The following is a 57,671-nucleotide window of genomic DNA, read 5'->3' as shown; positions in this document are numbered from 1 at the left end:
GAATTTTCATCAAGTCGTTTGTTTTCACCGATGCCAGCGATGTCCATGTCACCGGATATGTCTGGCAGCATTACGAAGACGGTGTGCATGACGCGATCAAACCGACCGGCGATGCTGTCGGGTTCGTGCTGCCCGATGCTTCGGATGCCGCCAGCGGGATGATCGAAGAAGCCTATCGCATGGATCAGGACGGCGAAGAACTGATCGGCTGGTATTTTGAACAGACCCTACGGCAGAATTTCGACTACACCAGCTATCCCTTCGACCATAAAACCGTATGGGTCCGGTTCTGGCCCGCCAGTTTCGACGCCGCCGTGGCCCTGATCCCCGATTTCGCGGCCTATCCAGCCACGGGTCCCGACGACATATTCGGGATCGACAGCCGCATCGTCATGGGCACGTGGGAGCGGGAGAATACCTATTTCGACTATCGCCTGTCCGATCTGGGCACCACGCTGGGCATCAGTGATGCCGAATTCCAGACCAACCTGCCCGAGTTGCACTATAACTTTGTCATCAAGCGCAACTTCGGCAACGCCTTCGTCGTTCACATGATCCCCCTGATCGTCGTTACGATGCTGCTGTTTGGCGCAGTCATGACCGTGACCCGCCGGCCCGAGTTGATCGAGCGGCACGATTTCAGCACCTCTAGCGTGATTGGCACCTGTTCGGTTCTGTTCTTCGTGATCCTGCTGGCGCATGTGCAACTGCGTGAAGGCTTTGCCGGATCGCCGGTGATCTACATGGAGTCGTTCTTTTTCCTGATGTATTTCCTGCTGCTGGCCGTGTCCGTGAACACCTACCTGTTCGCGTCCGAGGCCGTGCCGTCCCTGCGGTTCATCCACTACCGGGACAACCTGATCCCAAAGGCCGCGTTCTGGCCCTTTGTGTTGATTTGCACGGTGGCGATCACGGCCTATAACCTTAGTCTCAAGGCCGACCCCGAGGATGAAGCCGTGATCGAGATGCTTAACTAGGGCGTTGGCTGGAACCCCGGTTTCGGCGTGCCCGTGGCCATGTCCAGCGTGTATTCCGCCACGATGCCGGACGTGCCGTCGGCCCATTGGTCCAGATATTTGGTCGGGTGGGCGATGACGTAGACATAGGCAGGCTTCTTGACCCCGTCCATCAGCACGTTGATCCGCTTGCGGACATAGACATTCTCGGGCGAGCCGGGGCCGTGATAGCCTTCGAGCTTGTCCAACTCCTTCAGCCCCGAGGATGAGACGCGATAGACCTCACCCCGGATGGGTTCGCCACGCCCTTTCTGATCGACCAGCGTGGCCATCCGGTGCAGGTAGCCGCAATTGGGATTGTCGCAATGCGGCTCGTGCGGGACGATCAGGGGCATGCGTTGCCGGGTAACGGCCTCACCCACGAAATCGTCTAGCACGTCTGCATGGGCGTCGTGGTTGGGGAACCCTTTCTTGAGCGACCCGTAGGTGAAATACAGATAGGTCCGCTCGCGGTCGTCGATCAGATCATTGTCGTGGTCTTCCTCGGGCGCGATGACGGTATGGGCATTGGCCCAGTCATCCAGCATGGCCCTGATCTTGGGTTTGACCTGCTTTACGTCTTTGGCATTCTTCGGGTCCCGCAGGAAGTTGATGCAGTTGCTGGCGTCGATCCCCGGCGCGCCTAGAAGCACTTCGACCATTTTGGCCGAGTTGTTCATCACCGCCACATGCAGGCTGGTAAACCCGTGATCGTTGGTGGCGTTGACGTCGATGCCGCGGTTAATCAACTCCTGCGCCGCCTCAAGATCGGGCTTGCCAAGGTTCTGGCCGTTTTCATGCAGCTCGCCTTCGCCCCCCGCCGCATAGTGCAGAAGGGTATCGCCGTTGCTGTCATCCACGATGTCGATCCCGGCCATGCCTTTGTCGATAGCGTCAAAAACACGAGTCCATTGCGCGAACTCGTCCGAGGCCGCGGCCTCCTGCGCCCATTTGCAGATATTGTGTTCCTGATCGGCCAGTTCTTCGAACGCCTCGTCCAACACCTCCATGATCTGATCCGGGGTGGCCATCATGCCGATCCCCATCATGCCGTTGGACAATCGACCCTTGCGCGGGCCAACGATATCGACCCCCAGATCGCGCAGTTTTTCGACATTGTTCTGGGTGGTGACATTGTTCCACATGTTTGTGTTGCAAGCCGGGCAGAGGATCACCGGCTTGTTCCGGTATTGCCATGCCACAAAGACCGAGGTCAGCAGGTTGTCGGCGATCCCGTTGGCGATCTTGCCCATCGTGTTGCAGGTCACCGGCGCCACGATCACGCAGTCTGCCCAGTCACACAGCGCCAGATGCGAGGCACGCAGGGGCATCCCGAACTCGGTATAGCGGAAATTCCATTCGTCATCGTCGCGGTAATAGTCGTGATGCGAGATGTAATCTTCGATCGTTTTTGGTTTGGCTTTCTTGATATTGCCGGTTTCCTCTTCGACCTCGATATCGCGGAAAAACTTCTCGGCTGACACGGACGGGATCAGCTTGACGTTATGCCCCGCATCCTTGATCCGCTTGACCAGATCGGGAACCTTGTCTGCCGCCGACGACCCGCAGGCACACAGCAGCACATTGCGCTTTTCGCTGGGCGCATCGGTCAACCCGCCCTTGGGGTAGCCAAAGATGTTCTTGTCCAGACTGGGCGATTCATGGCGCAGCAACACCGGCAGCCCGGCTTCCTTGACGCTTTGCTGAAAGCTGCCATCCAGCACAACATCGACAATATCTTTTCTGCGACCCAGGCATTCGCCCTTGAAGAACAGGTAGGGTGGGTTTTCCTTCCCAGTCATTATCGTCAATTGCCGCCGCATTTTCATCACGTTGGCCCCGTGGCCTTCGACGTCAATCAGGCGGGCACTGGTGATGCCGATATTGGCCAGCATACTGCGCAGCATATAGGACCAGGGGTCCTCATCCGCGTAGAACAGCACAATCGGGTTGGTGTTGACGATGCGTTCGACATCCGTGGGGTCTTCGGGCGGTTCATGTTCCTCGATCACCAACATTGCCGGGTTTCCGAGGTCGCGCAGACCGCGGAAGATATGCCCGCGCGGGGCCTGCCATACTTGCGAGGTTGCCGGGCTCATATCCACGACCGTGACCAGATCGGTCTTTTCGTCATAGGCGATGCAAAGGCACCAGAACTCTTCCAGCAGGGCTGTCTCGCGAAAGACATTTGCGGGGGGGCGGATGACCTCGAACCCCAGCACGCGGTTGAAATCAATATTGATCATCAGATGGCGATCGTCGTGCGCGTTCAGGCTGTGCAACTGATCGCGGAACCAGTCCTCGGGCGATTTGTCGTCCTTGTCGGGGCGTTCTGCATAGCTTCGGAAAGTGCTGCCCAGATGCACGTCAGGTGTCTGGCTGAGATAGCGCTGCGCCAGCGCGTGCATCTCTTTGGCCGTGGAAACCCGGCTGAGCGCGTCTGTCAGATTGGCCTGTGTCGCGATCAGCAGCTTGTCTTCGTCGACCTGCTGGTCGCCCAGAATGTTCAGGCTTTCGGCCAAAACCCCCATCGAGTTCATGTTAGGGCTGGCCCGCCGGAACAGGTTGCGGCGTTTCTTGGGGTCTTTTGCCAGATATTCGGTGCTGTCTACGTAATTGCAATCCTGTTGCAGCGTTTGCAGCGTGGTCTTCACCGCATCCAATGCCGAGAACCGCAAAATCCCCCGCGACCGCATCGAGGTTCCGTCGCGGTCGGACATACCTGCCCATAGCCGGTCAATCGTCGTCACCCACAGCTTGCCGTATTTCTCGGGGTGGACATCCATCATATGCACCAACCCGGTGCTGGGGTTGCATTTCGCGATGATCGCAAAGTGACCGCCGGGCATGTTCTGTTTGCCATGCGCCACGCCGACCTGAAAATTCGCCACCAGAATGTCGTTGTCGCCGCCCACCCGGTTGGATTCGTCAATCGCCGCAAGCAGCAGATCGACCGAGGTCGTGGCCTCGTCCATGAAATAGGCCTGCACTTGTATCTTCTTGCGCAGGCCCTGCGTGTGGATGAATGTGCAGGCGACGTCATAAAGTTCGCCCAATGAAATCCCGTCATTCACAACAAAGGATGTGGGCAAAGCGCATTCGCGGAAGATGTCGTTGACCTCGCAACTGAAGCCCAATGCCGACATGCTGAGCGCGGCCGCCGTGACACTGCAACAGTTGATCGGTTGCTGGAAGTTCTGCAAATGCACGCTGACCAGATCGCCGAACAGGGTTGCGTAACAGGCTTCGCGGATTTTGACCGGGATTTCGAACCATTGGTTGCTGGACAGGTAAGCCAGCTTGGTGCCGGGCGTGGCCACGGCCTCGAGGCTGACGGGAATGTCAAAGATTTCAAGATGCTCTTCATAGAAATAGTCGCCGGTATCGGCGGTGGTCAAAGTTTTTCCGTCCTGCCGTAACTGGACGATGCCGGACAGAACGACATACATGCCCTGCGGAGGCAGAACCGTTTTTTCTGCAATGTCGAAGAATTCGAAGTGCGCGTTAATTGCCGCGCTGTCGCTGGATGAAAGAATGGAATGAATCAGTTTCCAATCCCCATCCGTCGGCTCGAATGGTTTTGAATTGTCAATCGGATCTTTTGGCACGCTTATTCCCCCTGAACTCGTCTTGAAACTATCACTGACCAACACCGGCTCTTGGCTGGTAACGGGCCCCAAATCGGTTAGCTGGAAACGAAACCGCCCCTCATAGCGCCCGGCGCTGGATGGGCTGGAGTTTGCAAGGAATTAGTGCGCAAAACCGGCCCAATAGAGCGCACATTATCGTATTTGTTGACGAAAATCACTGATCCAGTTGGGGTGGCGCCCCCTGCCAACGGCACGGGGGTCAATGGTTGATTGCGCTCAGGTCACAACACGCAATAGGGGTCGGTCGCGGCGGGTGGCGCCAAGATTTCGTCACCATGATGAAAACTCCGACACTATGACGGATCATTCCGTGTTTCCGACAAGATAACCCCTGCGAGCCGGACAAGCGGCCCGTCATACTTTCAGAAAACGAAAGAGGAGGCGCGTTTTGAGCTGGAATATCTGTGTTATCGGAGCAGGCAAGATCGGTCAGATGATCGCGACCCTGCTAAAATCTTCGTCCAATTACTCGGTCACGGTTGCGGATCGTGATCTGTCAGCCCTGTCGGTTCTGAACCGCCAAGGCATTGCGACCCGGCAGATCGACGTCAGCAACGCGGCGCAATTGGCCAAGGCGCTGACCGGCTTTGATGCCGTCATCTCGGCCGCTCCGTTTTTTCTGACCCCGCAAATCGCCAATGCCGCCAAGGCTGCAGGCGCACATTACTTTGACCTGACCGAGGATGTTGCGGCCACCAATGCCGTGCGCGAATTGGCCAAAGACAGCGCAACAGCATTCATGCCGCAATGTGGTCTGGCACCCGGGTTTGTCGGAATCGCCGGGGCAGCGCTGGCGTCAGAGTTTGATAAGTTGGACAGTTTGCACATGCGGGTTGGTGCTTTACCGCTTTATCCGACCAATGCGCTGAAATACAATCTGACATGGTCCACCGACGGGCTGATCAACGAATACTGCAACCCCTGCGATGCCATCGTGAACGGCGACCGGGTCAAGACTGCGCCGCTGGAAGATTACGAGGTGCTGGGCCATGACGGGGTGGAATATGAGTGTTTCAACACCTCGGGTGGCTTGGGCACATTACCCGAAACGCTGGACGGCAAGGCCCGGGCAGTATCCTATCGCTCGATCCGGTATCCCGGTCATTGCGATATCCTGAAACTGCTGCTCAAGGATCTGGGGCTGGAGCGTCGCCGCGATCTGCTCAAGGATATTTTCGAGACCGCCCTTCCGCGCACGGATCAAGACGTGGTGCTGGTCTATTGCACCGCAAAAGGCATGATCGACGGAAGCTTGCGCGAGAAGTCCCTGATCAACAAAAGCTATGCCCGCAAGATCAACGGACAGGTCTGGAGCGCCATTCAAGTCACCACCGCCGCAGGTGTGCTGGGTGTGGTCGATCATATGCGCACGGGCGCGCTGCCTGCCAAGGGCTTTGTCCGGCAGGAACAGGTGGCCCTGTCTGATTTCCTGAACACCGAATTTGGCCAGCTTTACCGCGCTGGCGACGCAACCCCACAGAACAAGGCGGCCTGAGATATGAAAGACATCGTGATGACTGCGCAAACAACCCTTGCCAATCTGGACCTGACAGCGGCTGAGCTGACCGGCGGCACTCTGCCGGTGCATTCCCCCATCGACGGCAGCCTGCTGGCCGAGGTGCATGAAACCCCGGCGAGCGACATGGAGGCGGTGTTTGCCAATGCCAAAACTGCATTCAAAGCCTGGCGTACTGTACCCGCCCCGCGCCGGGGCGAGTTGATCCGCCTGCTGGGCGAGGAACTACGTGCCGCCAAAGAAGATCTGGGCGCGCTGGTCAGTTGGGAGGCTGGCAAGATCACCTCGGAAGGTTTGGGCGAAGTGCAAGAGATGATCGACATCTGCGACTTTGCCGTAGGTCTGTCGCGGCAGCTTTATGGCCTGACCATCGCCTCTGAACGCCCCGGCCACCGGATGATGGAGACATGGCACCCGGCGGGGCCGGTCGGCGTGATCTCGGCCTTCAACTTCCCGGTTGCGGTCTGGTCGTGGAACGCGGCGATTGCACTGGTCTGCGGCGATACGGTGATCTGGAAACCGTCCGAAAAGACGCCGCTGACCGCGATGGCCTGCCAGAAGATCTTTGAACGCGCACTAGCCCGTTTCGGCGATGCGCCCGACCACCTGCTGCAAACCCTGATCGGCGGTGCCGCACTGGGCGAGGCGCTGGTCGCCAGCGAGGATTTGCCGGTGATTTCGGCCACCGGTTCCACCCGCATGGGCCGCGCGGTTGCCCCCGTGGTGGCATCCCGCTTTGGTAAGTGCATTCTGGAACTGGGCGGCAACAACGCGATGATCGTTGGCCCTTCGGCCGATCTGGAAATGGCGGTGCGCGCGATCGTGTTCTCGGCTGTGGGTACGGCTGGTCAGCGCTGCACCACGCTGCGCCGCCTGATCGTGCATAACTCGATCCGTGAGGAGCTGGTGGGCCGCCTGAAAAGGGCCTATGCCGGTCTGCCTATCGGCAACCCGCTGACCGAGGGCACTTTGATCGGCCCACTGGTCGATGAGGCATCCGGCGCGGCCATGATCGCTGCTTTGGAATCGGCCAAAGCTGAGGGCGGTGCGGTATTCGGAGGCCAGCGCGTGACCGAAGGTGTGCCGGATGGCGTCTATATGCAACCCGCCATCGTTGAGATGCCCGGCCAGACGGCGACCGTGAAAACCGAGACTTTTGCGCCGATCCTTTATGTGATGGGCTATGACGATTTCGACGACGCCATCGACATCCAGAACGACGTGCCACAAGGCCTGTCGTCCTGCGTGTTCACCCTAAACATGCGCGAGGCCGAGCAATTCCTGACCGCAGCCGGATCGGATTGCGGAATCGCCAACGTCAATATCGGGCCGTCGGGGGCCGAGATCGGCGGTGCCTTTGGCGGTGAGAAAGAAACAGGAGGCGGGCGCGAAAGCGGCTCTGACGCGTGGAAGGCCTATATGCGGCGCCAGACCAATACGGTTAACTACTCGGCTGAATTGCCGCTGGCGCAGGGCGTCAAGTTCGACATCTGAACATCCAGACCGGCGATGCCCCAAGCGTCGCCGGGTTTTTAATCGGCGAACAGGTAGTCCAACTGCAAGATTGCCCGGGCCTTGTCTGGTGAGACACCCAAAAACGCTGTAATTGCCGCTTCCTTTTCTGCAGGAGTATCGGTTTCCCGAATACGCTGGTAACTGCCAAGACCGGCCCCCTGTATCAACTCGGATTCGTAGGCAAGCGCGTTGCGTAGGGTTGGCACAAGTTCGGCTACGGTCTCGTCGGGGCTGTTCTCACCAGCCAGACCTATGCGTCGGGCGTGGCCGATCAAGTAAGCATCTGAATACGCGCAATCAATCTCCAACACATGCGCATGGGACTGGTCGGCATTAAAATCCTCAATGATCTCAAGGTTGGCGGGATCGACGCAAATAACCAGCTTGTCCGTTTCGAAATTGTCGAACAGCAAACGCACGACCGCGCGCCGGTGCCGAGACCGTTTTCCCAGCGTGGTTTCTATGCCGCCCAGATCGGGCAGGGCCGTGTCTTCTTCATTAAACAGGTATTCGATACAGGGGATGTCTGTCTCGGACATAATCTGATCGACGAGCCGTTTGGCGACATGCCATTTCTTACAGACGATCAGATAAACTTCGCGGTTTGGTCCAAGGGTATTGCCCGCCTCCCAGAACCGTTGACCATACCGGCGTCCAACGCGGCCGCGCCCGGTCAGGAACTTGTGCAGGTTTCGCCCTTCATCCGTTATCCGGAACGTGACGCCTTCGGTGGCATAGAGTTTGCCCAGCCTGTCTTTCAGATCATGAGCTTCAGAGCTGATCTTGCGAGCAAACAGATAATCCTGCCCCAGCAACATATCATAATGGTCGTTGTAAAACGTGACCGGCTTTCCATAGTCCGAGAACATCAGGAATGTAGGCGTGCGGTTCTGGATTTCTTCTTTCGAAACAAGATGGCGAACCAGGGTCTGAAAGAAAGTCTCATCCGGAATCCAGGTGGTTGAGAAAAAGCGGATCACATCCGGGCGCTTCTTCAGGAATTCCAGAATCATCTCGATCGTCCGGCGGCGCAGGCACCACCACTGGCTGCCGATCATGACCTGAATGTCGTCGGGAACGTCGCGGGTCAAACCAAAGCGCTTTTGCAGCTCGTAAGCGGCATAGAACCATCGGCTTTGTGTTCTTTCGTTGAAGTAATGCCGATAGATCAGCCGGTCTTCTTTCATCCCGGTCTTGATCCACTTGCTTTCAAAGAAGTCGTGGCTTTCGATGAAATCCATGTCGCGCTCGTCCAGAAAACGATGTGCGTATTCCGCCGTCTTGATTGCCATGCAGTCGCCCGACAGCATGTAGAAATGCGTTGCACGAGGAAATGCATCCACCGCCGCTTCGATGGCGTGCAGGGTGGCCTGAACCAAAGACCACTCTCCCCAGCCACATCTGATCCGCTTGGTTGCGAAAGTGACGTTTGCGTTGTGCGCAAGAGCGTCCCGAATTTGGGCATAGGCCGCGGCGCTGGCGCGTGCGTCGAAGTGAATGGCCATGCAATCCCCAGCGGCGGTCAATTGCTCGGCTTGTGCAATGATGGCCTCGGGGTCTTTGTGGCACAGCAATATATAGGCAATCCTGGCCATTTCAGTTCTGTGAATTCCGTTTCTGCCCGTTTCCAACCGTGATACTGAGGATGAGCGATTGAATAAACATAATATTTTTGGTTTTTTGATCTCAAAAGCGGGCAGAAATTTTAGGTTCTGACACGCGGAGGAGGCAAAGCAGATGGGTTTTCCCGGCACATGGATGACCGAGAGCGAAAGCATGGTGTATCGGGTTGTGCCGAAATGCGCCTGCTCAACTATTGGACAGATCATGTATTATTCGGATCATGGTCGGTTCTTTGATGGTGATATTCACGACGCAGATGACGGAATGCACAAATGGGCGTTCGAGAACAGTCAGGATGTGATTTCCCAAAATATCCGAAACCACTCGTCTTATACCTTCACCTGTGTCCGCAATCCTTACACGCGTATCCTCAGCTCCTTTTTTGACAAGATCTGCGGCATTCAGCGAAACGGCAAACGGTACCGGGGCAATCTGGTGCCGACGCTGATCTATAATTACGGGATCGAGGTTGGTGGGGATGACGGAAAGGGCGAGTTCGACCAGATCGCCAGCTTCCGCCGGTTTCTGCTGTTTGCGCGTGATACGATCCGTTGGCGCAGGCCGATGGACCCCGATATTCACTGGTCGGCCATGTCAGGCCATGTCTCGACCTTTATCGTCAACGGCGGGCGGTATGACCGGATTTTCTGGACCGAAGCGTTCAACGACGGAATGCAGGATGTCCTGAACCATCTGGATACGCCGCATAATGTGGAGCTGTCCACAATCCCGCGCTTCAACGAATCTGAGGGGCATGGCCCAAAGCGCGCGCATCCGGTTGCAGACTATTTTGACGACCTCTCGATGCACCTGGTCTACGAAATCTACAAGCAGGATTTCGAGCTGTTCCGGTATGATTTTGAGAACCCGGCTAACAAGATGCCAATTGGTGAAATTGATCTGGATGAGGTTCATGCCAAACTTGGCGACTGAGTAAGGGGCAGGTTCTCCCGCTCATTATCAATGTCTCTGACGAGACATCTCCGCTGGTTGGGCCCGGCGCCGCGCACCGCGCGGCGCCGGGCCCAAGACTGAACGGGGTATCGGCGCAGCCGATGGCGTAGTTCGGGCGCGGGAGGGTTTGGGTGGTTGGAAAACCCGGCCCGTCATAATCGCGCGCCGGGTTAACATAGTCACAACTGGCGCACAGCTCCCTTAGCCGCACTTGTCGTCAGCTTGGCATAGGCCTTCAGCGCCGTGGACACCTTGCGCTTGCGCGGCGCGGCAGGTTCCCAGCCTTTTTCGTCCTGTTCTTCCCGGCGCGCGGCCAGTTCTTCGTCGGACACCGCCAGATGGATCGAGCGGTTGGGGATGTCGATCTCGATCTTGTCGCCCTGATGCACCAGACCGATGACGCCACCTTCGGCCGCTTCGGGCGAGACGTGGCCGATCGAAAGGCCCGAGGTGCCACCCGAAAACCGCCCGTCGGTCAGCAGCGCGCAAGCTTTGCCCAGCCCCTTGGATTTCAGATACGAGGTCGGGTACAGCATTTCCTGCATCCCCGGGCCACCGCGCGGGCCTTCGTACCGGATAACGACCACGTCGCCCTCTTTCACTTTGCCGGTCAGGATGTCGTTCACCGCCCGATCCTGGCTTTCGCAGACATAGGCCGAGCCGGTGAAGGTCAGGCTGGCAGGGTCCACACCGGCGGTTTTCACGATACAGCCGTCGCGCGCGATGTTGCCGAACAGCACCGCCAGACCTCCATCCTGACTGAACGCGTGTTCCTTGGACCGGATCACGCCGCCTTCGCGGTCGGTGTCCAGTTCCTTGTACCTATTCGATTGGCTGAACGCCTGCGTGGTGCGGACGCCACCCGGCGCGGCCTTGAACAAATCCTGCGCCTTGGGGTTGTTGGCGACCTTAATATCCCAATTGGCAATTGCTTCACCCATCGTTGCCGAATGCACGGTGCTACAATCATCGTGCAGCAGACCGGCGCGGCTGAGTTCGCCGAGGATCGAGAAGATGCCGCCCGCGCGGTGAACGTCTTCCATATGCACGTTCTCTGTGTTTGGCGCGACCTTGCACAAACAGGGTACTTCGCGGCTGAGTCGGTCCATATCGGACATGGTGAAGTGCACCTCGCCCTCATGCGCGATGGCCAGCAGGTGCAGCACGGTGTTGGTGGACCCGCCCATGGCGATGTCCAGCGACATGGCGTTCTCGAACGCATCAAATGTGGCGATTTCGCGGGGCAGGAAGCCCTTTTCATCCAGATCATAGTGGCGCTTGGTGATCTCGACGATGCGGCGACCGGCCTCAAGGAACAGCTCTTTGCGGTCTGAGTGCGTGGCCAGCGTGGACCCATTGCCCGGCAGGGCCAGACCCAGCGCCTCGGCCAGACAGTTCATCGAGTTCGCGGTGAACATGCCCGAGCACGACCCACAGGTCGGGCAGGCGTTTTCCTCGATATGCTGGACCTGTTCGTCGGTGTACTTGTCGTCGGCCGCGGCGACCATCGCGTCCACAAGGTCGATCTTTTTCACATCCAGATCGGCGATGTCGATCTTTCCGGCCTCCATCGGCCCGCCCGAGACAAAGATCGCGGGGATGTTCAGGCGCATGGCAGCCATCAGCATGCCCGGCGTGATCTTGTCGCAATTCGAGATGCATACCATCGCATCGGCACAATGCGCGTTGACCATGTATTCGACCGAATCTGCGATCACCTCTCGTGAGGGAAGCGAATACAGCATGCCGTCATGGCCCATGGCGATCCCGTCATCCACGGCGATGGTGTTGAACTCTTTGGCGACACCACCGGCGGCCTCGACCTCGCGGGCAACCATCTGGCCGAGGTCCTTCAGGTGAACGTGGCCCGGCACAAACTGCGTGAACGAGTTGACGATTGCGATGATCGGCTTGCCGAAATCGTCATCCTGCATCCCGGTGGCGCGCCACAGGCCGCGGGCACCGGCCATGTTGCGGCCATGGGTAGAGGTTCTGGATCGGTACATTGGCATGATGCTGTTTCCCTTATGCCCCGGTTGCGATGGCGGGGTGTGTGCGTTATAGCGCACGTATCACATGTGCGCTATAACGCACAAGAGGATTCGAGAGACGAGCGATATGGCACCGGATGATATAACGCTGAAACTGCGGGATGTGCGCGCGGCCTCGGGGCTGAGCCTGTCCAAGGTGGCCGAGATGACAGGCGTCAGCAAGGCCATGCTGGGCCAGATCGAGCGGGGCGAATCCAGCCCGACCATCGCGACCCTGTGGAAGATCGCCAAAGGATTCCAACTGCCACTTAGTGCTTTGATCGGGTCGTCGGCGCTGCGCGACCCTGCCGATTCCAGCCTGTTCCGCACCGTGACCTTTCCCGGCAGCATCGAGGTCAAGATCGTCTTCCCCTATGACCCCGCACTTGGCGCGGAAACCTTCCATGTCGATCTTGCACCGAACCAGAGCCACGAATCCGCCGCCCATGCCGCCGGCGTGACCGAGGAAGTGTTCGTGCTGAAAGGTGCATTGGAAATCTTGCGCGACGCGGAATGGGTGCCGTTGCAAGCCGGACAGGGCCTGCGCTTTGCTGCAGACATTCCGCATGGTTATCGGGCGGGTGATGAGGGTGCCGCATTTCTGAACATGCACCACTATGGTCAGGCCGGATAAGCGGACCCGCGACCTTATCCAGCCTTGAACCCGCAACCCTGCGCGTATAGGGAAAACCCAAGCTCGCTTTGGGGAGGCTTTGATGCAGGACGATCCGAAAACCCTCGTTTCAACCGAATGGCTTGCAGCCCATCTCAAGGACCCGGACCTGCGGGTTCTGGACGGTTCATGGTATTTGCCGCAGCAAGGGCGGGATGCAAAGGCCGAGTATGACGCGGCCCATATTCCCGGCGCGCGGTTCTTTGACATTGACGAGATCTCGGATCGTCGCTCGGATCTGCCGCACATGGCGCCCCCGGTTGAAAAGTTCATGTCGCGCCTGCGGGCGATGGGGGTTGGGGATGGTCATCAGGTGGTGGTCTATGATGGCGCCGGGTTGATGTCCGCCGCGCGGGTCTGGTGGCTGTTCCGTCTGATGGGTCAGGAAAACATCGCTGTTCTGGATGGCGGTTTCCCCAAATGGCAGGCTGAAGGGCGCGAGATCGAAGACCTTCCTCCGGTCATTCGTGACCGTCACATGACGGTGCGCGTGCAAAACCATCTGGTGCGGGACGTCACGCAGGTGTCTGCGGCGGCGAAGTTGGCCGATCACGAGATCATTGATGCACGCTCTGCCGCCCGATTTGCAGGGACAAGCGCCGAGCCGCGTGAAGGCTTGCGTTCGGGTCATATTCCAGGCTCGCGCAATGTGCCGTTTGATACGCTGTTGAACAAGAACGGCACGATGAAGTCGCCCGATGAATGCCGCACCGTGTTCGAGGCCGCTGGCGTGGACCTGTCGAAACCCGTCATTACCTCATGCGGGTCGGGTGTAACTGCCGCGATCCTCAGCCTTGCGTTGGAACGCTTGGGCAAAAAAGACCATTCGCTTTATGACGGCTCCTGGGCTGAATGGGGTGCGTTCCCCACCCTGCCCGTCGCAACCGGAGAGACCTGATGTTCGAAAACCTCAAACCGCAGCCCGCCGATAAGATCCTGGCGCTGATGCAGATGTACCGCGAAGACCCGCGCGATCAAAAGATCGACCTGGGTGTTGGCGTCTACAAGAATGCTGAAGGCGTGACCCCGGTCATGCGCGCGGTGAAAGCGGCTGAAAAGCGCATTCTGGAAGAACAGGAGAGCAAGGCCTATACCGGTCTGGCGGGCGATCCGGCTTTTGCGGATGCGATGATCGGCCTGATCCTTGGCACCTCGGTTCCGCGTGGCAACATCGCGGCTGTGGCGACGCCTGGCGGCACTGGCGCGTGTCGGCAAGCGTTCGAGATGATCCGCATGGCCAACCCTTCGGCGCGCGTCCTTGTGTCGAATCCAACATGGCCGAACCACCTGTCGATCCTGAACTATCTGGGGATGGAGACCGTCCCGTACCGCTATTTCGATGGTGAGACCCGAGGCGTTGATTTCGATGGCATGGTCGAAGACCTGAAAACGGCCAAGGCGGGCGACGTGGTTCTGCTTCATGGCTGTTGCCATAACCCGACCGGAGCCAATCTGAACATGGTTCAGTGGCAAGAGGTCGTGAACATCATCAACGAGCTTCGCCTCGTGGCGATGATCGACATCGCCTATCAGGGCTTTGGTGATGGTCTTGAGGAAGATGCGCAGGCTACCCGCCTTGTTGCCTCGTCGGTCAAGCGTTGCCTGATCGCGGCGTCTTGTTCCAAGAACTTCGGTGTATATCGCGAACGCACCGGGCTGTTGATGGCGATCAGCGATGATGCGGCGCAGACGGGGCTGAACCAGTCGACGCTGGCCTTTCTGAATCGTCAGAACTATTCCTTCCCGCCCGATCACGGGGCGCGGGTCGTGACGACAATCCTGAATGACGACGCCTTGCGCGCGGATTGGGCGGCCGAGCTGGAAGAGGTTCGCCTGTCCATGCTGGGTCTGCGCCAACAACTGGCCGACGAGCTGCAAAGACTGAGCGGGTCCGACCGGTTTGGCTTTGTCGCCCAGCATCGCGGCATGTTCTCGCGCCTTGGCGCAGCCCCGGAACTGGTCGAGAAGCTGCGTGCTGATCACGGCATCTATATGGTCGGCGACAGCCGTTTGAACATTGCGGGTCTGAACGCCAACACGGTGCCGATTCTGGCACAGGCGATTGTCGACGTCGGCGTTTGAGTTATCCATCACAACCGTTAAAGCCGCGCAGGATTGCGCGGCTTTTTTGTTTTTGGCCAATTCCAAAAGAAAAGGCCGGGCGCGAACGCCCGGCCTTTGAGTGGTGAACTCAGGTCTTAGCCTTTGGAGAATTCGGGATATGCTTCCATCCCCAGCTCTGCCATGTCGAGGCCGTTGATCTCGTCCTCTTCGCTGACGCGAATGCCGACAACGGCTTTCAGGATGCTCCACAGGATCAGCGCGCCGACAAAGGTGAACACGCCGTAGGCTGCGATACCGAGAAGCTGGGTGCCCAAGGATGCTTCGCCGTAGAAGATCACGGCGATGGTGCCCCAGATGCCTGCGAACAGGTGAACCGGGATCGCGCCGACAACGTCGTCAATCTTGAACTTGTCCAGCATCGGAACCGCGAAGACCACGATGATACCACCGACGGCACCGATCCACAGCGCGCCGAACAGGGTCGGGGCCAGAGGTTCGGCTGTGATCGAAACCAGACCGGCCAGCGCACCGTTTAGCACCATGGTCAGGTCAGGCTTTTTGTACAGCAGTTGTGTCAGGATCAGGGCTGTAACAGCGCCCGAAGCGGCGGCCATGTTGGTGTTGGCGAAGATACGCGAGACGTCTGTTACGTCGCCCACAGTGCCCATTGCAAGCTGCGAGCCGCCGTTGAAGCCGAACCAACCCAGCCACAGGATGAACGTACCCAGGGTTGCCAGTGCCAAGTTCGAACCGGGCATCGGGTGGACCTTGCCGTCCTTGTATTTGCCGATCCGCGGACCAAGGATGATCGCGCCTGCCAGCGCTGCCCAGCCACCGACCGAGTGTACGACGGTCGAGCCAGCGAAATCCGAGAAGCCAGCTTCAGACAGCCAGCCGCCGCCCCACTGCCAGGAACCCGAGATCGGGTACATGATACCGGTCAGTACAACGACGAAGATCAGGAAGGGGAACAGCTTGATCCGCTCGGCCACGGCACCCGACACGATGGAGGCGGTTGCAGCCACAAAGACCAACTGGAAGAAGAAGTCCGATCCGATCGAGGCATAGTCCAGAGCAGCCTCGGCAGGGTCGACACCGACCGGGTCAAGCACGGTCGGGCCGCCAATGGCAAAGAAACCATTGAAGTCGCCCGGATACATCGTGTTGAAGCCAACCAGCCAGTACATGATCGCGGCTATGGAAAACAGCGCCACGTTCTTGATCATCTGCATGGCGACGTTCTTGGAGCGCACCAGACCGCCTTCAAGCATGGCAAAACCTGCAGCCATGAAGAAGACCAGGAACCCTGCCATCAGGAACAGCAGCGTGGTGAAGATATACTGGGTATGGAGCGCGGCTTCGCCGTCGGCGGCCTCTTGCGCCAGACCCATCTGCGGCAGCGCGACGATCGCGGCAGCAGGGATGAGAGATTTCATCAGGTTCATTGTCAGTCCTCGAATGATTGTGAGTGGGGGCGCTTACAGCGCCTCTTCGTTGGTTTCCCCGGTCCGCACGCGCAGGGCCTGCTCGACATCGAGGACGAAAATCTTGCCGTCACCGATCTTGCCGGTCTTGGCGGTTTTGGTGATGGTCTCGACGATCTGGTCGGCCATCGCAGCGGGCACCACGATTTCCAGTTTGATCTTGGGTACGAAGTTCACGGCATATTCCGCACCGCGATAGATTTCTGTGTGACCCGATTGCGAGCCGAAGCCCTTGATTTCGGTCACCATCATGCCGCGCACGCCAGCTTCGGTCAGTGCCTCGCGCACCTCCTCCAGCTTGAACGGCTTGATTGTCGCAATGATCAGTTTCACGTTGATCCCCTCTGCTTCCCGGTCTGTCCGGCTTGTTTGCACTCGCAGCAAAAAAGCGCGGCTGACGGTTTTAAGGAACGCTGAGTGCGACCGAACGCTGGGGAAATTTGCAGCTAGGTGCACAATTTTTGCACAGATTGAGATAAATGCCCAAAAAATGTGCAAAGTGAGGAAGAGATTTACCGGAAATTCGGACCTCAACTTCACAGGTTTTGCAGGGTATGGTGCCTCAAAACGATAACCGGGCAGAGTTCGGAAATGACAGATTCCAAGCGCCGCAAAACTCCTTTGGTGGCGGATAAAAGATACCCGTCCAAGGGCCGTAAACCCAAGGCGACCAAACGCACCGCGAAACCTGCGGGAAAGAAGGCTGTCGCACGTAAAACCACCACACGAAAGCCCACCCGCAAGAAAACACGCAAGAAATCGGCCGGAGGTGGCGGAGGGATATTCCGCCGGATGTTCCGCTGGCTGTGGCGGATGATCTGGGGCGTGACATGGCGCGTGGGGGCCGTTTGCGCGCTGTTGCTGGCGCTGGCGATTGGCGTTGTCTACACCTCGTTGCCCGATGTCGATTCGCTTTTGGACGGCCGCGCGCGCGGGTCGGTCACGATGCTGGACCGCGACGGTAAGGTGTTTGCATGGCGCGGTGACCAGTTTGGCGGTGTCATTACGGCTGATACCGTGTCCCCGCACCTTAAACACGCGGTCATCGCGACCGAGGACAAGCGGTTCTATCGCCATTTCGGTGTCAGCCCGCGCGGGGTTGCCAGCGCCGTGCGCATCAACCTGAGCGAAGGCCGGGGGCCGCTGTCGGGCCATGGCGGTTCGACCATCACGCAGCAGACGGCCAAGTTGCTATGTCTGGGCGTTCCATACGATCCGGCTGAATGGGAGTCCGAGGCGGCCTATGAAGCTGATTGCCGTCAGGGGTCGTTGTGGCGCAAGGCCAAGGAAGCCGTTTACGCGATGGCGATGGAGGTCAAATACTCCAAGGACGAAATCCTTACCATCTATCTGAACCGGGCGTTCCTTGGCGCAGGTGCGCGAGGGTTCGAGGCGGCCAGCCAGCGGTATTTCGGGATTTCAGCCGCCGAAGTATCACCGTCCGAGGCCGCGATGCTGGCGGGTCTTCTGGTCGCGCCGACCCGGTATGCGCCGACGAACAACCTACAACGCTCGCAGGATCGGGCGCGTCTGGTGGTCGGTTTGATGGAGGATCAGGGATATCTTTCCCCTGCGCAGGCCAGCGAAGCCCGCACCCGCCCCGCAGAATTGTCCGAAGCCGCCGCCGCGCGTGCAGGCGGATATTTCGCCGATTGGGTCATGGCCAGCGGACCGGAGTTCTTCACCCGCAACACGACCGAGGATGTGGTGATCCGGACTACTTTGGATCAGCGCCTGCAAAAATCGGCTGAAGAGGCGCTGCAATATATCTTTCAAGAAAAGGTTCGCGAAGGGTCCAAGGCGCAGGCCGCGATTGTCGTGATGTCCGCAGATGGGGCTGTGCGCGCCATGGTCGGCGGTCGTAAGACGCGTGTATCAGGTGCGTTCAATCGCGCGACACAGGCGTTGCGCCAGACCGGATCATCCTTCAAACCCTTCGTCTACGCGACAGCGTTGGAGCTTGGGTATTCCCCGCTGGATACGGTTGTGGACGAGCCCTATTGCATCAATATTCCCGGTTCGGGTCAGTGGTGCCCTAAGAACTATACCAACAAGTTCTATGGTAGGGTCACGCTTGCGGATGCCTTGAAGAACTCGCTGAACATCCCGGCCGTCAAAGTGGCCGAGGTTGCGGGGCTTGAAAACGTCCGCACTGTCGCCAGCGTTTTTGGGATCGCCAATGATCTGGCCGAAGGTCCCGCCCTTGCCCTGGGCGCGTCGGAAAGCACGCTGATTGAGATGACCGGCGCTTATGCGGGTATCCTGAACGGTGGCTCGTCCGTGGAACCTTATGGTCTGACCGAGTTAAAGCTGCTGGGGGACCAGACGCCCGTCATGGTGACGACGACCGGCATCGGAGAACGCGTCATCAACGACAAGGCGGCCAAGCAACTGACATGGATGATGGAGCGCGTGGTCTCGGAAGGCACCGGCGCGCGGGCGCAGCTTCCGGGCTGGCAGGTGGCGGGTAAAACCGGCACGACTCAGGCCGCGCGCGATGCGTGGTTTATCGGGTTCACGGCGGATTACGTGGCGGGTGTCTGGATGGGTTATGACGACAACACGCCCCTTTCCGGTGTCACCGGCGGCGGGTTGCCTGCGGAAATCTGGAAGGAAACCATGCTGCGCGTGACCGAAGGGATGACGCCAACGCCCTTGCCGATGCTGGCCCCGGACCCGCCCGTGCGAACCGCGCAGCCCCGGCAGCAACGCCGCAGGCAGGGCAACGGGTTCGAAAATGCCATTAACAACCTGTTGAACAATATCTTCGGCAATTGATCGGGCAAAGAAAAAGGCGGTGCGCTGGGCACCGCCTTTTGCATTTGTATGCTCGCGTGATCAGACGGTTTCGTCCAGCGCCGCCAGAATCGCGTCACCCATTTCGGTGGTCGACACAGGTTGCACACCTTCCTCGGCCAGCAAGTCGGCGGTGCGGACACCATCGGCCAGAACTTTCTCGATCGCGGCTTCCAGACGATCGGCCTCATCCCCTTGGTCAAAGCTGTAGCGCAGCGCCATGGCAAAGCTAAGGATACAGGCAATCGGGTTCGCCTTGCCCTGACCCGCGATATCAGGGGCCGAGCCGTGGACCGGTTCGTACATCGCCTTGGGACGGCCATTGGCCATCGGTGCACCCAACGAAGCGGATGGCAGCATCCCCAGCGAGCCGGTCAGCATTGCCGCGCAATCGGACAGGATATCGCCGAACAGGTTGTCGGTGACGATCACATCAAACTGCTTGGGTGCGCGCACCAACTGCATTGCGCCATTGTCGGCATACATATGGGTCAGCTCGACCTCGGGGTAATCCTCGGCGACACGGTCCACGACCTCGCGCCACAGGATGCCCGATTCCATGACGTTGGCTTTTTCCATCGAGCACAGCTTTTTGTTCCGGCGCATCGCCAGTTCAAAGGCCGAGCGTGCGGCGCGTTCGATCTCGGATTCGGTGTAGCGCTGGGTGTTGATGCCCACGCGTTCGTTACCTTCTTCGAAGATGCCGCGCGGTTCGCCGAAATAGACGCCCGATGTCAGTTCGCGCACGATCATGATGTCCAGACCGGCGACGATGTCTTTCTTCAGCGATGAGAAGTCGGCCAGCGCGTCAAAGCACTGAGCTGGGCGCAGGTTTGAAAACAGGTCCATTTCCTTGCGCAGGCGCAGCAATCCGCGTTCAGGTTTTACACTGAAATCCAGATCGTCGTATTTCGGGCCACCAACCGCGCCCAGCAATACCGCATCGACCTCTTGCGCCTTGGCCATGGTCTCATCCGACAGGGGCTTGCCATGGGCGTCATAGGCGGCACCGCCGACCAGATCCTCGCTCACGTCGAACGCCAGACCGCGGTTCGCGCCGAACCAGTCGATGATGCGGCGGACTTCGGCCATGACTTCGGGGCCAATACCGTCTCCGGGCAGGATGAGGAGCGAGGGGTTGGACATGAAGGATCTCCTTGCGTTTCGTCGCAATGGCCCTAGCGCCTGCGCAGCATGGGGTCAATGCGAGGAAGCTGTAAGCTGCAGGTAAAACCCGTATCTGTGCCCGGAACGACGAACTCCTGAAGAAATGCATGCCACGCGCGGCCCTGCCGACGCTCAGGTGTTCGGTAGAAACGCGGCGTTGAACGCCTTGCGCACCCACTCAACAGTGACCTGCACGCGCTTGTACCCAACAGTATCCGGGTTGAGATAGAGGTACAGGGTGCGGCTGTAATCCGGACGACCTGTGCCAACACGCACCAGATCATCGCGCCCTTCGGCAAGGCACATTGGCAGCAACCCCTTACCCGCCCCCGCAGCAACGGCCGAGACCAGCACGCTGGCGTCCGTTGCGGTTAATCTCACTTTTTCGGCGTGTTTGCTCAGGCGTCTGACCGCGCGGTTGATGATTGGGCGGCTGGCCTCTTCGTCAAAAAAGGCAACCCAGCTTGCGGGTTCTTCTTGCAGGTGGGCGGCGTGGTAAACGGCGAAAGGGACCTGACCCAGTGTGACCGTGTATTCCGCAGATTCGGGCGGAACTTCGAGCCACATCTGAATTGACGCCTCGCCCGAGATGCGCGTTGTTGCGGCACGGGTCATGAACCTCAGGTCCAATCCGGGATTTTCGGCAAGAAAACGATCCATCCCTGACAAGGCCAGGCGCTGCATTGTCCACGAATTCCCGACTATACGCATCATCCCTACAGCGCTGGCATGTGATTGAGAGATTTCGTCGGTCATTCGGTGATAGCTTGCTTCGATCTGCAGCGCACGCTCGATTGCAATGGCCCCGGCTTCGGTCGCCACAAACCCTGACTTAGAGCGAACAAACAGGATCACCCCAAGCTCTTGTTCCAACGCGGTCAACCGGCGGCCCATTGTGGTCGCGTCCACATCAAGGAAATGTGCCGCGCCTGTCAAAGAGCCCGCCCGACTAATGGCTAACAGCACTTTCAGATTGTCCCAGTTCATTTTCAGACGTCCTGCAAATTTGCATGATCTTGATGCAGATTAGCGGCTTTTTGTCCGCAGATTTCAATTCTAAAGTTCCGGCGTTCCGAAAGAGAGACAGCACTTTCCATATTTCACAGTGGGTTACGAGTACGCTTTTTTGGATGGTTTGGGCCGGTGCGGGTGTGCGTCGGCCCGTGAAAAAGGACAAGTGAATGCAAAGATACTCAAAACTATGGGCTGCGACTGCATGTCTGGCGTTAGTCGCCGCCTGTGGTCAAACAGAAGCCCCAGAGCCGATCCAACCCGAGCCTATTTTTAATAAATACGGAGACGTTGTCGGTTGTACCGGCGGGGCCAGCCCCAGTGGTGCGAACCCGGACCAGCCCTGCCTGCCACCGCCGCCACCGCCCCCCGGAGGGTGCGATGACTCGGCGGTTGCTGGAACGGCATCGGTTCCCTGCTCGCCAACCGGTGAAGAGCGTGAGCCTGAAGATAGCTCAACCTCAGGCGGGGGGCGTGACCCGGGCGATAGCTCAACCTCGGGCGGGGGGCGTGACCCGAGCGATAGCTCAACTTCCGACGGCGGCCGTGATCCAGGTGGAAGTTCAACACCTGGCGGCGGTAGCGATCCGACCGGAAGTTCGTCCACCAGCGGAGGCCGTGATCCTGCGGGCGGAGGGTCATCCTCGGCACCGCGGACCTGATACTGCATATTTTGGGTAACGAGTTCTTCAGGGTTTGAAGACGATCATCGACAAAGGACAGGGCAGCCAACCGGTTGCCCTGTTTTGTCAGTTTCAATCCAATTCCAGATCGACCCAAACCAGCCGATGGCGGCTTGCTGTTTGCGCCGCCGTTCGCCCTTCGGTCCCTGTATCAGGCCAATAAACACCGCTGTCCCGAACCGTCCAATGGGCCGAGGGCAACACGTAATCCACCCGCATATCACCCGTTGCTTTCCAAGTGACCGTCGCCAAGTCGCCTGTCGCGTCACGCGGCTGGGGGTCTTGTAGCAGGGGATGGGACAAAAGCGCCTTAATCGCCTGTTTACGCCCCTCTCCGCGGGTCGGGTCCTGATTGGCATCCCCGGCGATCACGTAAGGGCCTTTAGGGGCGCTGCCTAGCCGACCTTCCAGAACGTGCGACCACACCTGTATCTCATCGTGATTGCGGAGCCCGTTCCGATCTTCCGGCCCGTCAAAAACGGGGGGTGCCGCGTGAAAGGTCATCAGGTCGACCGGCCCAAAAGGTGTTTCAACCGGAACCACCCACTGTGCGACCGAAGGCAACCGCTGTACCATTTGCGCGTCTTCTGACGGATAAGGTTGCCCGTCCAATACGGGCAATTGCGCATCCGGCAGGTCCCGCCAGAGCAAAGGCGAAAAATCCTGAACCTCGTATTGGTTGATGGGATAACGCGACAGGACCGCCATGCCGCCATGCCCGGTGTATTTGCCCCAACCCTGCGCGTCGCCCGGACCATGGGTGCGACCGTCGCCGTCCATATCCAGGCCAGTCTCCAAACCCGAATTTGGCCGCGCGGCAAACTGATGGGGGTAGTCCAAACCGGCCTCTCGCAACTGTTCAGTCAATGCGGCAAGCGTTTCGCCGCCAAAGTCCCAGTCGACACCCTGCAACGCGACAATATCGGGGTTGACCGCTGTCAACACCTGCACCACAGCCTGAACCTGTGCGTCGCCGCGCCGAATATCCCTGAGCAATAGGCCCGGCCCATCGCGGCTGAGTTCGGTGTTAAAAGTTGCCACGCGCACAGTCTCAGCCTGCGCCATAAGGGGCAGTACTAGCAGGAATAGTATTCGGATCATGCGGTCTGAGTGGACTCGGCCGTGGAATAGGCGCGACGTTTTTCAACGATCAGGTTCGCGATACGAAGGGTCGCCATGCCGCGCATGATCATACTGGCGGGCAGGAAAGCCCATGCGCTCATGGTCCAAATCAGGGTCTGCGGATTGCTGAGTGAAATGGGATCCGCATAATTCGTCAGCATCTTTATCATCGCGGGGATCAGGAACGGCAGCAGCACCCCGATCGAGATGTTGAGCCGCCCATCGCGCTGAAGGCGCGTGACCACATCGCCGCCTTTGGTCGGATCGAACAAGGGCAGGTTGGTCCAGACATTGAACGCACCGTTGCCCGTAGGCCAGCCACGCAATTTCACGGCGTAGGCAAAGCTGCCAATTGTAACCAATGCCGTGAGATAAGCGACACTGGCAGATATGCGAACCAGTTCGATCAGGGGCGAGCTGGCATCTACAGGCAGCATCAGCACGATCAGGCGAACTGGCGAATACGGAAAGTCGACGATATTGGCCACGCTCAGGCCAACCGAATAAAAGACAGTCGTCAGATGGGTCGGCGCATAGGCGTTCTTACAGATCAGTGTCAAAAACATGATCATTGTGACCAGACCAACAAATCGCAGCCGGTTCACCGGGGGCGCGTCCCGGAACTCAATAAAGCTGGGGAAGGCCGAGTTGTATTCCGCAAAGGTCAGGAAAAACGCAAGAATGGCGAGAAACACGACGATCTCGGTCCCATTCGTTGACGATGCGGGCAGATACAACGCGGGGGTCAGCACGATCAACGCAACCAATATTCCCCGTATTGCCGCCCCTGTTGTGCGCGCAATCACTATCCGAACCCTTTCAAACTGGACCGGTCGGTTCTGTGCCGACTTCATTCCAACTTGTGCCCGCCGTTTGTTTTTTGACGGATGCCTCTTTAGCGCCAACACTGGCTGCCTCAGGCACTCCACTCAAGCCAAGGTGCAGAAAACACGTGATTTTGGGCAAAATGATGGCGAAACTGGTGCGGGTTTGCATCATTGCTGACGCAAATCCGACGTGTAATTTAGCATTGCCCCTACATGTTGTGGTTGCCGCGAATTCAACCCCTAGAATGCGAAAGAGGCCGCCGAGGCGACCCCTTTAGGTTGAGTGTTCACAGAATCATCCACAGAATCATACCCAGGGGCGGGCCTGACTCGCGTGATCCTCGAATTTGTCGATGTGATGTTCTTTCTCCATCGACAGGCCGATATCGTCCAGACCGTTCAGCAGGCAGTGCTTGCGGTGCGGGTCGATGTCGAACGCAATTTCGACGCCATCCGATGTTGTGATCTTCTGATCTTCAAGATGCACGGTCATGCGGGCGTTTTCGCCTTTATGCGCGTCATCCATCAGGATCGCATGATGCTCTTCCTCGACCACGATGGGCAGGATGCCGTTCTTGAAGCAGTTGTTAAAGAAGATGTCGGCAAAGCTGGTCGAAATTACAACCTTGATGCCGAAATCCTTGATCGCCCAAGGTGCGTGTTCGCGCGACGAGCCGCAGCCGAAATTGTCACCGGCCACCAGAATCTCGGTATTGCGGTAGGCGGGTTTGTTCAGAACGAAGTCTTCGTTCTCGCCGCCGTGCTCGTGATAGCGCATCTCGTCAAAGAGCACGACGCCAAGGCCGGACCGTTTGATGGTTTTCAGGTGCACTTTGGGGATGATCATATCGGTGTCGATATTGATCAGTGGCATTGGGGCGGCCACCCCGTGGACTTTGTCAAACTTTTCCATGTTCACACTCCTGCGGGAGAGGGCCGACCCCTTGCCCCGCGTTTAAGCTTGTTTCGCTTCCGTTGTTGCGTCGTTGGGTGCGTTCTTGACGAAGAACGCCATGAAGACCAAACCGAACCCGTTGAACAGCATCTCGACCCCCAGGAAGATACCCAGAATGCTCATCAGCACTGCTGGTTCACTTCCTACATAGGTCCAGATGATACCCGCGAGCACGATCGACAAGATGCCCGAGATCATTGTCGGCCAGAAATACTGTGTTCCGCGCATTTGGAACGACAGGATAACCCGCGCGATGCCGCCTGCCATGAACAGGATCAACATGACCACCGCCAGGGTGAGCGTTCCTGCAAGCGGCTGGGACATGAAGTTCCAGCCGAGGAACAGCATCACGGCACCCATGATGAATGACAGAATCTTGTTGCCGGTGCCTTCGACAGAAAATCCGCCGACAACCTGCAACGCGCCCGATATCAGCAGCAACACGCCAGTTACCACTGTCACAGCTATCGAAGCCACCACCGGCGCGCCCAGCACAAAGATGCCAAACGCAATCGAAAGTAGCCCCAACAAGAGCCATTTGACCCAATCACTCATTTCAGTCTCTCCCTCAAATATTCAGATATGAGGGTAGCTTACATCATTTCGCGGACGTCTGTCAGCCGTCCTGTGATTGCCGCCGCGGCAGCCATCGCCGGGCTAAGAAGATGGGTGCGTCCACCCCGCCCCTGACGGCCCTCAAAGTTGCGGTTCGAGGTTGCGGCGCAGCGCTCGCCCGGTTGCAACTGGTCGGGGTTCATCGCCAGACACATGGAACATCCCGCCAGACGCCATTCGAAACCGGCCTCTTTGAAGATATCCGCCAGACCTTCTTCTTCGGCCTGCAGTCGTACAAGGCCCGAGCCGGGCACGACCATTGCGCGCATCCCGTCCTTGATCTTTTTGCCCTTCAGTATTTCAGCAGCGGCGCGCAGGTCTTCGATCCGGCCATTGGTGCACGACCCGATAAAGACAGTGTCGATTTCCACGTCGCTGAGTTTCTGACCGGCTTCCAGACCCATATATTCGATCGAACGGCGCGCCGCGTCGACCTTGCCGCCTTCGAAATCTTCGGGGTTCGGCACGGTTGCGGTGATTGGCAGCACGTCTTCGGGGCTGGTACCCCATGTGACGACAGGCGCGATGTCTTCACCGCGAAGGGTCACGACCTTGTCGAAATGTGCGCCTTCATCGGTATAAAGCGTTTTCCACCACTCCATCGCGGCTTCCCACTGGGCACCTTTCGGGGCATGCGGGCGACCTTTGACATATTCGAACGTGGTCTCATCGGGGGCGATCAGGCCCGCGCGGGCACCGCCTTCGATGGCCATGTTGCAGACGGTCATGCGGCCTTCCATCGACAGATCACGGATCGCTTCGCCGCAATATTCGATGACGTAGCCGGTGCCGCCGGCGGTGCCGGTTTCACCGATCACGGCCAGAGTGATATCTTTGGCGGTTACGCCCGGCTGCAATTTGCCGGTGATTTCCACCTTCATGTTTTTGGATTTCTTCTGGATCAGGGTCTGAGTGGCCAGAACGTGTTCAACCTCGGACGTACCGATACCGTGGGCCAGCGCGCCAAACGCGCCGTGGGTGGCGGTGTGGCTGTCGCCGCAGACGACGGTCATGCCAGGCAGGGTCCAACCCTGTTCAGGGCCAACGATGTGGACGATGCCCTGACGGACGTCATGCACCGGGTAATAGTGAATGCCAAAATACTTGGCGTTCTTGTCCAGTGCCTCGACCTGAATGCGCGATTCCGGGTTTTCGATCCCGTTCACACGATCCGGCGTAGTGGGCACGTTGTGGTCCGGCACCGCGATGGTCTTTTCCGGCGCGCGTACCTTGCGGCCCGCCATGCGCAGGCCTTCGAAGGCCTGCGGGCTGGTCACTTCGTGAACCAGATGGCGGTCGATATACAGCAGGCAGGTGCCATCATCGGCTTCGTGGGCGACATGGGCATCCCAGATCTTGTCATAGAGCGTTTTGGGGGACATCGGTCCTCTCCCGTATGTAATGAGAAATAGCTGGCGAGGTGGCTTAGGCTGCGCGTAGGCGCGCCAGAACCGTGCGGGCAGCCCCATAGAACCGTTCGCGCAGACGCGCGCGATCTTCCAGATTCTGAAGTTGGGCCACATTGAGTCTCATGCGCACCAGATATATCGCGCGATCCCGGCAATCAAGGTTCAAAACCGCCGCGGACTTGCATCGTGGGGCTTTGGTCTTCAATCTGGTCGTGAGGAGGCGCTGCATGAACCAAGACCTGATCCCAAGTTCGGTGTCAAAGCTTTATGACGATATGGTCGCGGCCTTCTCCTCTCAGTTTGAAAATTTTGCCGAACTGATCGTCACACCGGGCTGGCGGCAGTACCAGATTATTATCATCCTTTGTCTGTGGGGAGCGGCATTTGTTCTAAAGCTGCTGACCCAGGGCCGTTGGGATACTTGGGCGCGCTCGCGCACCGGGTGGCCTAAGTGGCGTTTGCGGGTTCTTGTACAACTGATGCAGCGCCTGACACTGGTGTATTTCGTGGTGCTGTCATGGGCGCTGTATCTGGTCATGCAGCAGATCACATGGCCTTCGCGCAGTTACATAATCGGCGTGATCGCAACCTTGGCCGCTGCGTGGCTGGCGATTGCACTGGTGGCACGGTTGGTGCGGAACCGAACGCTGCGACGCATCTTCAAATGGGCAATGTGGGTCTATGCAACGCTTGTTGCCCTGAACCTGACCGACGACGTGGCCGGGTTTATGGATGGAGTGGCGATTTCCATAGGTGACCTGCACATCTCGGCCCTTGGGATTCTCAAGGCTGTTCTGCTGATCGGCATTCTGTTGACACTGGCGCGCGTGGGAACCCGTGCAGCCGAGCGCGGCTTGATGAGCAATGACGATATCACCCCGTCGATGCAGGTGCTGCTGGCCAAGGGCATTCAGGTTCTGATCTATGGCGGGGTTTTTCTGGTCGCGATCCGCACGCTGGGCTTTGACCTGACCGGTATCGCGCTGTTGTCCGGCGCGATTGGTGTGGGGATCGGGTTCGGGCTGCAAAAGGTAGTGTCGAACCTGATTTCGGGGATCATCATCCTGATGGATCGGTCGATCAAGCCGGGCGATGTAATCTCGCTGGGGGACACGTTCGGTTGGATCAACGCGCTGGGTGCACGCTATGTCTCGGTCGTAACGCGCGACGGGCGGGAGTACCTGATCCCGAACGAGGACCTGATCACCAATCAGGTGGTGAACTGGTCGCATTCCGACAAATTCGTGCGGCTGGATCTAGAGTTCGGCACCAGCTATTCCGACGACCCGCACAAGGTTCGTTCAACGGCCGTCAATTCCGTTAAAACCGTGTCGCGGGTCTTGAGCGGCGGATCACATGAGCCGGTCTGCCATATCACCGGGTTCGGTGACAGCAGCGTAGATTATGTCCTGCGCTTTTGGATCAGTGACCCGACCAAGGGGCTAACCAATATCCGCGGCAATGTCTATCTGGCGCTGTGGGATGCATTCCACGCCGAGGGCATATCGATACCCTTCCCGCAGCGCGAGGTGCGGCTGCTGCCCGACGCAGGCTCGCAACAGATCGCAGAGGATTGAGTCTGCGTTGCGTGGCGCTTCATTGAAATGTTGCAATCCCCTTGTTACCTTATTAGTACCCCGGCGCCGGGATTGCATGGCGCGCAGCAAAGGAGGACTATGTCCTGTCTCTACATACCCAGGCGGGTTTGCCCGCCGATGACGGGGCCGGCGTGATGGCCCACTCTCAGTCAATCAGCGACAAGCTGCTTGAGCGTATCCTTTCCTCACTTTCTGATGACAAGGCCGAAGACGTCGTGCAGATCAACTTGCAAGGTAAGTCTTCTGTTGCGGATCACATGGTGATTGCCTCGGGTCGGTCGACCCGTCAGGTGGCGGCCATGGCGGAAAAGCTGACGGATCGCATCAAGCAGGAATTCGGTTTCACCTCGAAGGTCGAAGGTAAGGATGCCGGCGACTGGGTGTTGATTGATACGGGCGATGTGATCGTCCATATCTTCCGCCCCGAAGTGCGTGAATTCTATCAGCTGGAAAAGATGTGGCTGCCTGCGGGCGGCAGCGCCTCAGCCAACTGAGGCGCCATCCCGGCCTGTATTGAAGGGCCGGAGGCGAGAGAGATATGCGGATCAGCATAGTTGCGGTCGGGCGATTGCGCGCCGGACCCGAGAAAACCCTGCTTGACGATTACCTGACACGCTTTGATCGGACCGGGCGCGCCTTGGGCCTTGGCCCCGCGCGGGTGATCGAGGTTGAAGACAAGAAAAACGCGGGCATGGGGGCCGAGGCGACTTTGCTGCGCAAGGCGCTGCCCAAAGGGGCTGTGATCTGTACGCTAGACGAACGCGGGCGGGTGATGTCCTCACCTGATTTTGCGAAAAAACTAGGCAGTTGGCGTGACGCCGGGCGGCAGGATCTGGCGCTGATCATCGGCGGAGCGGACGGAATAGACCCTAATTTGCGTTCGCAGGCGGATTTTTCCCTCTCATTCGGGTCGATGGTCTGGCCCCATATGCTGGTCCGTGTGATGCTGGCCGAGCAACTCTATCGGGCCGCAACCATTCTGTCTGGCGGTCCCTATCACCGGGTCTGACCATGGCGCAGCTATTGATCGTTTACCACTCGCGCACCGGCGGAGCCCGGCAGATGGCCGAAGCTGCGGCCCGGGCCGCGCAGGGTGAAGCAGATGTTATCCTGAAAACCGCTGATCAGGCTGGACCCGATGATCTGCTGCAAGCCGAGGGCTATGTCTTCTGCGCGCCCGAGAATCTTGCCGCGATTTCGGGTCTGATGAAGGAATTTTTTGATCGCAGCTATTACCCGGTGCTGGGCCGGATCGAGGGCCGCCCCTATGCCCAGATGATCTGCGCCGGGTCCGATGGCGAAAACGCGGCCCGCCAGATCGCCCGCATCGCAACTGGCTGGCGGCTGAAAGAGGTGCAGCCGCCTTTGATCATCTGCACCCATGCACAAACGCCCGAGGCGATATTGGCCGCGAAAACCATCCCTTCCGACCAGCTTGAAACCTGTCGAGAGCTTGGACTGGCCATGGCCGCCGGGTTGCAAATGGGCGTCTTCTGACCTCAGTCCAGATCGACCACATAGGTATCTTTGGCCCAGCCATCCGTATTTGTGCGGGCCTGTACCTGAACTTGCGTAGCCTCTTCGGGAATCGTCACACCGCTAAGGGATCGGGTAAATGGCTGTTCATTCTCATGCGGGTGGTGCAGCACGCGCATTCCCAGCTCTTGCCCCTGCATATCCAGCACCCGCCAGCCATCGGCATAATCGTCCCAACCCGTTTCGGGGTGAAGGACAGTCACGTCGAATCGCCATGTCCCACCGCTCTGTTGCGCGGTGACGTTTTCAATCACGGGATCGTCGGCAAAGGCGGGTGTGGCCAGAAGGGCGGTCAGAACAAGATATCTCATGATGTGAACCTAATCGGTTTGGTGCGACCCGGCGATCACGATCCAGTGTTGAGCAGAACCGTGCGCGAATGCGATGCGAACTCACGCCGATACAGCATGGCAAGTGTCGTCACCGTACCTGCAATCAGCGCCAGAGGTCCCAGTATCCACGCCACAGCCGCCAGCGCGAAATAGGTCGCCCGCAGGCCCCGATTGAAGCTGCGCGCGGCGGTGACGCAAATCTCGGCCGCTTGGGCGGCACGGGGATAAGCGCCAGGGTCTTCGGGTTCATTGGGGACAGCGGCCATCAGCACGGCGCAATAGCCAAACAATCGGTGTGCCCAGACGTATTTCAGAAAGGCGTTGGCCAAAAACAGCAGGATGATCAGAATCTTGACCTCCCACACCATCGCGGGGGCCGTTCCCAGCGCCAGATCCTGCGCCAGCCCGGCCAGCCGTTCCGTATTGCCCAACAGGGCCAATCCACCCCCGATGGCGATCATCGTGGTCGAGGCAAAGAACGTGCTGCCCTGCCGCATTGTGCCGACCACCTGCGCGTCGAACATGCGCGGCTGACGGGTGACCATTTCCTTCATCCAGTCGCGGCGATAGTCATCCATGATCATCCCGACCGAGGGTTTGCCGGGCGACGGATTCTCGATACGCCAGCCGATCCACAGCCATGCGCCGATCAGCAGGGCGATGCCGACAAAGTCCAGCGGCGCGAAGGGCAATGTTTGATCAATCCAGGACATGGGCGCGACACTAAGTCGTGACGTTGCAACTTGCCAGATCGAAAAATTGGTAATATTATTTTACCAAACGGAGGGCCCGCCATGGAAATGCCAAAGCCAAACCCAGACATTCTGCGCCGCAAGGATGTGGTCCTGCGACGCCTGCTACAGGTTCTGCCCGAAGACGCCGTGATCCACGATCCGACTGAGACACGCGCTTATGAGTGCGATGCGCTGACGGCCTATCGTTGCCCTCCGATGCTGGCTGTTCTGCCATCCACGACGGCCGAGGTCTCGGACGTGCTGCGCATCTGCAACGAAGAAGGCGTTCCGGTGGTGCCGCGCGGCTCGGGGACATCTCTGGCCGGTGGCGCATTGCCCACGGCGGACAGTGTCATTCTGGGTGTCGCACGCATGAATGAGGTGTTGGAGGTCGACTATGACAACCGATTTATTCGGGTCCAGACGGGGCGCACAAACCTGAGCGTGACCGGGGCCGTGGAAGAAGATGACTTCTTTTATGCGCCCGACCCTTCGTCGCAACTGGCCTGCGCGATTGCGGGGAATATTGCGATGAATTCAGGTGGGGCGCATTGTCTGAAATACGGCGTGACCACGAACAATCTGTTGGGCGTCACGATGGTCATGATGGATGGCAGCGTGGTCGAGATTGGCGGCGCGTATCTTGATGCGGGCGGGTTGGACCTGCTGGGTGTGGTCTGCGGGTCCGAGGGGCAATTGGGCGTCGTGACCGAGGCTACCCTGCGCATCCTGCGCAAGCCCGAGGGCGCGCGGCCTGTGCTGATGGGGTTCGATGATAACGAAGTCGCCGGGCAATGTGTGTCTGACATCATCAAATCGGGAATCCTGCCCGTGGCGATCGAGTTCATGGATACGCTCTGTATCAAGGCGTGCGAGAACTTTGCCCATGCCGGTTATCCCGATTGCCACGCCCTGCTGATCGTCGAGGTTGAAGGGTCCGAGGCCGAAATCGACTATCAACTGTCGAAGATCGTCGAGATCGCGAAGCGCCACAACCCCGTTGAGCTGCGCGAAAGCCAATCGGCCGAGGAAAGCGCCAAAATCTGGCTTGGGCGCAAATCGGCCTTTGGTGCGATGGGGCAGATGAACGATTACATGTGTCTTGACGGGACGATCCCTGTGTCTGCTCTTCCACAGGTGTTGCGCCGGATCGGAGAGCTGAGCACGGATTACGGATTGCCGGTAGGCAACGTGTTCCACGCGGGTGACGGGAATATGCATCCACTGATCCTGTTCGACGCCAACAAGCCCGGCGACCTTGAGAAATGCGAGGCGTTCGGGGCGGATATCCTCAAGCTGTGTGTGGATGTGGGGGGATGTCTGACCGGCGAACATGGCGTAGGGATCGAAAAGCGGGATTTGATGTCGCATCAATACGCGCCTGCGGACCTTGAGGCGCAGATGGCGGTAAAGGATGTGTTCGATCCAAACTGGCTTTTGAACCCGGCCAAAGTGTTCCCGCTGGATGTGTCCGAAGTTCGCAGGATCGCTGCTGAGTAGGGGCGCTGCCCCCATCGCGGCAGGCCGCGATTCCCCCGAAGTATTTTAAAACAGAAGAAGTGTCATGAGACCTGAAACAGAGGCCGAACTGGCCGAGATAGTGGCCGGACTGCAAGGGCCCGTGCGAATTGCAGGTGGTGGAACCCGAGGGATCGGCGGGCCGGATGACCTTGTTGAAACTAGCGGTTTGAGCGGGATTACCTTGTATGAGCCAGGCGCGCTGACGATCGTGGCGCAAGCCGGAACCCCCGTGACTGAGATCGAGGCCGCGCTGGACGCTGAAGGTCAACAATTGGCGTTCGAACCGATGGATCATCGCGGCCTGTTGGGTACCAATGGCACACCGACGATTGGTGGCGTCGTGGCCGCCAATATCTCGGGGCCCCGCCGGATTCAGGCGGGGGCGTGCCGCGATTTCCTGCTGGGCGTCCGTTACGTCGACGGTCGGGGTCAGATCGTAAAGAATGGCGGGCGGGTGATGAAAAACGTGACCGGGTATGACCTGGTCAAGTTGATGAGCGGTGCCTGGGGAACGCTGGGCGTGTTGACCGAGGTTTCGCTGAAAGTGCTGCCCAAGCCCGAGGCGATCGCAACGCTGCAAATCCCGGTCGCGGATGCAGGAACGGCAATTCAGGTGCTCTCTGCTGCATTGAAATCCCCGTTCGAGGTAAGCGGTGCGGCCTATGACCCGCAATCAGGCCGCGCGTTGCTGCGGCTAGAAGGATTTGCGGATTCGGTGGCTTACAGGGTGGAGCAGTTGAAATCCACACTGGCCGGTTTTGGCGCGCCAGAAGAGGTCGAGGGCTTGCCTGACTTGTGGCGCGACATTCGGGATGCCGCTGCGTTCCATGACAAGGAGGGCGATGTATGGCGTATCTCGGTCAAACCGACGGACGCGCCAGAGGTGTCCGCGCGTCTGGACGCAAGCCAGACTCTGTTTGATTGGGGCGGCGGATTGCTCTGGGCGCTTGTTCCCAAGGGCGTTGATCTGCGCGCACGTCTAGGTGCGTTCGACGGTCATGCGACGATTGTCCGAGCGGATACAGAAACCATCACAGCATTGGGCCGTTTCCAACCCGAAACAGCTGGTGTGGCGGCTCTAACACAAGGACTTCGGCAGAAATTTGATCCGCGTGGTTTGTTCAACCCGGGACTGATGGGATAGAAAAATGCAGACGACGTTTTCCGAAGAGCAACTGCGAGACCCGGGCATCAAACGCTCGAATGAAATCCTGCGCAATTGCGTGCACTGCGGGTTTTGCACTGCGACCTGTCCCACTTATCAGGTTCTTGGGGATGAGTTGGACAGCCCGCGGGGACGCATCTACCTGATCAAGGACATGCTGGAGAACGAGCGTGTTCCGGATGAAAAAACCGTCAAGCACATTGACCGCTGCTTGTCCTGTCTGGCGTGCATGACGACCTGTCCCTCGGGCGTGCACTACATGCATCTGGTGGATCATGCCCGCGAGTATATCGAACAGAATTACAAACGGCCCTTGTCAGATCGTGCATTGCGCTGGGTTCTGGCGCAAATCCTGCCCTATCCGATGCGGTTCCGCTGGGCGTTGATCGGTGCGAAACTCGGCAGGCCGTTCAAATTCCTGATGCCCGACGCGCGGCTGCGCGCAATGCTGGACATGGCACCGAAACATATCCCACCGGTGAGTCGTAACGATGATCCCCAAAGCTTTGCGCCGAAAGGTGCAAGCAGAAAGCGCATCGCATTGATGACGGGTTGCGCGCAAAAGGCTCTGAATACGGATATCAACGATGCCACCATTCGTTTGTTGACCCGTATGGGCTGCGAAGTTGTCGTGGCTGATGGGGCCGGGTGCTGTGGTGCCCTGACTCATCACATGGGCAAATCAGACGACAGCCATAAGGCCGCTGCCGCGAATATCCGCGCCTGGACAGCCGAGATGGACAAAGACGGGCTGGATGCGATTGTCATCAATACCTCTGGCTGCGGCACGACCGTCAAGGATTATGGCCACATGTTCCGAAACGATGCATTGGCCGAAGACGCGGCGCGGGTGTCCTCTATCGCAATGGATATCAGCGAGCTGTTGGTGCAGCTTGACCTGCCGGACGGCACCGACAAGGACATGACCGTCGCCTATCATGCAGCATGTTCCCTGCAACACGGCCAAAAGATCAAGACGCACCCCAAAGACTTGTTGAAACACGCGGGTTTCACCGTGGTCGAGCCGGCGGACAGCCATTTGTGCTGTGGCAGCGCAGGCACCTATAACTTGATGCAACCTGAGATTTCTGGAAAACTTAAACAGCGCAAGGTCAGGACTCTTGAGGCGAAGAACCCTGATGTTATCGCCGCTGGCAACATTGGTTGCATGATGCAGATCGGTTCGGGCACCGACGTTCCGATCCTGCACACGGTGGAATTGCTGGACTGGGCAACCGGAGGTCCCGTGCCCCGAGCCATGCAACAGGATCGGAAGTCAGACCATGAGGTCCCGATCCTTAGATAGGTGTTGATGCGGCAACGCATCGGTTTCGGTCAGGAACCGCCTGTCATGTCAGCGCCCTATTTTCGCCTCACCCGGTGCGTAGGAAGATGCGTAGATAGCAACGCCGGAGAACCGCTTGCGAAACTGGATCAAGGCTCTAGTGCTGGCATGTTTGCCTATGACCGCCAACGCACAGGATTCCAGACTGAAAAGTCTGGACACCACCGATGCGGGGCGCGCTTGGATGGCTGTGGGTCGCCTCGATATTGGTGGCGCTGGGTTTTGCACGGGCACGCTGATATCCCCGACCTTGGTTTTAACTGCGGCCCACTGCCTATTCGACAAGGTCACAGGTCAACGTGTGGAACTGGCCCAAGTCGAGTTTCTGGCGGCTTGGCGGCTGGGGCGCGCGTCTGCATACCGCGCCGCACGCAGGGCCGTGATTCACCCTGACTACCAGTATGGCGAAGAAGCATCTGCTGCGCGTATCGGCAGTGATATTGCGCTGATCGAGCTTTGGCAGCCAATCCGCAATACGACCGTCATTCCCTTTGAAACAGGAAACCGCCCGGCAAAAGGCGAAGAGGTTGGCGTGGTGTCTTATGCCAAAGACCGGGCCGAGGCGCCTTCGTTGCAAGAAGTGTGCTCGGTCATGACCCGCAAATCCGATGTGTTGGTCATGTCCTGCGATGTCGAGTTCGGATCGTCTGGCGCCCCTGTCTTTTCCTTTGACGGGGATCGGCCCCGGATCGTGTCTGTTGTTGCGGCCAAGGCCGAACTCAACGGGCAGCGCGTGGCCGTTGGAACAGCGGTAGAAGAATCGCTGACCGTGTTGCAGGCTGAATTGTCGGCAGGGCGCGGGTTTATCGCCTCTACAAATTCGAACGGATCAGGCAACAACGTGGGCGCCCGTTTCATCAAACCATGATCCGCTTATTATTTTCTGTTCTTTGCCTTTTTTCTGTGACATTCGCCGCGTCTGCCCAAAGTGCGAAGCGCACACTGAATGATCGTGACGATCTTTATGGTTGGGAAGCTGTCGGTCGGTTGGATATTGGTCAAGACGGGTTTTGCACAGGCACCTTGATCGCGCAGGACCTTGTGTTGACGGCGGCGCATTGCGCTTTGAACCGGGCTAGCGGGTCTCCTTATGAACCTGGTGAGGTTACTTTTCGCGCGGGGCTGAGTGATGGGAAGGCGCTGGCGGAGCGCAAGGTTGTCCAGATTGCTGTGCATCCCGATTACGCCCGACATCCGAACCTCTCGGCCGAGGCGGTTCGGGTCGACGTCGCGCTGATGAAGCTAGAGCAGCCGATCCCATACTCGGTTGCGGATCCTTTTGCATTGCACAGTGGCCGCGTTGCAGGAAACGAGGTGAGCATCGCCTCTTACGGGCGTGGTCGGTCCGAGGCGATCACGCGGGAACGCTCTTGCCGTATCCTCCAGCGTCGACAAGGGTTGATCACGTTCAACTGTGACATCACCTTCGGGTCGTCGGGATCGGCACTGTTGGCGCGAAACGGCCCGCGCTGGCAGATCCTCTCTGTCGTATCCGCAGTCGGGACAGATGGTCGCCAAAAAGTCGGGTTTGGCATGGAACTGTCTGGAATCGTGGCGGAATTGAAGTCGGTGCTGCGCCGTGACGCCCCTCAGCCCAAGGCTGCGATACGCCGTTTGCAGGTGGGTTCGGGAAAGTCCAGTTCAGGCGCTAAGTTCATCAGCCCCGGCGGGGGTTGAACTCGGTCAAATCTCTACCCATGTGAACTGTATCGGGTCGCCACAAACGGGGCCTGATATCTCATCGCCCGTCCGAACTGGAGGGCACATCATAAATCGCTCAGACTTGAGGATATGACACATGCGTAGTTTTGACTTTGCACCGCTGCACCGCGCCACCATTGGTTTCGACCAGATCGCCGACATGATGGATCGCGTTCTGACAAATGACGTGGCCCAGCCCAGCTACCCGCCTTACAACATTGAAAAAACCGACGCCGACGCGTACCGGATCTCCGTCGCTGTCGCCGGTTTTGCCGAGGCCGATCTGTCGGTCGAAGTGAAGGAAAACGCCCTGATCGTGGCCGGCAAGAAAGCCGCCGAAGATAAGGACCGTTCCTACCTGCATCGCGGCATCGCCACCCGCGCGTTCGAGCGCCGCTTTGCCCTGGCCGATCACGTGCGCGTCACTGGCGCAAGCCATGAAAACGGTATGCTGAACATCGACCTGAAACGCGAGGTGCCCGAGGCGCTGAAACCACGCCGGATTCAGATTTCGTCCGGTCAGGCCATCGAAAAGGATGTGGTTGACGCCAAAGCCGTGAACTAAGGCGATCCGACCAAACAGCGATAATCGCGCCTCTCTCGATTATCGCACCATACGCCCCGCGTTCCTCCAGACGCGGGGCGTTGTTTTTGGATGGGGTTTCAACTTGGCATAATCCGCTGCGACCAAAGATACGTGTCGCTTGCGCCCTTGTTTCCCTTCATCCGTGGTGCCAAGGTGGAAACACAGGCTATTCCGCGATTTTTATGTTTCGTTGTTTCATCTCGACAGTGATTGTTCTTTGGCCGATCGTAACCAAGGCGGACGTTTTTCCTCCGGCCCTGAGCAGCGACTATTCCCATATGATTGCCACCGGTCCGACAACGAAAATCGGGCTTGTTCGAAACGGAAACTCTGCCGACAACACGCTTGGTGGAACACGTCTGGTGGACTCGTTTCGGGGTGCAGGGGGAAATGACGTTCTGATTGGGTACGACTCGGTTGATACCTACGCTTTTGAATTGGGCGACGGGGCAGATATTGTTGTCGATCACAGCGCTAACGGAAACAGGATAAAGTTCATTGATGTACCCGAAGGTGCGGTCCGGCGGTTCGAAACGCCCGGGCGTAACGGAGAAACCGACCTATTGATTACCTATGGAGACAATGATGCGATCCGCATTGTCGGGTGGTCGGAGTTGTCCGAGAACACGAAATCAGGCTGGGCTTTCGACCATGTCTTCCGCCCCAAACAAGAACCAGTCAAAGGCACGCCAAGCTCATTAGTTCTTATTTTGACGGATCCAATGTCGGCGCTAAAGCTGTTCTTGTTGCTTTTTCTAAGCTTTTTCCCGCTGGCCCGTGTTCTTTGGGTCCGGCGGCAGAAATCGAAGGAATAGTGTCCAGAGCGGCCTGTCTGACTGCCAGTCTCTTCAGCAAAGAGACCCTGCGCAACGGCTGCGCAGGGTCACTCTTTTAGGTTTTGACCTAGTTCCCAGCCGTCACCGACCCGATCGACCAGAACATCGTTTCGCCTGAGGCATCGTCGACGCCGTCATTGTCGGTCATCACAAACGCCTCGCCCGAGGGCAGGATCGCCAGGCCTTCGATTTTGTCCAGAACATAACCTCCGGTCGAGGTCAGGTCAGGCAGCAGGTCGCGGATCTCTTCTTTGCTGACGACGGGCAGGGGGTCGCCCAGCGGGGCCGGGGTCATCTCGGTCAGCGGGATGCGGTAGACCTTTTTGGTCACCGCGCGATGGTCGTGCTGATTGTCGCGCTCGATCACATAGACGTGGTCGCCGAAGGCCACGATTTCCGACAGGCCGACCCAACCGGTTTCCGGGTCTGCCTTGGGATAGTGCACGGCACCCCATTCTTTGGTCTCAAGGTTGTAGGCTACCAGTTTCACATAGTTTTCCGGATCGTCCTTCCATTCACGCTGAACGGCCATCCATAGGGTGTCGCCGACGCGGGTAATGCCTTCGAAGCCGAAACGTTTCTCGACCGCCATTAGTTCGGCAGGCAGGCCGATCTCACCCTTGCGGTCCTTGATCAGACCATCTGCGCTGACGTGATAGATCGCGTGCGGGATAACCCGGTCCGTGCGGCCTTCAGAGGCGACGTAGAAGCCACCCTTGCCGTCCAGCGTGATGCCCTCAAGGTCCAGCTTCTGCGCTGGGTTGCCATCCTGACGGTGGATGCGGATCACGTCCACGATGCGGGCGGGTTGCTGGCTGGGGTCGATCTTGAAGATCGACGGCTGGAAGCCATAAAAGCTGTCATTGACGGCATAGATTATGCCGTCCTCGTCCGCTACCAGACCGGACAGAGCACCCCATCCGATCAACTCATCCGCGCCTTCCGATGTCAGATGCGGGTAGGCGGCGGGGGCCTCTTGATATGCGAAGACCGACACATGCGCACGTGGGCCGCCATCTTCGATCAGATCTTTTTCGTTGGCCGAGATCAGCAGGTTCCGCTCAGGGATCGCCACATAGCCTTCCGGTCCAACGCCTGATGGCAACAGTTGTTTCAGAATCGGGTTCGCGGGGTCAGTGGCGTCATAGACACCCACGACCGAGGCGCGCTCCGCCCCGACAAAGATCATCGGCGTACCGCCAAAGGTGGCTGCGGTTACGCTTTCCGGCTCAACGCCTTTGCTGTCCGAGCGTTTGTCGGGGTAGTGCCCGATCTGGATGATCGCCTTCTCGAACTCGGTGCCGTTCTCATACACAACGGTGCCGTCCTTGTGGAAGATCGTCCAACCACGCGAGCCGCCCTCATAGTCGCCTTCATTGGCGGTGGCGAAGTGGTTGTCGTCGATCCATTTCACCGCGTCGGGTTCGCGCAGGCGACCCGGCTGGCTTTCAGTGAAGATCAGTGCGCCGCGCTCATCGGTGGCGTCGATGCCTTCCAAATCCACGCTTCCGGCCGAGAAATGGTTGAGCACGGTGCCATCTTTGGCAACAACCGCGATGTGGTTGTTTTCCTGCAGAGTGACGACGGTCTCGCCAAGGTTGTTGATGTCAACGAATTCGGGTTCGGGATCGGTGGGCGCAACCTCGGCCAGCCCGGTCAGAGAGGCCATGTCCATGCCCGAACAATCTAGCGCTCCATCTTTCAGCGGCACCAGTGCCAGTTCACCCGCAGGAAGCTGCGGGATGATGCCATCGTTCAGGTCTTCGTCCCGCTCGTTCTCAATCGCCACGGCGACAAAGCTGCCATCCGGCGCAATGGCAACGCTGTCGGGTTGACCGCCCAGATCGCAAGCACCAGTTTCCGCCTTGCCCGCAATATCGACCGAGATCAGCTTGCCCGATGGCGCAACATAGCTTTCCGAGGTGTTCACGCCGACAAAGGCGGTCGCGCCGACGATGCCCACGGACGTCGGTTCTCCACCCACGTCCATCGCACCCAAAGGCTCTGGGTTCGCCGGGTCGGTGATGTCGACCATGCCGATCAAGCCCAAAGGGCTGTCGGTATAGACCAGCGTCATGCCATCTGCGGTGGCCGCGATGATCTCGGGCGAGGTCTCGCGGGTCGTGTCCGCGCCGTCGGCCATGTTTTTCACCACGGGGAAGGACGCAATTCGGTTGAAATTCATTTCTGCCATGGCCTGACCGGCGGTCAGGGCAAAGGCAGATGTCAGGCAGACAGCGCGCAACGACATCGGTTGATTTCCTCTCACTGTTGGATGACAGGGGGATGAACCGGGATCGTTGCGGTGTTGTGACAGTTTGGCTTCAGTTTTGTGACAAACGCGGCCACCGCCGAAACGGTGGCCGACAAAGATCAGACCGACATGCAGATGTATTTCATCTCAAGGTAGTCTTCCATACCGTGATGGCTGCCTTCGCGGCCCAGACCAGATTGCTTGACGCCGCCGAACGGACCCAGCTCGGTTGAGATGATGCCGGTGTTCACGCCGACGATGCCATATTCCAGTGCCTCGGCCACTTTGTAGACGCGGCTCAGGTCCTTGGCATAGAAATACGAGGCCAGACCAAAGATCGTGTCATTGGCCATCGCGATCACGTCATCTTCGTCCTCGAACTTGAACAACGGGGCCAGCGGGCCAAAGGTTTCTTCCTGCGCGACCTTCATGTCCTGCGTCACGCCGGTGACGATGGTGGGTTGAAAGAAAGTGCCACCCAGATCATGCGGCAGGCCGCCTGTCACGACCTGCGCACCCTTTGCGGTGGCGTCCGCGATATGGTCCTGCACCTTGGCTACGGCTTTGTCATTGATCAGCGGCCCGGTGGTGACACCATCGGACAAGCCGTCCCCTACCGACAGGGCTTCGGTCGCGGCTTTCAGCTTTTCGGCAAAGGCATCATAGACACCGGCTTGTACATAGATTCGGTTGGCGCAGACACAGGTCTGACCGTTATTGCGGAATTTGCACATCATCGCGCCTTCGACGGCTGCATCCAGATCGGCGTCGTCAAACACGATGAAGGGCGCATTGCCGCCCAGTTCCATCGAACATTTCATGACCTGATCTGCGGCCTGCCGCAGCAGGATGCGCCCCACCTGGGTCGAACCGGTAAAGGTCAGCTTGCGCACGCCGGGGTTTTCGCAAAATTCCTTGCCAATCTCGCTGGCATTGAGGGACGGCAAAACGTTGAACACACCCGCCGGGATGCCCGCCTGATCGGCCAGAACCGCCAGAGCCAGCGCAGACAGGGGCGTTTCCTCGGACGGACGGGCGACAAAGGCGCAGCCCGCCGCAAGTGCCGGCGCAGCCTTGCGGGTGATCATCGCATTGGGGAAGTTCCACGGCGTGATCGAGGCCGCCACACCAATTGGCTGTTTCAGCACTGTGATCCGCTTATCGCGCTGATGGCCGGGAATGGTTTCGCCGTAAATCCGTTTCGCCTCTTCCCCGAAAAACTCGATGAACGATGCGCCATAGCCAATCTCTCCTACGGCTTCGGCCAGCGGTTTGCCTTGCTCGGCTGTCAGAATACGGCCCAGATCCTCGGCGTTTTCCATCATCAGGTCATACCAGCGGCGCAGGATCGCTGCGCGCTCTTTCCCGGTCAGCTTGGCCCATTCCTTTTGCGCGGCCTCGGCCTGTGCGATCGCCCCTGCCACCTGTGCACGGCTAAGGTCTGCAACTTCGGCTACCACATCACCGCGCGCGGGGTTGGTGACGGCAAAGTTGCCATTGTCGCCATCCACCCACTGCCCGCCAATATAGGCTTGGGTCGCCAGCAGATCGGGGTTCTTGAGGATAGATTTCAGGTCGGTCGTTGCGTCCAGCATAGGTCAGCCTCCGGCAGGAATTTCGGTCGTCGCACCCAAACAGGTGGTACGCAGAATGTCTATGTCCACTGTCCGTCGCAGATCAATCCAAATTTGATCAAAAACTCCGGCATTTGCTGCCCGTGTGGTGCCTATCTTTTTCAGGTGGAGTTTGCCAAAGTTCCGGGGAATTTTGGACGCAAGGGGATGTAAATGGCCATAACATTCCCTATCTTATTGGGTAATTGGACAAAAAAGGGGATAGTGCAGATGTCGAACCATCAATTTGACGCTTTGATCGAAGAGACGCAGGCGAAAGTGCGCGAAAGCCAGTCGCAGATTGAAGGGCTAACGTCGCGGATTGACGCCGCACGCGCCAAGATCGGCACAGCCGAGGCCGATATCGACATTGAAAACGCCACGCTTGAGGATGTGCATGCCCATACCGAGGTGATGAACGCCAATATCGCCGAACTGATTATGGGGCTGGACGACGTCACCAACGCGTTCTCCAAGGATTTCGACGAAATGCGCTCGAAGACAGGGTGGGAGTCTTTTGTCGGCATTTTCGCCAAGGCTAAATCCGAGTCGATGCGGCAGGAGCGGATGCGCACCGCCAATATCGACGACAAGTTGCAGGATTTGATCGCCAAATCCGATGTGATCGTAAAGCTGCTGGAAGGGCAGCTATCCGTGCTGGAAGAACAGCGCGTTAAGGTCGAGGACAACCTAACAGGCACGCTGGACGACCGCGAAGCGACCGTGGCCGAACTGGAAGCCTTGCGCGCTGAAATTCAGGATATGGACCCGACGATTATCACGCTGGAAAACAAGATCAGTGTCGAACAGGACGCCGCTGCGCGTACCCAACTGGAGACCGAACTGGCCGAGCTGAACAAGCAATACAACGCCAAGGTTCAGGACGAGCAAGTCAAGCTGGCCAAGTCCCAGACGCTGGAGCGCTATATCGAAAAAGGTAAGACCTGGGTCGATTCACTCCAGAACCAGGCGGCGACGCAGATGGTGCTGATCAACAAGCTGCAGACAGACACGCAACAACGGGTGGTGCTGTACGACGCCCTGACCAAATCGCTGAAAACCGCGCAGCAGCAGGACGTGGCCCACCGCATCAACGAGATCGGTGTGCAGACCGACCAGGAGGCCCAGACCGCCATGGCCGCAATCGGCACCGCGACCAACCAGAAAATGGCCGACATGCTTGAGGCGCACGAAGGCCACATGGTCTTTGCTCGTGACGTGCTGGAGAAAAAGGCCAAGGCGGATGAACGCTTTGCCCGCCGCTTTGCCTCGATTGTCGAGAAGCATGATAAGAATTTGTATGGGGGTTAAGTGCGTCTCGCTCATCAGCAATTCCTCTTGCTAGCTGCAAGTCTTGGACCGTTAGAGCTGCCGAGAATACTGGAGCGATTGGGTTTCATCGACGAGAAACCGGCTTATCCAGAAGTCGTCCAGACATTGATGATGATGGTCGTTGCAGCTTCGCTCATAAGGCTGCTGTGCTGGCTCAGTTGGGGCAGTGAGCGGGGGCGTCGGTTTCAACGCTCAGTTGGAATTAATCCCGAGGTGGTCCTGAATAGTATCGGTTCGCCCTTATACTGGTGGTGGTTCCACATCGACAAAAATGGGAAGGACTTGGACGCTCCAAGATGAACGATATTGACCCCACCCAAGACCATGTCGGCCTGACCGACACCTTCGCCTCGCGCCGCTATTTCCGCAAATTCGAGGTGATCACTGTCCACCTCCTGCGAGTGGCTGCGACGATGGAGGCTGAGGGTGCGATCAGCAAACAAGAGGTGCGGATCGTGTCGCGCTACCTCTCGGGGCTGCTCTACACCTTCCGGGCACTCAGCATGAAATACCTGCTGGTCGGGCGCGATACGGGGCGGTTCTTCGGCAGCCTTGCGATGGACAAGCGCGACAGTGGGTTTCCGGTGGCGGCCGAGTTGCTGACCATGGCCAATGACGCGCAGCAGGCGCAGGTGCATCTGACGAATATGCCCTCGGAAGATGACTTAAAAACTGACATGGTACGCTCGATAATTGGCGATCAGGAAATACCCACCAAGCTGCAATTCGCGCTGTCCCAAAGGCTCTATTATGAGGAATTGCTGAAAGGTCAGCTGTTCTGGGCCCGCAATGATCCCGAATGCCACTGGATCGGGAATGAGGGTGAACGGCGCAAGTTCATGATCCACTGGGCGGTCTATGACAGCCAGATCAACCTGCCGGTCATCTACCTGATGCAGTTGGAGGACAGCGGCAAGACGGCCCTGCCCAAGGATCAACGCCGCTGGCCGGAGGTGCAGGCGCATCTGATGGCGCAATCTCTGGGCGGGCTGAAACTGGTGACAATCGCCAAAGGCTTCGATCAGGATTTCGACGACCTGCACCCCAAACATCTGCGCCGCATCCACGTGGGGCCGATGTATTCTTCGGCCTATACCGAGCAATCCGGCCCCCTGCGGCAGGTGCTGGAGGACGCGCAGGCTCCCGAGGGTCAGGACTGGGCGCTGGCCTGGACCACGGAAGAGCTGAAAAGCGAAGAGGTGATCGAAGAACGCACCGGATGGTTCTCGACCGTTGAGCGTGAGGTGTTTGCGCTGGACCCGTTTGGCGGGCAGGGGGCCGAGACCGGGGCGACGCGGACGCAGCGCTCGATCATCCTGCCTCAGCGCCCGTTTCAGGTTCTGGCAGAGCGCGACCCGCCGGGGTTCGCCGATGTGCGCAAGTTTGTCGTCAGCAAGAGCGGGCAGGTGTTGAGGTATTGAAGCGGGTGGCGGGGCGAAACCCGCCCGACGAAGTTTGAGTAGGCCGGGCCTCAGCCCGGCATTGCGAGGAATAAGATGAGTTTGACGTCAGATCAGATGGAATTGCGCGAAGACGATATTCGCAAACATTATCCCGCAGCGACCGCCATGCTGAACGGGTTCGAACACGCGCCGCGGATTGCGAAACCAGTTGATGTGGCGGTCGAGCGCTCCTCGGGCGTGTCGACGGGGCGGCGTTTCCGGTCGACCACGCCGGGGCTGGTGACACGGCGCACCGCGCGCGCGGACGGAGTGCATCTGGTTGAACGGATCGAAGCCTCGGATGAGGGCGACACGTTGGTCTCGCCCCCTCAGGCCACTACGCAGCAGGCCATTCGGCGCGCCATCGCCATCGCTCTGGCCGTGGCAGAGACCTATGCCGAGCAGACTCCGTTGGCTGATCTGAAACGGGCCAATTTGGTAGGCGACCTGCCCGCTGCCCGCAAGACCGAGTTTTCCGAATTGTTGACGGCTGAAGCGTTGATCACCTCGCATACCTTCGGCAATGCCTTGGCTTATCTGATGTCTTCACATCTGGGTGAAACCACGGTTGATCTGGGCGAGATCGAAGAAGTTCTGACCGACAATGGCCAGCTTGCCCTGCACGGCGCGCTGTGGGAGCTGGACCAAACCCTTGCCAAACATGCCCCCGACGACGCCCATCTGATCGCCGCCACCAGCGCCTATGCCGAGCAATTGATGGACAAGGTCGCTCTGCGCGCGCAATCGGCTGGCCGTCTGGCCCCCTTCCAGAACGCCGCGTGGCATATCGAGGCGGATGACCTGACCATCCGGGGGTTTGACCCGGCGTCCAAGGCGAAATCCACCACCCTGACCATGACGTTCAAGAAACCGAATGAGGTGGTCGGCAACCATATCGCCAAATATCAGGCCATGAAGTTGGCCAAGATGGTTATGGCCTATGACTTCGACCGCCGCCTGAACCCGTTTGCGGAACTTGGCGGGTTCATCTTTACCTTCATGGGCGACGGCAAGCCGGGCACGGGGAAAACCACTCTGATCCAGATGATGGCCGGGCTGATCAACGACTATTGCCAGAACGCAGGCTATCCGTTCCGCTATCAGAACCTGAGCACCGACAATATCGACAGCTATCAGGGTAAATCCGGCCAGAATGCCAAGGCGTTTATCAACACGATTGTCGACCCCTCGGTCATCGGGTTCGGCACCATCGACGATATCGACCAACTGGCGGGCAAACGCGGCGACCGGCAGTCCTCGGCCGGGCAGCTGGAGATCACCGCCGTGCTGATGGAGAGCTTTGCGGGGGCCAACACCGTTGTGCGCGGCAACTGCACCTTTGGCATGTTTTCGAACTATCCCGAAAACGTAGACGACGCCCTGCGCCAGCGGGCGGGAGCTCGGTTCCTGGTGGACGGACCGCAGACGCGCGAGGATTACATCGACATCCTGCATTTGCTGATGGGCCGCAACCACGACATCCCGCTGGGCGAGCACGACGCCTATGCTGCGCAGGAAATCAAAAAGGCCGTCGCCGCCAGTTTCGAAAGCCACGCCCGCCCGCATGAGGATGCGCTTCTGCAGGTCTATGATCGGGTTTCGGGTCAGATCGGTCAGATGGATACGATCGCCAAGCTGGGCACCTACCTCAAGGCGATCCAGCAGGCGGATGAGCGGTTCACCGGCCGCGCCATCAAGAATATCACCGACGCGGTCAAAGTCCGTGCGATGGATTTCGAACTGCCGGATGAATGGATGGAGAACCCCGACCTATTCCTGTTCCGCGACTACGACACCAAGAAGGCCATGATCGAGGACCTGCGCCAGCCGATCACGGTCGAGATGGTAATTCAGGAAATCAACCGCTACGCCGACAGCGAATTCCGCTATGCCGACAAGAGCGACGAGGTCGCTATCGAGAACGCAGTGCGTGAGATGAGCCGGATGGAAGAGGCCAAGCGACGCTATCTGGATGGGAAGGGATGATGGGCAGGATTCACCCGTCTTCAAGAGAGCGGAAACCGTTGATTGACCTGCCTTCACATTTCCTTGTCCGGGCGTTGTTCTGGTTCGTGCTCGCGATGATTTTGTCCGCAGGTGCGTATGCAACAACGCATCGTCGGAAAAAGGAAGCAATGACATGACTTTAACGCTTGCAATCTCTGGTCTTTCCCTTGTTCTTGGCCTGATCCTGCCTCTGCGCTGGGGCGTCTTCGGGTTTCTGGGTGCCGTGGCGGTTTTGTTTCTGACACAGTTCGGTGTGAACACAGGCAGCGGGTTCGAGGGCACCACGTGGGAGGAAACGCTGATCCTGTTTGAAGGCAGTGTGGTGTCTTATATCGGGTTCAACCTGCAAATCACCGCGCGAGCTTTTGCGTTGCCGCTGTTGGTGTTGGCGGTTGTGGTTGTTGTTCGTCTTAACAGAATGGCGAGGTGACTAACTTGAGATTGATCATCTCAGCAGCCTTATTTGCAGCCCTTTTGGCTGTATTCATGACAGTCACAATTTGTGGTCGGCAAGGGCTACTGCCTGAGAATTTCGATTTCATTCGCACTTGTGGCGCTACCGATTCATCGCGCGAAGTTTTCTTTAGCTTCTTAATGCTGGGGTGCATGTTGGGCGCAATCTTAACATCTCTGCTTGTTGTTTGGCGGTGGGTATCGAAAAGGCGAATCTCATGATCCGCCTCATCGAAAAAGGCCTGATGTTCGGCAACCTCGTCCACATCTCCAGCCCGGCTTTGGTCGAGCGGTATAATCGCGCGTTGCAGCATCTGGCGGGCAAGACTACGGCCCTGACGGACTTCCATGTTGATATTTCGGGTTACTCGCCTGAGATCGGACAAGAGTTTGAAAACCCGCTCTACCTCAATCCAAACGGGGTGAACCGGCAGTTCATCCTGTTGACGACAGAACAGAAACGCGCGCCTTTGCTGATCGTCAAATTCTCGACCTCGCGCGATATCCTGCGTGAATTCATCGAGATGAACGAGGCGCAGCTTTTTGCCCTGACCGCCACGGATGCCGTGGCCGGAGAGTTGGTGAACTCTGTCTTTGAACTCAACACGCCTGCTGATCTGCTGAGCCTGCGCAGGATCGAGGTTGAGGCAGATACGGTCGGGGGCACCCTGCGCAAGGCTGAACAGTTGGCCGGTATGGTCGAGCGTTTCAAGTCCGAGGAAGACGCATGGTTTGACGATGTCCTGATCGCTCAGATGATCGAAACCGCACGGGACACCGGTGATGTGACCCGCAACCCGGTGAGCCTGCGCCACACGGCTTTTGATCAGCGCAATTTCTGGACGGCACATTTCGGCGGGCTGTATCTGTTTGCGGATGTGGATCATCCGGCGACGGTTTATATGGGCGACAGGCCGAATGGGTTGCCGATGGAGTATTTGCTTCACCAATCGCAACGCAACGGGATCGCGCAGTTTCTGGAAAATAACGCGTTGGTCGAAACGATCATCGAGGCTCGTGGGCTGAACTCGGCCGCTATCTTGCAACAGAAAATGGATTTCCTGACGATCGCTGCGGCGGCAGATGCCGGTGTCGATCTGACTGGGCTGGACCGCGGCGATATGCGGCGTTTGGCGCGCAACCACTCGGATCGCTTGCCTGAGGCGTATCATGGGCTTGCCGAATTGTTGCGTTGGGCGACAGATGGCGGGCCCTGGCCGCGCATCACCTCGGATCACCCGGCCTATTTCTACACGCTGCGCGCTGCGGACACGCCCAACCGCGATCTTGTGAACATGCTGCTGGCCGAACTGGCCCCGCTGGACCCGCGTCAATTGTTCATCTGCCACAAGGAACTGTTCTACAGCACCTACAAAACCTGGCCCGAAACCAAGAAAGCCTTTGTTGCCGACTTCCTCGCGCGCGAGTATCAGGTGGACAAAGCCGGTGCGCGCGCGGCTCTGTTCGGTCACGAACCGGATATGAGCGGCGAGGACCGGGTAAGTGATGATATCATCGCGCGCGTTGGCCCCTGGGGCGCAGTAGGAAGAGGTTGAATGTTCGTCGCTCTGCGATTTTTGATCCCTTTGCTGATCATTCTGACGGTGATCTATTTTGTTCTGTCGCTTTATTCCCGTTGGGTTCGACGCGGCAAATTGATTGCGCATTGGGAAAAGAAGGGAATTACCGGTGATCGTGAAGCCTTTTTGAAGCGGGGCATGAGGCAATATGACAGGTCTTTCCGCAAGAAACTGCTGCTGGGTGTCTATGTCGTCCCGCTTGGGGCAATCGCCCTGTTGTTATATATTACAAATTTCATGTGAGGGCCGGACAGATGGTCTATGTTAAATGGGCGTTTATCATACTCTTTTGGGGGTCTGTTGCGGCAGTACTGGAGTATACTTTGCCGCAACAGGACGTTGTCCGGGTCGTCAAGACCGAGGTGCGCCGGGTCGATTTTGGCGAGAATTCGATTTTCTGGGCGCAGCAGGATACTGGTCAGGAAGGCGCGCAAACTGTCAATCGTGATGTGCGGTTCGTTGAAACGTTCCGCCCTAACGGAACCCCGCGCGTTTACCGCAACGAGGATACCGGGTGGGGATGGCCGCCCTATTTCAAGCTCGACAGCTCTAATCTGCAGGCAGAGCTGACCAATCTGGTTTCAACAGCAGCAGATCCGCAATGGGTGGTGTTGCGCCACTATGGCTGGCGCAATCAGCTTATGTCGATCTTTCCCAATGTGGTGTCGGTGCGCCCGGTAGACAGCCCGGATGTGCGATTGATCCCGTGGTTCAATATCATTTTCCTGACAGTGTTCTTCTCGATCCTCTGGGCAATTTGGGTGCGGTGGCGCAGGTTTCGGCAACGCCGTATCGACCCGATGCTTGAGAACGTGGAAGATGGGTTTTATGCCGCTGGCGACGCAATCGAAGAAAAGAGCAGCAGCTTCAGGAAATGGCTGGATACTTGGAAATCGAAATAGGGGTCGTTGGGGCGCCGTGACCTTGGCCGTGTCTGGTAAACTCAACGGACGACGAATTCCGCATGCAGGGCACCCGCGGCCTTGATCGTTTTCAAGATGTCTATCATGTCGCGCGGCGACACCCCAAGTGCGTTCAGCCCTGCCACAACCTCGGACAGCGTCGTGGCTTCGGGTATCTCTGCTAGGCCGGTGCCTTCGTCTTCTTCGATGCCGGCGATGGTTCGGGGGACCACCACGGTTTCGCCGCGTGCGAATGGGTTGGGCTGAACGGCGATCGGGGCCTCTTCTACAGTAAGGGTTAGGTTGCCTTGAGAGACTGCAACCCGGGAAATCCTTACCTCTTGCCCCATGACAATCGTGCCCGAACGTTGGTCAACCACAACCCGAGCCTTGGCCTCGGGTTGCACCAGAATGTTTTCGATCCGACCCAGCGCATGTGCCGTAGAAAGAGACTGCGTGGCGGCGATGTTCAACTCGACTGTCCCGGAATCGCGCATGATGGCGACGGGGCGGTTGAATTCCCTGTTTATTGCCGTTTCGATCCGACCCGCCGTCGTGAAATCAGGTTCCCGCAGCGCCAGCCGCAACTGCGTCAGGGACGAAAGCTCAAAGTCAATTTCCCGCTCGACCCGCGCGCCTGATGGTATCACGCCCGAAGTCGGAACACCCCGGACTACCGATGCGGCTTCGCCTTCGGCCACAGCGCCGCCAGCCAGAACCGTTCCCTGGGCAACGGCGTAAATCTGACCATCTGCGGCGTTCAGAGGCGTCATGATCAGCGTCCCACCCAACAGACTCTTGGAGTCGCCAATTGCTGAAACGGTGACGTCGATCTGGCCACCGACCCGGGCAAAAGCGGGCAGGCTGGCAGTAACCAAAACGGCTGCCACGTTCTTGGGGCGAAAATCCTCACCCGTGACATTCACGCCGAGGCGCTCAAGAATGTTCGACATGATCTCTTCGGTGAAAGGGGAATTTCTGAGCCCGTCCCCGGTTCCGTTCAGGCCCACTACCAGCCCGTACCCGACCAGATCATTGCCACGTACTCCATCGAAATCCACCAGGTCCTTAAGGCGGATCGCGCCCGCGAACGACATGCTGGGCAAAAGGATCAGTAGAAAAGCAAGTATCTTCATCTCAGGAAGTTCACCAGCGACAGGTTCGCGTTGCGAACAGTTACAGAATACAGGCTCTCCAATTGAAACTGGACAGTCTGCAATTGCGCGACGGTCTGATATGGGTCTGCTGCGATAAGTTCGTTGCGACTGTATTCCAACGAGGTACGCGCTGCGCTGTTGCGCGTTGACGCCTGTTCAACCCGCGCCTGCGGACATGTCGCTGTCGATGGCCAGTTGTTTTCCGGGCATGCCATCCAGCGCAAACCGGGCGCCGACTTCGGCCATTCTTGCCGCGCCTTTGGTGATCACCATGAAATTCACGATCAGCAGAACGCCAAACACCACCAGCCCCAGAAAGATGCTGCCGCCCATGACGAAACTGGCGAACCCTTAAATCACGTCCCCAGCAGCATTTGGCCCGGTGTGCCCCTGACCGATGATCAGCTTGGTCGAGGACACATTTAACGACAATCGCAACATCAACGAGGCCAGCAGGATTGTCGGAAAAGACGAGAAATCCAGCGGCCGCTCGATCAACAGCGTCAGGGTAAAGATCAGGATGGCAAGCGCAAAGGACGTCGCCAATCCCACATCCAGCACCCATGCGGGCATCGGGAGGATCATCATCACGATGACCGCCATTAAAGCAAGCGCCAGCAAAACGGTCGGGGAAAACAGGGATCGGGCGTCAATTTTGGGCACGGTGCGCTCCTAGTTGAACGAGATAAAAGCGGCGGGAGCGCCATTTGTGGGAACTAAAGACCCAAGCGTGCTTGGTGCAGGGTTGCCAACAGGCGTCGGGATCAGCGGTGCCGCAGCGCCCAAGAGAGGATCGTTTGCTGCCAGAACGGTTTTCCGGGTCGCCCTTTAGTTCGGCGCGCATTTTCCTGAACCGACCGGAATAGGCCGCGGCCAGATCAGGTGTGCGAGAATGATACGCCCCGGCTGCGGCAGTCCAGGATCCCAGTTCAGCGTATAAGTCCTTAAGGAAGCGGGCGGCGTAGTCGGCGTTTTCCTGGGGATCGAACATGGCGTCAATGGATCGGAACGCCTTGCCGTGCCAGCGATAGTTGATTTGGAAGCATCCGATATCAAAGCTGCGCTTGCCTGCTTTGAAGATGTTGAAAACGTAAGACTTCGCCTCAACCTCGGATTTGAACCAGAAACCCCGCCCTTCGACATTGATGGCCCATGGCCACGGGGCGAATTGACCGTCCAGTGTGCGTCCGGTTTCGACCCGAGTTATGGCGCGCAGGACGTCAATAGGGACATCGTGTGACAGCGCTGCGCGCAGCGCCGCCCGATCACAGAGCGCTGCCGTTTGGGGGGAAGCTAAAGCTATCGCCGCTTGCGCGATGTACAACGCAAAAGCCAGTCCAAGGATCGTTCGATTGGGCATTCTGCCGGTCCGGGATTCTGATCAGTCCGGGCCAAGCTAGCTGTGCGAGGGTTTACAGACAGTTATCGGCTGTTCAGATTCGGTCGATCCTGCGCCCGAATACAACGCTGGTATTGGTCCGAAGGACGCCCGGAATCTTGGCGAGGTCATCGACCAGAATATCCAGATCCTCGATCCGGGGGGCCTCGGCCGACAGCAGCAGATCGAACTCGCCATTGATGGACAGGCAAAGTTTGACCTCAGGGTAGGCCTCCAGTCGCGTGATAATGCGCGTGGTTTCTTTCTGCTGCACCTCCAGCAAAACGACAACCTGAACGCGTGGGGCATCTTCGGGGGTATTTAGCACCACGGAGTACCCGGCGATCACGCCGCGTTCTTCCATGCGATTGATGCGCTCATGCACCGTGGTTCTTGCCACGCCAAGCTTCGCCGCGATCCGAGTGGTTGAATCGCGAGCGTTGTGTTGAAGGGCGGCGATGATGCGGCGGTCCAGTTGATCCATGGCTCAAAGGTGTAGTGCAGAGTTGCGCTGTTGCTCAAGGCTTGTGAAGGTGTTCTTTGGAAACGGCTTTCCTGTCTTCGGTGGGCCACAACAGAACCGCCAGTGCCAGTCCCAAAACCGCAGCGAACGCCATCCAGCCCAAGGCATGTGTTACTCCTTTGACCGTCATCAGCCAGCCCGCCAACGGATAAAGCACCAACCAGCAGGCATGGGATAGGGTGAACTGCGCGGCAAATACGGCCGGGCGGTCCTCGGGCGCAGCAGACCGTGTCAACAACCGGCCAGATGGCGTAAGGGTCGCCGAATATCCGAACCCGACGCAGACCCAAGTCAGGATCAGTGTCGGCAGCGCGATTTGGCCCCCAATGGACAACACTGCCCCCATCGCCATGGAAAAGGTGCCAAAGAAGGCTCCCGTCAGCATAACCCTGCGATCCCGGAACCTGTTCAGCAGCGTCGGCAGGACAAATGCGGCCAGCATCGAGCCGCCCCCGAATCCGGCAAGTGAAATGGCTACGGCGCTTTCCGATAAACCCAAATCGGCCCGGACGATCACGACCGTGTTCACGATAACCATCGCGCTTAGCGCGGCAGCTGCCCAGCTCAGCGCCAGTAACCCGCGCAGGCGGGGCGTCTCCAGATATAAATGGATACCGCGCGTCGTGCGGTCATAGACGCCACGGGGTCGTGTCGGTTCGGGCGAGGGCAGGACAACCGAAGTTACCAGAAGTGCCGATGCGACAAACCCAAGACCCGTTCCCCAGAACAGGCTGTCGAAACTTACGATTGTCAGCAATAGCGCGGCCAAGATCGGGCTTACCACGCTTTCAAGATCGTAAGCCAAACGCGAAAGCGACAGAGCTTTGGTATAATCCTGCTCATCCGTAAGAACGTCCGGAATCGTCGCCTGAAAGGTCGGTGTGAATCCGGCAGAGGCAGATTGAAGGACGAAGATCAGCAAGTAGACCTGCCAGATTTCCGTTACAAAGGGCAGGCACATCGCAACGGCAGCGCGCACCACGTCCAGGGCGACCAGCATTCGCCGCCGGTCCAGCTTTTCGGCGAAAGCGGCGGCAATCGGCGCAACCACCACATAAGCGACCATTTTGATGGTCAGGGCCGTGCCAAGCACCAAACCGGCGGCCTCACCGGCAAGCTCAAACGCCAAAAGACCCAAAGCAACGGTTGCCAATCCGGTTCCGGTCAGCGCCACGATCTGCGCGGCCAGTAAATGGCGGTAAACCTGGTTTCGCAGGATGCTGAGCATCTGCAATGCCTTTCTTTTGCGCCCAATTGCTCTGACGGTGATGTTGCCCGGTAAAGAACGCCATTTTCTAGTCAAAGGCGCAAGGGGCAAGAAACATGCGCATATTGGTCGCATTCCATGGATGGCGTTGAGTTTACGGGCCAAACCTCCTATCTCGGGGGCGATACGGCACAAAGGAAGACCCCCGTGGCAAACCATCTTTATAAAAACGACCTGCCAGACGGGTTGGATATGGGCCCTGTTGTGGCCATTGACTGTGAAACCATGGGATTGAACCCGCATCGTGACCGTCTGTGTGTCATCCAGATGTCCGGGGGGGATGGTGACAGCCATATTGTGCAGGTCGAAAAAGGCCAGACTGCTGCGCCAAACCTGTGCGCCATGCTGGAAAACACCGACGTGCTGAAACTGTTCCACTTTGGCCGCTTCGACATTGCCGCGCTGTTTCATACCTTTGGCGCGCTGGCCGCACCTGTCTATTGCACCAAGATCGCCAGCCGATTGGTGCGGACCTATACCGACCGCCACGGGCTGAAGAACCTGTGTCAGGAACTCATCGGTGTTGATATCTCAAAACAACAACAGATGAGCGACTGGGGCGCGGAAAACCTGACCGAGGCGCAGTTGGAATATGCGGCCTCGGATGTCCTGTACCTGCACCGCCTACGCGAGGCGCTGGACTGGCGTTTGGCCCGCGAAGGCCGGACCGAGATGGCCCAGGCCTGTTTTGACTTCCTGCCGATGCGTGCGAAACTCGACCTCGCCGGTTGGCCCGAAACGGATATATTTGCGCACTCATGACCGATACCGAAGCTTTCCTGAAAACCGCGCGGCAAGTCGTCACTGACGAAGCCCGCGCGTTGGATGTTCTGGCCGAAGGCCTGGACGATCAATTTGCCGATGCTGTGCAAATGATATTGCAGGCCAAAGGCCGCATCATCATCAGCGGCATCGGAAAATCGGGTCATATTGGCCATAAGATCGCGGCAACGTTGGCCAGCACCGGCACGCCCGCCTATTTCGTTCACCCTGCCGAGGCCAGCCATGGCGATCTGGGTATGGTGTCCAAAGGCGACGTGGTTCTGGCCATCTCGAACTCGGGTGAAGCGCCCGAACTTGCGAACCTGCTGGCCTTTACACGCCGTTTTGGTATCCCGCTGATAGGTCTGTCCAGCAAGCCCGAAAGTACCTTGATGACACAGGCGGATGTGCATCTGCTGATCCCGTCGATGGGCGAGGCCTGCGGGTTCGGCATGGTGCCTTCGATCTCGACCACGCTGACGCTGGCGATGGGTGATGCGCTGGCGATTGCGCTGATGAAGCATCGCGATTTCAAACCCGAGGATTTCCGCGCGTTTCATCCTGGTGGCAAATTGGGCGCCCAGTTGTCCACCGTGCGCGATTTGATGCACTCAGGCGACGCGCTGCCTCTGGTGGCGGCTGACACCGCGATGAGCGAGGCGTTGATCGTGATCAGCCAGAAAGGGTTCGGCGTCGCTGGCGTTACAGATGCGCAAGGTCAACTGACCGGTATCATCACGGATGGTGACCTGAGGCGTCACATGGACGGGCTTCTGGACAAGACCACCGCCGAAGTCATGACGGAAAGCCCGACCACAATCAGCCCCGATGCACTGGCGGAAGAAGCTGTTGCGATCATGAATGACCACAAGATCACTTCTTTGTTCGTGGTTTCGCCTGACTCCGACGGCTCAGCCGAGGGGCTCCTGCACATTCACGACTGCCTGCGCGTCGGGCTGGGATAAGAGGGCGGATCTGTGGACAGTCATTCGCGCATGGTGCAATTCCTCAAGGTGTTGCTGCCACTGGCAGCTATCGTGCTGCTGTCCACCGTTTTCCTTTTGTCGCGCAGTATCGAAACCAACGTAACGGTGCCCTTTACGCAAAGAGATATCGAGGAACGGCTGGCAGATCAGATCGTGACCTTGCCGAATTATCGCGGCACCACCCGCAAGGGCGAAGAGGTTCAGATCGAAGCGACAAAGGCGACGCAGGGGACCAAAAACTCGGTTCCGACAGCGTCTGATTTCAAGGGGCGGCTTGGTCTTTCGGATGGGGGTGTGATCACGCTGGACTCAAATTCCGGGATGATCCGCCCGGACAAGAACACCGCGACCTTTGTTGGCGATGTGGTTATAATTACAACAGACGGTATCAAGGTTACGACGGACCTTTTGAATACGGCGTTGGACGAAATCCGTGGTGATACACCGGGTCAGGTCGACGGAACGGGCATAATTGGCAACTTTTCCGCGGGCCGGATGACATTTGGGACTGAAAAAAAGGACGGGCCGGTCCATATTATTTTTACAGATGGCGTCAAGTTGGTGTATGAGCCGGAAAAAGCAGAAAGATAACCTGTGTTCGATTTTCGTTTAGCCATTGCGTGTTGTGCCCTTGTAGCCGGTGCTGTTTCAGCGACTGCGCAAGAAACACAGGTCGCGTTCGGGGCCGTCAAGGCAGACCCCAGCCTGCCGGTTGAGGTGACGTCAGAAACGCTCAACGTGAATCAGGAAAACGGATCGGCCGAGTTTCAGGGCAATGTGATCGTAATCCAGGGCGAAATGCGCCTGACAGCCGAACGTGTTCTGGTCATCTACAACGAAGATCGGTCCGCGATTGAACGCATGGAGGCGACCGAGGATGTCGTTCTGGTCAGCCCGCCGGACGCTGCGGAAGGTGACTGGGCGGAATACACCATCGACTCGGGCGTGATCGTCATGAAGGGCAATGTTCTGCTGACGCAGGGGCCAAGTACGATCAGTGGCGACCAGATGAACGCGAACCTTACTACCGGTACAGCGACGATGACGGGCAACGTCAAAACCATTCTGCAGCAGGGGGCCAATTGATGGCCGGTCCGGGCCTGACTGTTGCCGAGGGCAACTCGGGCCTCAGAATTGAAAAACTGCGCAAGTCTTATCGTAAGAAAACGGTGATCCGGGACGTTTCCATGACGTTGGACCGGTCCGAAGTGGTCGCTCTGTTGGGGCCGAACGGATCAGGCAAGACGACGACATTCTATTCTGTGGCCGGTTTGGTGTTCCCCGAAGCGGGGACCGTCACGATTGACGGGCAGGTGGTCACGACTTTGCCGATGTACCGTCGCGCGCGTCTTGGGATCGGCTATCTGCCGCAGGAAATGTCGATTTTCCGTGGGATGAGTGTTGAGGACAACATCGCCTCGGTGCTGGATATCACTGTCAGTCACGCGCATCGCCGCAAGGAACGGCTGGAAGAGCTGCTGTCGGACTTTTCGATCGAACATCTGCGCCGTGCGCCCGCGCTGGCCCTGTCAGGTGGTGAGCGTCGTCGCGTCGAAATCGCGCGCTGCCTTG

General features: G+C 58.3%; 53 protein-coding genes and 1 pseudogene (2 of these 54 running past the window's edge). 32 read left to right on the top strand and 22 right to left on the bottom strand.

Annotation, left to right across the window (positions count from 1 at the left end; translation table 11 throughout):
- Positions 1–977: the 3' portion of a hypothetical protein gene (locus tag GOV88_RS17155; RefSeq protein WP_171241169.1), read on the top strand. 187 nt of this gene lie to the left of the window's left edge; the window shows 977 of its 1,164 coding nt (coding positions 188–1,164); its start codon lies beyond the left edge, outside the window; its stop codon occupies positions 975–977.
- On the opposite strand, the gene GOV88_RS17150 is transcribed toward GOV88_RS17155, so the two are convergent.
- Positions 974–4,603 carry a flavoprotein gene (locus GOV88_RS17150; RefSeq protein ID WP_171241168.1) on the bottom strand — a complete coding sequence of 1,210 codons (3,630 nt, stop codon included), beginning with the start codon at positions 4,601–4,603 and terminating at the stop codon, positions 974–976. The genes GOV88_RS17155 and GOV88_RS17150 overlap by 4 nt on opposite strands.
- 430 nt (positions 4,604–5,033) lie before the next feature.
- Here GOV88_RS17150 and GOV88_RS17145 point away from each other — a divergent pair, with 430 nt between their 5' ends.
- Both GOV88_RS17145 and GOV88_RS17140 read left to right on the top strand, forming a co-directional pair.
- A complete protein-coding gene (locus GOV88_RS17145; RefSeq protein WP_171241167.1) occupies positions 5,034–6,140 on the top strand; it encodes a saccharopine dehydrogenase family protein in 1,107 nt (368 codons plus the stop codon).
- Positions 6,141–6,158: 18 nt separating this feature from the next.
- Positions 6,159–7,655, top strand: coding sequence for an aldehyde dehydrogenase family protein (locus GOV88_RS17140; protein ID WP_171241166.1), 1,497 nt, complete (start codon positions 6,159–6,161; stop codon positions 7,653–7,655).
- A 38-nt stretch (positions 7,656–7,693) separates the two neighbouring features.
- Here GOV88_RS17140 and GOV88_RS17135 read toward each other — a convergent pair whose 3' ends face one another.
- Positions 7,694–9,271, bottom strand: coding sequence for a DUF5928 domain-containing protein (locus tag GOV88_RS17135; protein ID WP_171241165.1), 1,578 nt, complete (start codon positions 9,269–9,271; stop codon positions 7,694–7,696).
- Positions 9,272–9,413: 142 nt separating this feature from the next.
- On the opposite strand from GOV88_RS17135, the gene GOV88_RS17130 reads away from it, so the two are divergent.
- Positions 9,414–10,232, top strand: coding sequence for a sulfotransferase family protein (locus GOV88_RS17130; protein ID WP_171241164.1), 819 nt, complete (start codon positions 9,414–9,416; stop codon positions 10,230–10,232).
- A 200-nt stretch (positions 10,233–10,432) separates the two neighbouring features.
- On the opposite strand, the gene ilvD is transcribed toward GOV88_RS17130, so the two are convergent.
- Entirely contained in the window at positions 10,433–12,265 is a 1,833-nt protein-coding gene (gene ilvD, locus GOV88_RS17125) for a dihydroxy-acid dehydratase (protein WP_171241163.1), read from the bottom strand.
- A gap of 106 nt (positions 12,266–12,371) precedes the next feature.
- Between ilvD and GOV88_RS17120 the strand changes: the two genes are divergently transcribed.
- The 3 genes from GOV88_RS17120 to GOV88_RS17110 all read left to right on the top strand — a co-directional run bounded on the left by GOV88_RS17120 (position 12,372) and on the right by GOV88_RS17110 (position 15,038).
- Positions 12,372–12,917: a helix-turn-helix domain-containing protein gene (locus GOV88_RS17120; protein ID WP_171125850.1), complete on the top strand. Its 546-nt coding sequence runs from the start codon at positions 12,372–12,374 to the stop codon at positions 12,915–12,917.
- An 82-nt stretch (positions 12,918–12,999) separates the two neighbouring features.
- Positions 13,000–13,854: a 3-mercaptopyruvate sulfurtransferase gene (sseA, locus tag GOV88_RS17115; protein ID WP_171241162.1), complete on the top strand. Its 855-nt coding sequence runs from the start codon at positions 13,000–13,002 to the stop codon at positions 13,852–13,854.
- Positions 13,854–15,038, top strand: a complete 1,185-nt coding sequence (locus tag GOV88_RS17110) for an amino acid aminotransferase (RefSeq protein WP_171241161.1) — start codon at positions 13,854–13,856, stop codon at positions 15,036–15,038. The genes sseA and GOV88_RS17110 overlap by 1 nt, the downstream gene beginning before the upstream one ends.
- 116 nt (positions 15,039–15,154) lie before the next feature.
- On the opposite strand, the gene GOV88_RS17105 is transcribed toward GOV88_RS17110, so the two are convergent.
- Complete coding sequence (locus tag GOV88_RS17105) at positions 15,155–16,465, bottom strand: ammonium transporter (RefSeq protein ID WP_171125855.1); 1,311 nt, start codon at positions 16,463–16,465, stop codon at positions 15,155–15,157.
- 33 nt (positions 16,466–16,498) lie between these two features.
- Positions 16,499–16,837, bottom strand: a complete 339-nt coding sequence (locus GOV88_RS17100) for a P-II family nitrogen regulator (protein ID WP_171125856.1) — start codon at positions 16,835–16,837, stop codon at positions 16,499–16,501.
- Between the two features lie 258 nt (positions 16,838–17,095).
- Between GOV88_RS17100 and GOV88_RS17090 the strand changes: the two genes are divergently transcribed.
- Positions 17,096–19,282: a transglycosylase domain-containing protein gene (locus GOV88_RS17090; RefSeq protein WP_171241160.1), complete on the top strand. Its 2,187-nt coding sequence runs from the start codon at positions 17,096–17,098 to the stop codon at positions 19,280–19,282.
- Positions 19,283–19,342: 60 nt separating this feature from the next.
- On the opposite strand, the gene leuB is transcribed toward GOV88_RS17090, so the two are convergent.
- Positions 19,343–20,446 (bottom strand): 3-isopropylmalate dehydrogenase, encoded by a 1,104-nt coding sequence (gene leuB, locus GOV88_RS17085; protein ID WP_171241159.1) that lies wholly within the window; start codon positions 20,444–20,446, stop codon positions 19,343–19,345.
- A 153-nt stretch (positions 20,447–20,599) separates the two neighbouring features.
- Positions 20,600–21,454 (bottom strand): LysR family transcriptional regulator, encoded by an 855-nt coding sequence (locus GOV88_RS17080; protein WP_171241158.1) that lies wholly within the window; start codon positions 21,452–21,454, stop codon positions 20,600–20,602.
- A 194-nt stretch (positions 21,455–21,648) separates the two neighbouring features.
- Between GOV88_RS17080 and GOV88_RS17075 the strand changes: the two genes are divergently transcribed.
- Positions 21,649–22,140, top strand: coding sequence for a hypothetical protein (locus GOV88_RS17075; RefSeq protein ID WP_171241157.1), 492 nt, complete (start codon positions 21,649–21,651; stop codon positions 22,138–22,140).
- Between the two features lie 93 nt (positions 22,141–22,233).
- Here GOV88_RS17075 and GOV88_RS17070 read toward each other — a convergent pair whose 3' ends face one another.
- From GOV88_RS17070 to GOV88_RS17045, 6 genes are all read right to left on the bottom strand, one after another.
- On the bottom strand, positions 22,234–23,262 hold the full coding sequence (locus GOV88_RS17070) for an endonuclease/exonuclease/phosphatase family protein (RefSeq protein ID WP_171241156.1): 1,029 nt from the start codon (positions 23,260–23,262) through the stop codon (positions 22,234–22,236).
- Positions 23,259–24,089, bottom strand: coding sequence for a hypothetical protein (locus tag GOV88_RS17065; RefSeq protein WP_171126649.1), 831 nt, complete (start codon positions 24,087–24,089; stop codon positions 23,259–23,261). Before GOV88_RS17065 ends, GOV88_RS17070 begins: the two co-directional genes overlap by 4 nt.
- 328 nt (positions 24,090–24,417) lie before the next feature.
- The gene (leuD, locus tag GOV88_RS17060; protein ID WP_171125870.1) at positions 24,418–25,023 is read right to left on the bottom strand and encodes a 3-isopropylmalate dehydratase small subunit; all 606 of its coding nucleotides are present in this window, start codon (positions 25,021–25,023) and stop codon (positions 24,418–24,420) included.
- Positions 25,024–25,065: 42 nt separating this feature from the next.
- Complete coding sequence (locus tag GOV88_RS17055; protein WP_171126650.1) at positions 25,066–25,620, bottom strand: HdeD family acid-resistance protein; 555 nt, start codon at positions 25,618–25,620, stop codon at positions 25,066–25,068.
- Between the two features lie 38 nt (positions 25,621–25,658).
- Positions 25,659–27,062: a 3-isopropylmalate dehydratase large subunit gene (gene leuC / locus GOV88_RS17050; RefSeq protein WP_171241155.1), complete on the bottom strand. Its 1,404-nt coding sequence runs from the start codon at positions 27,060–27,062 to the stop codon at positions 25,659–25,661.
- A 43-nt stretch (positions 27,063–27,105) separates the two neighbouring features.
- On the bottom strand, positions 27,106–27,201 hold the full coding sequence (locus GOV88_RS17045; protein ID WP_254428854.1) for an isopropylmalate isomerase: 96 nt from the start codon (positions 27,199–27,201) through the stop codon (positions 27,106–27,108).
- A gap of 115 nt (positions 27,202–27,316) precedes the next feature.
- Between GOV88_RS17045 and GOV88_RS17040 the strand changes: the two genes are divergently transcribed.
- The 4 genes from GOV88_RS17040 to GOV88_RS17025 all read left to right on the top strand — a co-directional run bounded on the left by GOV88_RS17040 (position 27,317) and on the right by GOV88_RS17025 (position 30,184).
- A complete protein-coding gene (locus tag GOV88_RS17040; RefSeq protein WP_171125876.1) occupies positions 27,317–28,666 on the top strand; it encodes a mechanosensitive ion channel family protein in 1,350 nt (449 codons plus the stop codon).
- Between the two features lie 155 nt (positions 28,667–28,821).
- Positions 28,822–29,181, top strand: coding sequence for a ribosome silencing factor (rsfS, locus tag GOV88_RS17035; RefSeq protein ID WP_170353820.1), 360 nt, complete (start codon positions 28,822–28,824; stop codon positions 29,179–29,181).
- A 44-nt stretch (positions 29,182–29,225) separates the two neighbouring features.
- Entirely contained in the window at positions 29,226–29,696 is a 471-nt protein-coding gene (gene rlmH, locus GOV88_RS17030) for a 23S rRNA (pseudouridine(1915)-N(3))-methyltransferase RlmH (protein ID WP_171212460.1), read from the top strand.
- 2 nt (positions 29,697–29,698) lie between these two features.
- The gene (locus GOV88_RS17025; protein ID WP_171241154.1) at positions 29,699–30,184 is read left to right on the top strand and encodes a flavodoxin family protein; all 486 of its coding nucleotides are present in this window, start codon (positions 29,699–29,701) and stop codon (positions 30,182–30,184) included.
- 2 nt (positions 30,185–30,186) lie between these two features.
- On the opposite strand, the gene GOV88_RS17020 is transcribed toward GOV88_RS17025, so the two are convergent.
- Both GOV88_RS17020 and GOV88_RS17015 read right to left on the bottom strand, forming a co-directional pair.
- Positions 30,187–30,534 (bottom strand): hypothetical protein, encoded by a 348-nt coding sequence (locus tag GOV88_RS17020; RefSeq protein WP_171125882.1) that lies wholly within the window; start codon positions 30,532–30,534, stop codon positions 30,187–30,189.
- Between the two features lie 35 nt (positions 30,535–30,569).
- Complete coding sequence (locus tag GOV88_RS17015; RefSeq protein WP_171241153.1) at positions 30,570–31,268, bottom strand: DUF599 domain-containing protein; 699 nt, start codon at positions 31,266–31,268, stop codon at positions 30,570–30,572.
- Between the two features lie 81 nt (positions 31,269–31,349).
- Here GOV88_RS17015 and GOV88_RS17010 point away from each other — a divergent pair, with 81 nt between their 5' ends.
- The 7 genes from GOV88_RS17010 to GOV88_RS16980 all read left to right on the top strand — a co-directional run bounded on the left by GOV88_RS17010 (position 31,350) and on the right by GOV88_RS16980 (position 38,422).
- Complete coding sequence (locus tag GOV88_RS17010) at positions 31,350–32,789, top strand: FAD-linked oxidase C-terminal domain-containing protein (RefSeq protein WP_171125886.1); 1,440 nt, start codon at positions 31,350–31,352, stop codon at positions 32,787–32,789.
- Positions 32,790–32,853: 64 nt separating this feature from the next.
- Complete coding sequence (locus GOV88_RS17005; RefSeq protein WP_171241152.1) at positions 32,854–33,954, top strand: FAD-binding protein; 1,101 nt, start codon at positions 32,854–32,856, stop codon at positions 33,952–33,954.
- A 4-nt stretch (positions 33,955–33,958) separates the two neighbouring features.
- Positions 33,959–35,281 carry a glycolate oxidase subunit GlcF gene (gene glcF / locus GOV88_RS17000; protein WP_171241151.1) on the top strand — a complete coding sequence of 441 codons (1,323 nt, stop codon included), beginning with the start codon at positions 33,959–33,961 and terminating at the stop codon, positions 35,279–35,281.
- Between the two features lie 115 nt (positions 35,282–35,396).
- Positions 35,397–36,188, top strand: a complete 792-nt coding sequence (locus tag GOV88_RS16995; RefSeq protein ID WP_254449255.1) for a serine protease — start codon at positions 35,397–35,399, stop codon at positions 36,186–36,188.
- Positions 36,185–36,997 (top strand): serine protease, encoded by an 813-nt coding sequence (locus GOV88_RS16990; protein WP_171241150.1) that lies wholly within the window; start codon positions 36,185–36,187, stop codon positions 36,995–36,997. Before GOV88_RS16995 ends, GOV88_RS16990 begins: the two co-directional genes overlap by 4 nt.
- A 121-nt stretch (positions 36,998–37,118) precedes the next feature.
- A complete protein-coding gene (locus GOV88_RS16985) occupies positions 37,119–37,586 on the top strand; it encodes an Hsp20 family protein (RefSeq protein WP_171126658.1) in 468 nt (155 codons plus the stop codon).
- Positions 37,587–37,789: 203 nt separating this feature from the next.
- Positions 37,790–38,422, top strand: coding sequence for a hypothetical protein (locus GOV88_RS16980; RefSeq protein ID WP_171241149.1), 633 nt, complete (start codon positions 37,790–37,792; stop codon positions 38,420–38,422).
- 88 nt (positions 38,423–38,510) lie between these two features.
- On the opposite strand, the gene GOV88_RS16975 is transcribed toward GOV88_RS16980, so the two are convergent.
- Both GOV88_RS16975 and GOV88_RS16970 read right to left on the bottom strand, forming a co-directional pair.
- Positions 38,511–40,694, bottom strand: a complete 2,184-nt coding sequence (locus GOV88_RS16975; protein ID WP_171241148.1) for an esterase-like activity of phytase family protein — start codon at positions 40,692–40,694, stop codon at positions 38,511–38,513.
- 122 nt (positions 40,695–40,816) lie between these two features.
- A complete protein-coding gene (locus tag GOV88_RS16970) occupies positions 40,817–42,292 on the bottom strand; it encodes an NAD-dependent succinate-semialdehyde dehydrogenase (protein ID WP_171126661.1) in 1,476 nt (491 codons plus the stop codon).
- A 249-nt stretch (positions 42,293–42,541) separates the two neighbouring features.
- On the opposite strand from GOV88_RS16970, the gene GOV88_RS16965 reads away from it, so the two are divergent.
- The 7 genes from GOV88_RS16965 (at position 42,542) to GOV88_RS16935 (ending at position 50,026) form a co-directional block, all read left to right on the top strand.
- Positions 42,542–43,621: a hypothetical protein gene (locus tag GOV88_RS16965; protein ID WP_171126662.1), complete on the top strand. Its 1,080-nt coding sequence runs from the start codon at positions 42,542–42,544 to the stop codon at positions 43,619–43,621.
- 317 nt (positions 43,622–43,938) lie between these two features.
- Entirely contained in the window at positions 43,939–45,063 is a 1,125-nt protein-coding gene (locus GOV88_RS16960) for a hypothetical protein (RefSeq protein WP_171241147.1), read from the top strand.
- Between the two features lie 75 nt (positions 45,064–45,138).
- Positions 45,139–47,070, top strand: coding sequence for an ATP-binding protein (locus tag GOV88_RS16955; RefSeq protein ID WP_171241146.1), 1,932 nt, complete (start codon positions 45,139–45,141; stop codon positions 47,068–47,070).
- 154 nt (positions 47,071–47,224) lie between these two features.
- Positions 47,225–47,521 carry a hypothetical protein gene (locus GOV88_RS16950; RefSeq protein WP_171241145.1) on the top strand — a complete coding sequence of 99 codons (297 nt, stop codon included), beginning with the start codon at positions 47,225–47,227 and terminating at the stop codon, positions 47,519–47,521.
- Between the two features lie 241 nt (positions 47,522–47,762).
- The gene (locus GOV88_RS16945) at positions 47,763–49,100 is read left to right on the top strand and encodes a DUF6638 family protein (RefSeq protein WP_171241144.1); all 1,338 of its coding nucleotides are present in this window, start codon (positions 47,763–47,765) and stop codon (positions 49,098–49,100) included.
- Complete coding sequence (locus tag GOV88_RS16940; protein WP_171125914.1) at positions 49,101–49,367, top strand: hypothetical protein; 267 nt, start codon at positions 49,101–49,103, stop codon at positions 49,365–49,367.
- Positions 49,368–49,378: 11 nt separating this feature from the next.
- The gene (locus GOV88_RS16935) at positions 49,379–50,026 is read left to right on the top strand and encodes a DUF1523 family protein (protein ID WP_171125916.1); all 648 of its coding nucleotides are present in this window, start codon (positions 49,379–49,381) and stop codon (positions 50,024–50,026) included.
- 41 nt (positions 50,027–50,067) lie between these two features.
- Here the strand turns inward: GOV88_RS16935 and GOV88_RS16930 are convergent, their stop codons facing one another.
- The 5 genes and pseudogenes from GOV88_RS16930 to GOV88_RS16905 all read right to left on the bottom strand — a co-directional run bounded on the left by GOV88_RS16930 (position 50,068) and on the right by GOV88_RS16905 (position 54,312).
- Positions 50,068–51,162, bottom strand: a complete 1,095-nt coding sequence (locus GOV88_RS16930) for a flagellar basal body P-ring protein FlgI (RefSeq protein ID WP_171241143.1) — start codon at positions 51,160–51,162, stop codon at positions 50,068–50,070.
- A gap of 183 nt (positions 51,163–51,345) precedes the next feature.
- Positions 51,346–51,786: pseudogene (locus GOV88_RS16920) on the bottom strand (FHIPEP family type III secretion protein); the annotation flags it as partial.
- Positions 51,787–51,832: 46 nt separating this feature from the next.
- Positions 51,833–52,543 carry a lytic transglycosylase domain-containing protein gene (locus tag GOV88_RS16915; RefSeq protein WP_171241142.1) on the bottom strand — a complete coding sequence of 237 codons (711 nt, stop codon included), beginning with the start codon at positions 52,541–52,543 and terminating at the stop codon, positions 51,833–51,835.
- Between the two features lie 73 nt (positions 52,544–52,616).
- A complete protein-coding gene (locus GOV88_RS16910; RefSeq protein WP_171241141.1) occupies positions 52,617–53,045 on the bottom strand; it encodes an Lrp/AsnC family transcriptional regulator in 429 nt (142 codons plus the stop codon).
- 34 nt (positions 53,046–53,079) lie between these two features.
- On the bottom strand, positions 53,080–54,312 hold the full coding sequence (locus tag GOV88_RS16905; protein WP_171241140.1) for an MFS transporter: 1,233 nt from the start codon (positions 54,310–54,312) through the stop codon (positions 53,080–53,082).
- 186 nt (positions 54,313–54,498) lie between these two features.
- On the opposite strand from GOV88_RS16905, the gene GOV88_RS16900 reads away from it, so the two are divergent.
- The 5 genes in view from GOV88_RS16900 to lptB are tightly spaced (at most 12 nt apart) and all read left to right on the top strand, a layout consistent with a single transcriptional unit that may run on beyond the window.
- A complete protein-coding gene (locus tag GOV88_RS16900) occupies positions 54,499–55,113 on the top strand; it encodes a ribonuclease D (RefSeq protein WP_171241139.1) in 615 nt (204 codons plus the stop codon).
- Positions 55,110–56,078: an SIS domain-containing protein gene (locus GOV88_RS16895; protein WP_171241138.1), complete on the top strand. Its 969-nt coding sequence runs from the start codon at positions 55,110–55,112 to the stop codon at positions 56,076–56,078. Before GOV88_RS16900 ends, GOV88_RS16895 begins: the two co-directional genes overlap by 4 nt.
- A 12-nt stretch (positions 56,079–56,090) precedes the next feature.
- Positions 56,091–56,690 carry an LPS export ABC transporter periplasmic protein LptC gene (gene lptC, locus GOV88_RS16890; protein WP_171125926.1) on the top strand — a complete coding sequence of 200 codons (600 nt, stop codon included), beginning with the start codon at positions 56,091–56,093 and terminating at the stop codon, positions 56,688–56,690.
- Positions 56,691–56,693: 3 nt separating this feature from the next.
- Positions 56,694–57,185 (top strand): LptA/OstA family protein, encoded by a 492-nt coding sequence (locus GOV88_RS16885; RefSeq protein WP_171125928.1) that lies wholly within the window; start codon positions 56,694–56,696, stop codon positions 57,183–57,185.
- A protein-coding gene (gene lptB, locus GOV88_RS16880; protein ID WP_171241137.1) for an LPS export ABC transporter ATP-binding protein crosses the window boundary here: on the top strand, positions 57,185–57,671 show its 5' portion. It continues 272 nt past the right edge of the window; only the first 487 of its 759 coding nucleotides appear in the window; it begins with the start codon at positions 57,185–57,187; the stop codon falls past the right edge of the window. Before GOV88_RS16885 ends, lptB begins: the two co-directional genes overlap by 1 nt.

Origin of the sequence: Ruegeria sp. HKCCA5491 (assembly GCF_013034565.1) — a bacterium.
GTDB lineage: Bacteria > Pseudomonadota > Alphaproteobacteria > Rhodobacterales > Rhodobacteraceae > Ruegeria.
Note: the sequence above shows the minus strand (reverse complement) of the source record. Positions and strands in the feature narration are given on the sequence as shown.

What these genes read in the sequence shown, in the direction of transcription:
- GOV88_RS17120 (WP_171125850.1), top strand. Translation starts at nt 12,372, where the DNA reads ATGGCACCGGATGATATAACGCTGAAACTGCGGGATGTGCGCGCGGCC.
- rlmH (WP_171212460.1), top strand. Translation starts at nt 29,226, where the DNA reads ATGCGGATCAGCATAGTTGCGGTCGGGCGATTGCGCGCCGGACCCGAG.
- ilvD (WP_171241163.1), bottom strand. Translation starts at nt 12,265, where the DNA reads ATGCCAATGTACCGATCCAGAACCTCTACCCATGGCCGCAACATGGCC.
- leuC (WP_171241155.1), bottom strand. Translation starts at nt 27,062, where the DNA reads ATGTCCCCCAAAACGCTCTATGACAAGATCTGGGATGCCCATGTCGCC.
- GOV88_RS16955 (WP_171241146.1), top strand. Translation starts at nt 45,139, where the DNA reads ATGAGTTTGACGTCAGATCAGATGGAATTGCGCGAAGACGATATTCGC.
- GOV88_RS17070 (WP_171241156.1), bottom strand. Translation starts at nt 23,262, where the DNA reads ATGATCCGAATACTATTCCTGCTAGTACTGCCCCTTATGGCGCAGGCT.
- GOV88_RS17020 (WP_171125882.1), bottom strand. Translation starts at nt 30,534, where the DNA reads ATGAGATATCTTGTTCTGACCGCCCTTCTGGCCACACCCGCCTTTGCC.
- GOV88_RS16980 (WP_171241149.1), top strand. Translation starts at nt 37,790, where the DNA reads ATGTTTCGTTGTTTCATCTCGACAGTGATTGTTCTTTGGCCGATCGTA.
- GOV88_RS16945 (WP_171241144.1), top strand. Translation starts at nt 47,763, where the DNA reads ATGATCCGCCTCATCGAAAAAGGCCTGATGTTCGGCAACCTCGTCCAC.
- GOV88_RS16930 (WP_171241143.1), bottom strand. Translation starts at nt 51,162, where the DNA reads ATGAAGATACTTGCTTTTCTACTGATCCTTTTGCCCAGCATGTCGTTC.
- glcF (WP_171241151.1), top strand. Translation starts at nt 33,959, where the DNA reads ATGCAGACGACGTTTTCCGAAGAGCAACTGCGAGACCCGGGCATCAAA.
- GOV88_RS17130 (WP_171241164.1), top strand. Translation starts at nt 9,414, where the DNA reads ATGGGTTTTCCCGGCACATGGATGACCGAGAGCGAAAGCATGGTGTAT.
- GOV88_RS17140 (WP_171241166.1), top strand. Translation starts at nt 6,159, where the DNA reads ATGACTGCGCAAACAACCCTTGCCAATCTGGACCTGACAGCGGCTGAG.
- GOV88_RS17025 (WP_171241154.1), top strand. Translation starts at nt 29,699, where the DNA reads ATGGCGCAGCTATTGATCGTTTACCACTCGCGCACCGGCGGAGCCCGG.
- GOV88_RS17080 (WP_171241158.1), bottom strand. Translation starts at nt 21,454, where the DNA reads ATGAACTGGGACAATCTGAAAGTGCTGTTAGCCATTAGTCGGGCGGGC.
- GOV88_RS17010 (WP_171125886.1), top strand. Translation starts at nt 31,350, where the DNA reads ATGGAAATGCCAAAGCCAAACCCAGACATTCTGCGCCGCAAGGATGTG.
- leuD (WP_171125870.1), bottom strand. Translation starts at nt 25,023, where the DNA reads ATGGAAAAGTTTGACAAAGTCCACGGGGTGGCCGCCCCAATGCCACTG.
- GOV88_RS17135 (WP_171241165.1), bottom strand. Translation starts at nt 9,271, where the DNA reads ATGGCCAGGATTGCCTATATATTGCTGTGCCACAAAGACCCCGAGGCC.
- GOV88_RS17040 (WP_171125876.1), top strand. Translation starts at nt 27,317, where the DNA reads ATGAACCAAGACCTGATCCCAAGTTCGGTGTCAAAGCTTTATGACGAT.
- GOV88_RS17110 (WP_171241161.1), top strand. Translation starts at nt 13,854, where the DNA reads ATGTTCGAAAACCTCAAACCGCAGCCCGCCGATAAGATCCTGGCGCTG.
- GOV88_RS16990 (WP_171241150.1), top strand. Translation starts at nt 36,185, where the DNA reads ATGATCCGCTTATTATTTTCTGTTCTTTGCCTTTTTTCTGTGACATTC.
- GOV88_RS16910 (WP_171241141.1), bottom strand. Translation starts at nt 53,045, where the DNA reads ATGGATCAACTGGACCGCCGCATCATCGCCGCCCTTCAACACAACGCT.
- GOV88_RS16950 (WP_171241145.1), top strand. Translation starts at nt 47,225, where the DNA reads ATGACTTTAACGCTTGCAATCTCTGGTCTTTCCCTTGTTCTTGGCCTG.
- rsfS (WP_170353820.1), top strand. Translation starts at nt 28,822, where the DNA reads ATGGCCCACTCTCAGTCAATCAGCGACAAGCTGCTTGAGCGTATCCTT.
- GOV88_RS16965 (WP_171126662.1), top strand. Translation starts at nt 42,542, where the DNA reads ATGTCGAACCATCAATTTGACGCTTTGATCGAAGAGACGCAGGCGAAA.
- GOV88_RS16940 (WP_171125914.1), top strand. Translation starts at nt 49,101, where the DNA reads ATGTTCGTCGCTCTGCGATTTTTGATCCCTTTGCTGATCATTCTGACG.
- GOV88_RS16970 (WP_171126661.1), bottom strand. Translation starts at nt 42,292, where the DNA reads ATGCTGGACGCAACGACCGACCTGAAATCTATCCTCAAGAACCCCGAT.
- GOV88_RS17105 (WP_171125855.1), bottom strand. Translation starts at nt 16,465, where the DNA reads ATGAACCTGATGAAATCTCTCATCCCTGCTGCCGCGATCGTCGCGCTG.
- GOV88_RS17090 (WP_171241160.1), top strand. Translation starts at nt 17,096, where the DNA reads ATGACAGATTCCAAGCGCCGCAAAACTCCTTTGGTGGCGGATAAAAGA.
- GOV88_RS16895 (WP_171241138.1), top strand. Translation starts at nt 55,110, where the DNA reads ATGACCGATACCGAAGCTTTCCTGAAAACCGCGCGGCAAGTCGTCACT.
- GOV88_RS17015 (WP_171241153.1), bottom strand. Translation starts at nt 31,268, where the DNA reads ATGTCCTGGATTGATCAAACATTGCCCTTCGCGCCGCTGGACTTTGTC.
- GOV88_RS17055 (WP_171126650.1), bottom strand. Translation starts at nt 25,620, where the DNA reads ATGAGTGATTGGGTCAAATGGCTCTTGTTGGGGCTACTTTCGATTGCG.
- GOV88_RS16975 (WP_171241148.1), bottom strand. Translation starts at nt 40,694, where the DNA reads ATGTCGTTGCGCGCTGTCTGCCTGACATCTGCCTTTGCCCTGACCGCC.
- GOV88_RS16915 (WP_171241142.1), bottom strand. Translation starts at nt 52,543, where the DNA reads ATGCCCAATCGAACGATCCTTGGACTGGCTTTTGCGTTGTACATCGCG.
- GOV88_RS17075 (WP_171241157.1), top strand. Translation starts at nt 21,649, where the DNA reads ATGCAAAGATACTCAAAACTATGGGCTGCGACTGCATGTCTGGCGTTA.
- GOV88_RS17005 (WP_171241152.1), top strand. Translation starts at nt 32,854, where the DNA reads ATGAGACCTGAAACAGAGGCCGAACTGGCCGAGATAGTGGCCGGACTG.
- leuB (WP_171241159.1), bottom strand. Translation starts at nt 20,446, where the DNA reads ATGTCCAACCCCTCGCTCCTCATCCTGCCCGGAGACGGTATTGGCCCC.
- GOV88_RS16905 (WP_171241140.1), bottom strand. Translation starts at nt 54,312, where the DNA reads ATGCTCAGCATCCTGCGAAACCAGGTTTACCGCCATTTACTGGCCGCG.
- GOV88_RS16935 (WP_171125916.1), top strand. Translation starts at nt 49,379, where the DNA reads ATGGTCTATGTTAAATGGGCGTTTATCATACTCTTTTGGGGGTCTGTT.
- GOV88_RS16985 (WP_171126658.1), top strand. Translation starts at nt 37,119, where the DNA reads ATGCGTAGTTTTGACTTTGCACCGCTGCACCGCGCCACCATTGGTTTC.
- sseA (WP_171241162.1), top strand. Translation starts at nt 13,000, where the DNA reads ATGCAGGACGATCCGAAAACCCTCGTTTCAACCGAATGGCTTGCAGCC.
- GOV88_RS16960 (WP_171241147.1), top strand. Translation starts at nt 43,939, where the DNA reads ATGAACGATATTGACCCCACCCAAGACCATGTCGGCCTGACCGACACC.